The sequence below is a fragment of the Haladaptatus sp. CMAA 1909 genome (assembly GCF_043952005.1).
GTDB lineage: Archaea > Halobacteriota > Halobacteria > Halobacteriales > Haladaptataceae > Haladaptatus.
The window spans coordinates 288,358-346,028 of sequence record NZ_JBIOAV010000003.1; the positions used below are offsets into that span (position 1 = coordinate 288,358).

46 protein-coding genes and 1 pseudogene (2 of these 47 only partly in view) are annotated in these 57,671 nt (G+C 56.9%); 23 read left to right on the forward strand and 24 right to left on the reverse strand.

Features of this window, described 5'->3' with window-relative positions; translation table 11 throughout:
* A protein-coding gene (locus ACGYLY_RS23345) for a BCCT family transporter (protein ID WP_395285170.1) crosses the window boundary here: on the forward strand, nt 1–1,039 show its 3' portion. The gene continues 722 nt to the left of window position 1, outside the view; only the last 1,039 of its 1,761 coding nucleotides appear in the window; its start codon lies off the left edge, out of view; its stop codon occupies nt 1,037–1,039.
* Between the two features lie 170 nt (nt 1,040–1,209).
* Here the strand turns inward: ACGYLY_RS23345 and ACGYLY_RS23350 are convergent, their stop codons facing one another.
* Nucleotides 1,210–1,869 (reverse strand): helix-turn-helix domain-containing protein, encoded by a 660-nt coding sequence (locus tag ACGYLY_RS23350; RefSeq protein ID WP_395285171.1) that lies wholly within the window; start codon nt 1,867–1,869, stop codon nt 1,210–1,212.
* A 459-nt stretch (nt 1,870–2,328) separates the two neighbouring features.
* On the opposite strand from ACGYLY_RS23350, the gene ACGYLY_RS23355 reads away from it, so the two are divergent.
* Nucleotides 2,329–3,468 carry a hypothetical protein gene (locus ACGYLY_RS23355; RefSeq protein WP_395285172.1) on the forward strand — a complete coding sequence of 380 codons (1,140 nt, stop codon included), beginning with the start codon at nt 2,329–2,331 and terminating at the stop codon, nt 3,466–3,468.
* Nucleotides 3,469–3,917: 449 nt separating this feature from the next.
* Here ACGYLY_RS23355 and rpiA read toward each other — a convergent pair whose 3' ends face one another.
* Complete coding sequence (rpiA, locus tag ACGYLY_RS23360; RefSeq protein WP_395285173.1) at nt 3,918–4,790, reverse strand: ribose 5-phosphate isomerase A; 873 nt, start codon at nt 4,788–4,790, stop codon at nt 3,918–3,920.
* A 6-nt stretch (nt 4,791–4,796) separates the two neighbouring features.
* Nucleotides 4,797–5,807: an NADP-dependent phosphogluconate dehydrogenase gene (locus ACGYLY_RS23365; protein WP_395285174.1), complete on the reverse strand. Its 1,011-nt coding sequence runs from the start codon at nt 5,805–5,807 to the stop codon at nt 4,797–4,799.
* 198 nt (nt 5,808–6,005) lie between these two features.
* Between ACGYLY_RS23365 and ACGYLY_RS23370 the strand changes: the two genes are divergently transcribed.
* The 6 genes from ACGYLY_RS23370 (at nt 6,006) to ACGYLY_RS23395 (ending at nt 13,147) form a co-directional block, all read left to right on the forward strand.
* Nucleotides 6,006–6,434, forward strand: coding sequence for a DoxX-like family protein (locus ACGYLY_RS23370; RefSeq protein ID WP_395285175.1), 429 nt, complete (start codon nt 6,006–6,008; stop codon nt 6,432–6,434).
* 1,191 nt (nt 6,435–7,625) lie between these two features.
* Complete coding sequence (locus tag ACGYLY_RS23375; protein ID WP_395285176.1) at nt 7,626–8,471, forward strand: hypothetical protein; 846 nt, start codon at nt 7,626–7,628, stop codon at nt 8,469–8,471.
* A gap of 124 nt (nt 8,472–8,595) precedes the next feature.
* A complete protein-coding gene (locus tag ACGYLY_RS23380) occupies nt 8,596–8,958 on the forward strand; it encodes a hypothetical protein (protein ID WP_395285177.1) in 363 nt (120 codons plus the stop codon).
* Between the two features lie 224 nt (nt 8,959–9,182).
* Complete coding sequence (locus ACGYLY_RS23385) at nt 9,183–10,589, forward strand: hypothetical protein (protein WP_395285178.1); 1,407 nt, start codon at nt 9,183–9,185, stop codon at nt 10,587–10,589.
* A 97-nt stretch (nt 10,590–10,686) separates the two neighbouring features.
* Nucleotides 10,687–11,655, forward strand: coding sequence for a M48 family metallopeptidase (locus ACGYLY_RS23390; RefSeq protein ID WP_395285179.1), 969 nt, complete (start codon nt 10,687–10,689; stop codon nt 11,653–11,655).
* 151 nt (nt 11,656–11,806) lie between these two features.
* Nucleotides 11,807–13,147, forward strand: a complete 1,341-nt coding sequence (locus tag ACGYLY_RS23395) for a M28 family peptidase (protein WP_395285180.1) — start codon at nt 11,807–11,809, stop codon at nt 13,145–13,147.
* 620 nt (nt 13,148–13,767) lie between these two features.
* Here the strand turns inward: ACGYLY_RS23395 and ACGYLY_RS23400 are convergent.
* Together ACGYLY_RS23400 and ACGYLY_RS23405 are read right to left on the reverse strand one after the other, a co-directional pair.
* Nucleotides 13,768–14,892 carry a Gfo/Idh/MocA family protein gene (locus tag ACGYLY_RS23400; protein WP_395285181.1) on the reverse strand — a complete coding sequence of 375 codons (1,125 nt, stop codon included), beginning with the start codon at nt 14,890–14,892 and terminating at the stop codon, nt 13,768–13,770.
* Nucleotides 14,893–14,983: 91 nt separating this feature from the next.
* Entirely contained in the window at nt 14,984–15,952 is a 969-nt protein-coding gene (locus tag ACGYLY_RS23405; RefSeq protein WP_395285182.1) for a sugar phosphate isomerase/epimerase family protein, read from the reverse strand.
* Between the two features lie 199 nt (nt 15,953–16,151).
* Between ACGYLY_RS23405 and ACGYLY_RS23410 the strand changes: the two genes are divergently transcribed.
* Nucleotides 16,152–16,808, forward strand: a complete 657-nt coding sequence (locus tag ACGYLY_RS23410; protein ID WP_395285183.1) for a ThuA domain-containing protein — start codon at nt 16,152–16,154, stop codon at nt 16,806–16,808.
* A 22-nt stretch (nt 16,809–16,830) separates the two neighbouring features.
* On the opposite strand, the gene ACGYLY_RS23415 is transcribed toward ACGYLY_RS23410, so the two are convergent.
* Entirely contained in the window at nt 16,831–17,751 is a 921-nt protein-coding gene (locus ACGYLY_RS23415) for a nucleoside hydrolase (RefSeq protein WP_395285184.1), read from the reverse strand.
* Between the two features lie 114 nt (nt 17,752–17,865).
* Nucleotides 17,866–18,867 carry an LLM class flavin-dependent oxidoreductase gene (locus ACGYLY_RS23420; RefSeq protein ID WP_395285185.1) on the reverse strand — a complete coding sequence of 334 codons (1,002 nt, stop codon included), beginning with the start codon at nt 18,865–18,867 and terminating at the stop codon, nt 17,866–17,868.
* Nucleotides 18,868–19,061: 194 nt separating this feature from the next.
* Here ACGYLY_RS23420 and ACGYLY_RS23425 point away from each other — a divergent pair, with 194 nt between their 5' ends.
* Nucleotides 19,062–19,850 (forward strand): SDR family NAD(P)-dependent oxidoreductase, encoded by a 789-nt coding sequence (locus ACGYLY_RS23425; protein ID WP_395285405.1) that lies wholly within the window; start codon nt 19,062–19,064, stop codon nt 19,848–19,850.
* A gap of 60 nt (nt 19,851–19,910) precedes the next feature.
* On the opposite strand, the gene ACGYLY_RS23430 is transcribed toward ACGYLY_RS23425, so the two are convergent.
* Nucleotides 19,911–20,678 (reverse strand): IclR family transcriptional regulator, encoded by a 768-nt coding sequence (locus ACGYLY_RS23430; protein WP_395285186.1) that lies wholly within the window; start codon nt 20,676–20,678, stop codon nt 19,911–19,913.
* A gap of 573 nt (nt 20,679–21,251) precedes the next feature.
* Here ACGYLY_RS23430 and ACGYLY_RS23435 point away from each other — a divergent pair.
* A complete protein-coding gene (locus ACGYLY_RS23435; RefSeq protein WP_395285187.1) occupies nt 21,252–22,319 on the forward strand; it encodes a Gfo/Idh/MocA family protein in 1,068 nt (355 codons plus the stop codon).
* A gap of 228 nt (nt 22,320–22,547) precedes the next feature.
* On the opposite strand, the gene ACGYLY_RS23440 is transcribed toward ACGYLY_RS23435, so the two are convergent.
* Complete coding sequence (locus ACGYLY_RS23440) at nt 22,548–22,973, reverse strand: VOC family protein (protein WP_395285188.1); 426 nt, start codon at nt 22,971–22,973, stop codon at nt 22,548–22,550.
* 68 nt (nt 22,974–23,041) lie between these two features.
* Nucleotides 23,042–24,238: a CaiB/BaiF CoA transferase family protein gene (locus ACGYLY_RS23445; RefSeq protein WP_395285189.1), complete on the reverse strand. Its 1,197-nt coding sequence runs from the start codon at nt 24,236–24,238 to the stop codon at nt 23,042–23,044.
* Between the two features lie 124 nt (nt 24,239–24,362).
* Here ACGYLY_RS23445 and ACGYLY_RS23450 point away from each other — a divergent pair, with 124 nt between their 5' ends.
* The 4 genes from ACGYLY_RS23450 to ACGYLY_RS23465 all read left to right on the forward strand — a co-directional run bounded on the left by ACGYLY_RS23450 (nt 24,363) and on the right by ACGYLY_RS23465 (nt 28,803).
* A complete protein-coding gene (locus ACGYLY_RS23450; protein WP_395285190.1) occupies nt 24,363–24,527 on the forward strand; it encodes a hypothetical protein in 165 nt (54 codons plus the stop codon).
* A 145-nt stretch (nt 24,528–24,672) separates the two neighbouring features.
* Nucleotides 24,673–25,818, forward strand: coding sequence for a glycoside hydrolase family 88 protein (locus tag ACGYLY_RS23455; RefSeq protein WP_395285191.1), 1,146 nt, complete (start codon nt 24,673–24,675; stop codon nt 25,816–25,818).
* A 2-nt stretch (nt 25,819–25,820) separates the two neighbouring features.
* Nucleotides 25,821–27,470 (forward strand): acyl-CoA synthetase, encoded by a 1,650-nt coding sequence (locus ACGYLY_RS23460; protein WP_395285192.1) that lies wholly within the window; start codon nt 25,821–25,823, stop codon nt 27,468–27,470.
* A gap of 100 nt (nt 27,471–27,570) precedes the next feature.
* Nucleotides 27,571–28,803 (forward strand): ABC transporter substrate-binding protein, encoded by a 1,233-nt coding sequence (locus ACGYLY_RS23465; RefSeq protein ID WP_395285193.1) that lies wholly within the window; start codon nt 27,571–27,573, stop codon nt 28,801–28,803.
* A 34-nt stretch (nt 28,804–28,837) separates the two neighbouring features.
* Here the strand turns inward: ACGYLY_RS23465 and ACGYLY_RS23470 are convergent, their stop codons facing one another.
* Complete coding sequence (locus tag ACGYLY_RS23470) at nt 28,838–29,299, reverse strand: MaoC family dehydratase (protein ID WP_395285194.1); 462 nt, start codon at nt 29,297–29,299, stop codon at nt 28,838–28,840.
* A gap of 112 nt (nt 29,300–29,411) precedes the next feature.
* Entirely contained in the window at nt 29,412–30,419 is a 1,008-nt protein-coding gene (locus ACGYLY_RS23475) for a zinc-binding alcohol dehydrogenase (RefSeq protein WP_395285195.1), read from the reverse strand.
* A 116-nt stretch (nt 30,420–30,535) separates the two neighbouring features.
* On the opposite strand from ACGYLY_RS23475, the gene ACGYLY_RS23480 reads away from it, so the two are divergent.
* Nucleotides 30,536–31,549, forward strand: a complete 1,014-nt coding sequence (locus ACGYLY_RS23480) for a zinc-binding dehydrogenase (RefSeq protein ID WP_395285196.1) — start codon at nt 30,536–30,538, stop codon at nt 31,547–31,549.
* 141 nt (nt 31,550–31,690) lie between these two features.
* Here the strand turns inward: ACGYLY_RS23480 and ACGYLY_RS23485 are convergent, their stop codons facing one another.
* From ACGYLY_RS23485 to ACGYLY_RS23510, 6 genes are all read right to left on the reverse strand, one after another.
* A complete protein-coding gene (locus ACGYLY_RS23485; protein WP_395285197.1) occupies nt 31,691–33,706 on the reverse strand; it encodes a beta-galactosidase trimerization domain-containing protein in 2,016 nt (671 codons plus the stop codon).
* 65 nt (nt 33,707–33,771) lie between these two features.
* On the reverse strand, nt 33,772–35,610 hold the full coding sequence (locus ACGYLY_RS23490) for a TIM barrel protein (protein ID WP_395285198.1): 1,839 nt from the start codon (nt 35,608–35,610) through the stop codon (nt 33,772–33,774).
* A gap of 72 nt (nt 35,611–35,682) precedes the next feature.
* On the reverse strand, nt 35,683–36,150 hold the full coding sequence (locus ACGYLY_RS23495) for an RraA family protein (RefSeq protein WP_395285199.1): 468 nt from the start codon (nt 36,148–36,150) through the stop codon (nt 35,683–35,685).
* A 100-nt stretch (nt 36,151–36,250) separates the two neighbouring features.
* Nucleotides 36,251–37,285 (reverse strand): ABC transporter permease, encoded by a 1,035-nt coding sequence (locus ACGYLY_RS23500; RefSeq protein WP_395285406.1) that lies wholly within the window; start codon nt 37,283–37,285, stop codon nt 36,251–36,253.
* On the reverse strand, nt 37,272–38,126 hold the full coding sequence (locus tag ACGYLY_RS23505; RefSeq protein WP_395291287.1) for an ABC transporter permease: 855 nt from the start codon (nt 38,124–38,126) through the stop codon (nt 37,272–37,274). Before ACGYLY_RS23505 ends, ACGYLY_RS23500 begins: the two co-directional genes overlap by 14 nt.
* A gap of 215 nt (nt 38,127–38,341) precedes the next feature.
* Nucleotides 38,342–40,321, reverse strand: coding sequence for an ABC transporter substrate-binding protein (locus tag ACGYLY_RS23510; RefSeq protein WP_395285201.1), 1,980 nt, complete (start codon nt 40,319–40,321; stop codon nt 38,342–38,344).
* 485 nt (nt 40,322–40,806) lie between these two features.
* Here ACGYLY_RS23510 and ACGYLY_RS23515 point away from each other — a divergent pair, with 485 nt between their 5' ends.
* Nucleotides 40,807–42,996, forward strand: a complete 2,190-nt coding sequence (locus ACGYLY_RS23515; protein WP_395285202.1) for an ABC transporter ATP-binding protein — start codon at nt 40,807–40,809, stop codon at nt 42,994–42,996.
* Nucleotides 42,997–43,055: 59 nt separating this feature from the next.
* On the opposite strand, the gene ACGYLY_RS23520 is transcribed toward ACGYLY_RS23515, so the two are convergent.
* On the reverse strand, nt 43,056–43,250 hold the full coding sequence (locus ACGYLY_RS23520) for a hypothetical protein (RefSeq protein ID WP_395285203.1): 195 nt from the start codon (nt 43,248–43,250) through the stop codon (nt 43,056–43,058).
* Nucleotides 43,251–43,369: 119 nt separating this feature from the next.
* On the reverse strand, nt 43,370–45,325 hold the full coding sequence (locus ACGYLY_RS23525; RefSeq protein ID WP_395285204.1) for an alpha-amylase family glycosyl hydrolase: 1,956 nt from the start codon (nt 45,323–45,325) through the stop codon (nt 43,370–43,372).
* A 168-nt stretch (nt 45,326–45,493) separates the two neighbouring features.
* Between ACGYLY_RS23525 and ACGYLY_RS23530 the strand changes: the two genes are divergently transcribed.
* On the forward strand, nt 45,494–46,756 hold the full coding sequence (locus tag ACGYLY_RS23530; protein WP_395285205.1) for a HEAT repeat domain-containing protein: 1,263 nt from the start codon (nt 45,494–45,496) through the stop codon (nt 46,754–46,756).
* Nucleotides 46,757–48,650: 1,894 nt separating this feature from the next.
* Here the strand turns inward: ACGYLY_RS23530 and ACGYLY_RS23535 are convergent.
* Nucleotides 48,651–48,881 carry a CopG family transcriptional regulator gene (locus ACGYLY_RS23535; RefSeq protein ID WP_395285206.1) on the reverse strand — a complete coding sequence of 77 codons (231 nt, stop codon included), beginning with the start codon at nt 48,879–48,881 and terminating at the stop codon, nt 48,651–48,653.
* A gap of 1,031 nt (nt 48,882–49,912) precedes the next feature.
* Between ACGYLY_RS23535 and ACGYLY_RS23540 the strand changes: the two genes are divergently transcribed.
* Nucleotides 49,913–51,187, forward strand: coding sequence for an RNA-guided endonuclease InsQ/TnpB family protein (locus ACGYLY_RS23540; RefSeq protein ID WP_395285207.1), 1,275 nt, complete (start codon nt 49,913–49,915; stop codon nt 51,185–51,187).
* A gap of 56 nt (nt 51,188–51,243) precedes the next feature.
* Here ACGYLY_RS23540 and ACGYLY_RS23545 read toward each other — a convergent pair whose 3' ends face one another.
* The 3 genes from ACGYLY_RS23545 to ACGYLY_RS23555 all read right to left on the reverse strand — a co-directional run bounded on the left by ACGYLY_RS23545 (nt 51,244) and on the right by ACGYLY_RS23555 (nt 53,722).
* Nucleotides 51,244–51,975 carry a cupin domain-containing protein gene (locus tag ACGYLY_RS23545; RefSeq protein WP_395285407.1) on the reverse strand — a complete coding sequence of 244 codons (732 nt, stop codon included), beginning with the start codon at nt 51,973–51,975 and terminating at the stop codon, nt 51,244–51,246.
* On the reverse strand, nt 51,872–52,336 hold the full coding sequence (locus ACGYLY_RS23550) for a cupin domain-containing protein (protein WP_395285208.1): 465 nt from the start codon (nt 52,334–52,336) through the stop codon (nt 51,872–51,874). Before ACGYLY_RS23550 ends, ACGYLY_RS23545 begins: the two co-directional genes overlap by 104 nt.
* Before the next feature lie 285 nt (nt 52,337–52,621).
* The gene (locus tag ACGYLY_RS23555) at nt 52,622–53,722 is read right to left on the reverse strand and encodes an amidohydrolase family protein (protein ID WP_395285209.1); all 1,101 of its coding nucleotides are present in this window, start codon (nt 53,720–53,722) and stop codon (nt 52,622–52,624) included.
* A 98-nt stretch (nt 53,723–53,820) separates the two neighbouring features.
* Between ACGYLY_RS23555 and ACGYLY_RS23560 the strand changes: the two genes are divergently transcribed.
* The 4 genes and pseudogenes from ACGYLY_RS23560 to ACGYLY_RS23575 form a co-directional block, all read left to right on the forward strand.
* Nucleotides 53,821–55,164, forward strand: a complete 1,344-nt coding sequence (locus ACGYLY_RS23560) for a glutamine synthetase family protein (RefSeq protein WP_395285210.1) — start codon at nt 53,821–53,823, stop codon at nt 55,162–55,164.
* Nucleotides 55,165–55,822: 658 nt separating this feature from the next.
* Nucleotides 55,823–56,242: a pyridoxamine 5'-phosphate oxidase family protein gene (locus tag ACGYLY_RS23565; protein ID WP_395285211.1), complete on the forward strand. Its 420-nt coding sequence runs from the start codon at nt 55,823–55,825 to the stop codon at nt 56,240–56,242.
* 116 nt (nt 56,243–56,358) lie between these two features.
* Nucleotides 56,359–57,522: pseudogene (locus ACGYLY_RS23570) on the forward strand (PAS domain S-box protein); the annotation flags it as partial.
* Between the two features lie 122 nt (nt 57,523–57,644).
* Nucleotides 57,645–57,671 carry the 5' end (the start) of a GAF domain-containing protein gene (locus ACGYLY_RS23575; RefSeq protein ID WP_395285408.1) on the forward strand. It continues 600 nt past the right edge of the window, so only the first 27 of its 627 coding nucleotides appear in the window; it begins with the start codon at nt 57,645–57,647; the stop codon falls past the right edge of the window.

Below are 57,671 nucleotides of genomic sequence, written 5' to 3' on the forward strand. Positions count from 1 at the left end.
CGGCCTCGGGGTTGCACAGGTAAACACTGGTCTCGCGTACGTGGGCGGTGATGCCGTCCTCGGGATGGTCGACGTTCCGGTCGGAACGGGTCCACAAGTCCTCCTGATCGTCGGCATCACCCTCGTTGCCACCGCGTCGGTGGCCGCCGGTCTCGACAGCGGCGTCAAACGGCTGAGCACGCTCAATCTCTATCTCATGTTCATAATGCTTGGATTCTTGCTCGTCGCTGGACCGACCCTGTTCATCGCGGGTTCGTTGGTCGAGGCGGTCGGTACCTACGCAAACAACTTCCTCGGGTTGACCTTCTTTACCGGAACGCTCGGAGATGGCGGGGGTACTATCGGCACAACCGTCTTCTACTGGGGCTGGTGGATCGCGTGGTCGCCGTTCGTCGGGATGTTCATCGCGCGCATTTCGAAGGGTCGGACCGTCAGGGAATTCGTGATCGGTGTGCTGGTGCTGCCAGCGTTGTTCTCATTCATCTGGTTGTCCACGTTCGGAGGGGCAGGTATTTTCCTCGAACTCGGAGCACAAGGTACCGGTCCCGTCATCTCGGCGATGAACGGGCCGCACGGTAGTACCATCCCGATGTTTGCAATGTTGAACCAGTTCCCTCTCGGTGCTATCTCGGGGATACTGGCGACGTTACTCGTGATAACGTTTTTCGTAACGTCCTCGGATTCGGGCTCACTAGTTGTCGACCACTTGACCTCGGGCGGCAAACACGACGTCCCGAAGGTTCAGCGGATCTTCTGGGCACTCACCGAGGGTGGTGTCGCAGCGCTCTTGCTGTGGGGTGGCGGCCTCGGCGCATTGCAAACGGCAGCGATCACTACCGGTCTTCCATTCGCGGTTATCCTCTTACTGATGTGCTACACGGTCTACCTCGGACTCCAGAACGAGTACGAAATCCTGGAATCCGAGCAGTTCGCCGAGCGCGTTCAGGAAATGGACTTGGATGACGACGTCGGCGTCACGAGGAGTGACGGAACCGTGACCGACATCAAAGGGGGTGCTGATGCCGAGGGCACCGACTGAGCCCACCGTATCGACCGTCGTGTTTCACGATCCCCGACCTGCGGTCGGAGTAGTAACTCGACCTGATGATTTGTGACACAAGTATACCATTTTATTGGAGCTGACGGATTATTGACTGTATGCCGGAGTACCGGACGGAGCGTATCGCGATATCAGTCCGATGTCGAGGCTCACTCGTCGTCCTCGCCGTCCGAAATCGTCGCGGCGATGAGGTTCCGCATCCCGCGCCGCAGTCTCCCGCTCATCGCCGTCGACGACACCCCCAGTTCGTCGGCGACATCGCTGAGCGAGATATCGCGCGGTTCCTTGAAATATCCCCGGTCGTATGCGGTCCGTAGTGCGGCCCGCTGTTCGTCGGTCAGTCCGTAGGACATCTCGGTCCCCGCGTTGTCGTTGTTGTATATCTCGATGATGTCGAGGCTGATGTCGTTCTCGTTTGCGAAGGTCCAGACGCTGGCGAGAGCTTTTCTACTGGGAAGAAGTAACTCAACTAACCAGCCGTTTCCCTTCGTCTCCGTGTCGACCAGGAACCCGTTCACGTCCGTCACCACCGTACTGATGAGTTTCGTCGTTGGCGTGTGCTCGATGTAGTAGATGCCGGTCCTGTCCGTCCAATCGATGAGTTCGTACTCGTTTACCGTCGGATCGTCGTCCAACATCGCTTCGAGTTTTTCGCGGTCGTCGTATTCTATCAGAAACGGGAAAACGGTCGCACCCGGATTGGTGTTCCCCTGCGGGATAACCCGAATCCGTATGTCGTCGAGATTCCGTAACGTGGGAACGAGGGAAAGCCGTTCGTGTTTGATGTGGGATTTAACTACGATTGGCATATCCGTACTACTCGTTCTCTATACGTCGTATCGCCACGTTCGGCAGTCGTTGTCTTCCAGCGTCGATTCCTCGGGTCATATCGTCCGTTTCGAGTATATACTCCCACGTACACAATAGTGTTTACATATACGGATACGTAGCCCGTGTAGAAATTTAATCAACCTGTAGTAATTATTTCTTTTCCATTCGCGAACGTTACTATCGTTATTATTGTTACGCGGGAATCATCTCCTCGGCTCGTTCGTCTTCAGCCATATCCCGATGAAAAATTGGCGATAGAACTCCTAGCTGACAATCGATGATATTAGACACATCAGTTTCCGTCCATCGTTCACGCTGAAACGTGTCCATCGACATCGCACGAACGCTTTCCGGGTGGGTATATAAATATGTGGATAGTTTATGACACACCTATTTCCCCCCATAGAGGATGGTTGAAACCAGACAGGGCCATGGGAATGAGTAACACGTTCGGGTGGTTCTCCGGTGTACTTGACCAGTACGAATCGGGGCGTGCGGAGATACGGCGCGTCGAAGCGATCCGTCCCGACGATTCGGAATCGAACAGGGAGTTACGCGCCTCCGTCGATATCGCCGTTCCGATGTGTGCACCTTTGACGGACGAATCGGACGGTGATTCCTCATCGAGCGGCGTGACGATTCGGGAGGACGGTGGATTGCAGGTCGACTTACCGCCATCCGTCCTTCCCACGATGAATCGAATCGACGACGATCGAATCCTCGTCGAAAAACGGGAGAATGCACGCATCGAGAACGGAACGATTCTGGTGACGACCCTCATCACTCTCTCCTCCGACGACGCGTCGGAACGAACTCGGGCCGAGGAGAACGACGCGACGCATCGACTCGACGAGAGCGTCGAGGACACGGCGATGTCGTCCGATCACGGAACGGGGGAAAGCGACGACCGTTCGTCCGTTGTCGGCGACGAATCGGAGCACGGCCCCTCGATCAGCACGGCACGAAACGACGATTTGCCGCCGTACGAGGACGTCGAGTATCTCCAGCGAATCTACGACACGTGCGAGACCTTCGTGGAAATGGCGGCGGTGATCGAGATGGACGTCTCGGCCGAAACCGTCCGTCGCTACATGACCGAGGCGGACGTCCACGAACCGACCTCCTATAACACCGTGTCGAGCTCCGACGCCGAAACAGTCGAATCGTCGGAGCGGAGCGAGGCTACTTCGACGTCGGAGGAAAACGACGTTCGAAACTCCGAGAACGATTCCGAACCGACCCCTGCAGATCGGAAGCCGAAACGGCGACCGGACGGGACGGATTCCGATTCCGACGATCCCGTGGACGGTATCAAAAATCAACAACTCATCGCCGACGGTATCGGACTCCCGAACGACGTGACGATCGACCAGTTGGCCGACGCGGTCGAGTCTTCGATAACGGTACACGAGGTGAAACAGGAGCTGAACATCGAACGCGATGACGCTCGACGACTGTTGGAACGACTGAACCTGTTGGACCTCGTCCTCACCCGGGTATGGAGGGAGAACGGTCGCAGGGTGTCGCGGGACAAAATCGTGGATCGGATCCGCCTGAGCGTCACGAAGGATTCATGATCTCGGATAGCAACTCCTCTCATCTTCCGATAATACTGAGAATTCTTATAGTATCCGATCGCGCATAAGATCTGCTCTCAAGAACGGAAACTGCCCTCACGAAGTCGAGAGGTTCGTTGAATTCGGATTTCGGTGACCCGTTCCGTATGAAAAATCGCTCGGTGAGCGGCCACCCCATTCATCGTATTCCGGGGAAACGGCGGTATATCCCCACAAACCGGGTTCAGGATTTTCCATCGGAAAACGGCCGAAATGGTCGAAATACTCGCACGAATGAGTGACACTCCAAATTAACAAAATCATCTCATTATCGATCGACTGCCGAATGGACGGCACACTACTACAGTCACGTTCGGCCGAGCTCACACGTTTCGAAGTCGTAGAACGACAGGTATCCTGTTCGGTCGTTCGAGTCCGTCGCTTCGCGGCGGTTCACGGGGTAGTGCGGGTCAGAACCGCGTCGTTTTCACGTCATCGTCGGTTCCGTAGACGACTTCGTCCACCATGTTCACGAACAACCCGTGTTCCTGCGCGCCGGGAATCCGGGCCAATCGTTCCGCGCGCTCCTCCGGGTCCTCGATGTCGCCGAAATCGCAGTCGACGATGAGGTTCCCGTTCGCGGTGAACAGCGGTCCATCCTTTTTCTCCGCGTAGCGGAGCGTCGGGTCGCCTCCTTGGTCCCGAATCCACTCCCTTACGACGGTGCGGGATTCGGGCAGTATCGACAGCGGGATGGGATACGACAACGGCGTCGACGTCTTGTTCTCGTCCGTGGCGATGACCAGTTTCTCGGCCATCGAGTCGATGAGTTTCTCGCGGGCGTGGGAGGCACCGCCGCCCTTGACGACGTGCGGGTTCTCGGGGTCCCACTGGTCAGCGCCGTCGATGGCGACGTCGAGTTCCGTCACCTCGTCCACGTTGATGAGCGGAATTCCGGCCTCCTTCGCGAGTTCGTGCGATTGAAGCGAAGTCGCGACCCCGCGGACGTTCTGTAACGTCCCCTCGTCTATCTTCCAGCCGATTTTGGCGATGGCCCACGCCGTCGTACTTCCCGTCCCGAGTCCGACGTCCATCCCGTCTTCGACTACCTCCGCGGCCTCCATGCCGCCGCGGCGGCGCATGTCCATCAGTACGTCCTCTGCCGAACTCTTGATTCGCCGCGGCGATGGGATGACCCGGATGTTCTCGCGGATTTCGTCCTCATCGAGGTTCAGATCGCGGTTTGCGAGTTCGTCTTTGGCCTCTTCGACCGTCTCGTCTTCCGTTTCCGCCCACACGCTGATGTCCTGTCCCTGCTGGTGGTAGCTGAACTGTTTCGCCATGGGTTCTCACTCGTCCTCCAGGCGGTCTTTCGGTCGAACCGTGTCCATGTTTTCCTCGTCTTCCGCGAGATGGTCTCGGGAGACGTTGTCTACGCGTCCGGTGACGCGTTCTTCGAGGATGTCTTCTGACTCCCCGAACGGGTGCGTCCCGAACCCGTGCCGCATGGCGGCGATGGACTTGTAGGCGTGCTGTTGGTTTCCTCGCGATTTGAACAACTCGATGACCGACTGGCTGATGACCGGAATCGGCGTCTCTCCCTTGAACGCCTCCTGAACCAGCCAGTTCACCTCGCCCGTGTCCTCGACGTAGTTCGGCACGTCCTCGTAGTTGTCCTTCGCGAGTTGGTCGCGCATGAGCTCGACCAGCCAGCTTTCGATGACGGCGCCGTTGTTCCAGTTGGTGAACACGTCCTCCAAATCGACGTCGAAGTCACCCGCCTCCAGTAGTTCGACGCCTTCGGCGATGGACTGGAGCATCCCGAACTCGATGCCGTTGTGCACGAGTTTCACGAAGTGACCGCTTCCGGGAGGCCCGACGTGGAGGAGTCCGCCCTCGACAGAGAGAGTGTCGAGGATCGGCTCTGCGATTTCGTACCCTTCCTCCTTGCCGCCGACCATGAAACAGGCCCCCTCGCTCGCCCTCGGCGGGCCGCCGCTGGTTCCGGTGTCGAGGTAGTAGATTCCGTCCTCCCACGCACGTTCCTCCCGGCGCATCGAATCGCGCCAGAAGGAGTTGCCGCCGTCCATCACCACGTCCCCTTCGTCCAAGTGGTCCGTGAGGCTATCGAGTTCCTCGTCGATCAGGTCCCCTGCGGGCAGCGACATGTAGATGATTCGCGGCGGGTCGAGTCGATTCGTCAACTCCTCGTAATCACCGCTGTCGAGTACCGTTACCCCCTTGTCCGCCAGCTCGGGACGGTCGGTGGTATCACAACCGACGATGTCGATGTCCTTTTCGGTCGCTTGTTTCGCCAAGTTCCCTCCGATCGAACCGAGTCCAATTATCCCAAGTTCCATGTTTACGATCAATCCGCGTCGTTCGTTCACTCGACCGAGATAACGGCACGAAAACGACAAACTCTGCTAGTGGCGATACATCCGTCGTTTCGAGAAAAAAGCACGGCATCGAGAGACTAAATCATTCTGGCTGCGTATCACGACGCGCGGTGGCGGCATGGGGATAGCGCTTTCATTCACCGCACGCAACCAAGCGGTATGAGCAACGATACGGACGGCATCCTCCACCGACTCAAACGACCCCTCCTCTACATTATGGGCGTCCTCTATGTCCTCGCAGGCGTGATGCATTTCGTCGCACCGAAGGTGTACGCTCGAATCGTTCCGCCGCAGTTCCCTCGTCCGGTCTTCCTCGTCTACCTCTCCGGAATCGCGGAAATCGCTCTCGGCATCGGCGTGCTTATCCGGCGGACGCGCCGTCAGTCCGCGTGGGGTCTCATCGCGTTGTTGCTCGCCGTTTTCCCGGCGAACGTCCACATGGCGAGGCGTGGGATGATTCCCGATGGGGTCCCCGATTGGGCCAGCGGTGTCGCCCGAATCGCCCTCTGGGTGCGTCTCCCGTTTCAAGGTGTCCTCATGCTCTGGGCGTGGTGGTACACGCGTGTGACGCCCGAAAACGTCGAGTGACGGCAGCCGTTCGTTGCTGTGTACGAATCGGACGGGCTTCCGGGGGACGGCCCCGAATTCGGTCTCGATCAAGGACCGCTCGCTAACGGGTGATTACGTTTCCGTCAAATACCCGACGCTGGGGGTCAAGTGCCGCTGTAGTGGGCAGAGAGTTCTCCGAACCGTATTTCAGTATCCGCATTCTCGGGTAATTTGAATGAAATGAGTATCGAATATATCTGGTTCGGTAACTACATCCAAAACAATAGTAAAAATATCCTCTTGTAGAATAATAAAAAATTATTAAATAGGGGAATAAATTAAATCCCAATAAATAGATGAGAAAACTATAGAGTACCTGTCAGTTTCTCCTTCACGAATAACTGTCCTCGAGTGCCTATCGACCAGTCCGTCCCGCCCCTGTGAGTTAGTCGAGAAGAACACATTTTCACGAGCGACGTTACAGCGACATCTGGACGGATTTTCGGAGCGAGGATGGGTGAGAAAAAAGGGAAAACGGTATCGAATCACGACATGTGGTGAGTGGGTACTCGAAAAATACGATGAGTTGAACGGCCAAATGGAAACTATAGAAAAGATATCCGGTATAATACGACATATCGAAGACATTCCGGTCGAACCGGAGCTTTCGATGTTTGAAGATGCGAAGTTGGTGACCGAAACGGATAGTCAACCACACCGGGCACTCAACTATTATATTAACGAACTCTCGTCGTGTTCGACGACGGAATTTCATGGATTTTGTCCGGTTGTCAGTCCGATATATAATGATGTACACGGACCAGTCGTCGAAGAGTGTGACACCCCAGAACTGATCCTTCCTACCAAGACGTACGAATCGTTGAGAAAGGACCCTCACTTGGATGGAAAAAGTACGGAAATTTCACTCTTCACGTATTCGGAGTATCTGAATTTTGGTTTATCACTGTTAGAAAACGGGTTTTCTTGGGCGGGTATGAACGCGGCCAACTGTCCGACTGCCTATCGAGCGACAGTCCTGAACTCGTCAATTGGGCTCACGAGCTGTTCGAATATTTCAAAGCTAAATCTGACCGAGTCAATTAGCTGCCTCCGATATATAAAAAATATGATGATATATGTGACTCACTAAGTGAAACAATTTCACTTCGAGAGATAATCACAGATACTAATATAATTTACTAAACTCTATTGTAATACTTGAGGTTCAAATTGACGAAAAGACCTGACGACGTCGACGAACAGATCAAAGAAATCAATGACGCTGTCGACGATGGCAGTGGCTGTGCAGAAACGTGGGAGACTCTCAGCGGTCTTCGCAACGGAGACGGAGTCCAACGACGTGGGTTCATCAAGATGGGTGCCGCAAGCGTTTCGCTCGCGATGTTGGGAACGACTCCCGCCCTCGCGTCCACCCCCGATGAGGAGCCGAGCTACGACGAACTGAACGGGACAGCGGTTCGGCGTGTTCTCGCAAAGTTCCAACAGGCAGACGAATTCAAACAGCTCCGCAAGCGTGCACACGAGCGTGGAGGGGAACTCAAATTGGATTCGACGCTCGTCGGACGGGTCGAGAATGAGAAAAACCTCGAAATCGTCTCCGTTCCTATCGAGACGGCCGAGTCCGACCGGGGCTATCTCACGATGGGACGAATCGTCGAAGCCGGACAGATATCCATCGCCGAACTCGAATACATCAACGATACGAACGAACGGGTCCCGAAAGACGCAACGAAAATCGACGCGACGGAGGGATACGGGGTAAGCACATACGGAGGAACTCCGCCCAAATCCGTCGATGCCATCTCCGTCCAGAGCGATGAGATCTCGACCCAAGATTTCGACCTCGGTTGCTGGGGTTGTAAAAAGTGCTTCGAACTCATCTGCCAGATCGGATGCGGAGCATCCACCACGTTCATCGTGGGATCCTCTCGGGTGCCGGTTACATCGCCGGTGGTGCTTGCTTTGCCTTCACTCAAATCGCCTGTAGAATCATCGCTGACAAAGGATGTGGTGGCCAGTTCGATTACGAAGACCTTTGTTCGGATTCCTGTCTGAACCTCTGTTAACAACTACCGCACCGCGACCCTATACTCACCTCCTTTATAGCTGGACCTAAATAAAATCTATTAAATAATCACCGAGGAAAATATTTATGGCGGTGTCTGGGATACAGATATACATGTCTTCCAACCAATTCAACCTTAAACTCGTCGCCTTCAACGGGATATCAGCTGCACTCACCGGTGTAATAATGTATTTACTTACGTCAAGTGAAACCACGAATTGGACGCTCGTCGCTGGTGGGTTCGTTGGGGCTTCAGTAGTCCTCTTTGCTATTGGATATGCCCTCGACCAACGTCCGCTTTCCCTTACCGGTGGATGGCTCGGAAGCGCGATGGGTGCCGGTTATGTCGTACTATTCCAACCGATACAATCCGGTGACGCGACGACGTTCATCTCGGCGGCCGTCGGGATGATCGTACTCGCTCCAATTTATCAGCGATTCTTTGAAGCGGGTGAGGGAATGTCCGGTGACAATTAGTCACCATGTCTAACGTCGTTCGAATCGCATCGGTAGAACTCAAACGGAGTTGGCGTCAGTTCACGACCGATCGGCGTCAGCTGTTGTACGCTGCACTGTCACTCTGTGCACTGCTTCCAGTCGTCGGAGCGATCTTCGTTTTGGCGGACGAATACGCGTACCTACTGCACGCCTATCTAATTCGGGTGGATAGCAGTTTTCTCAGCCAGCAATTGTTCGTACTGATGTCCATTCTCGCGTTCATAGTTTTTTTACGAACGATACAGTCGCTTGGGTCCCCGTCAGCTCCGGATCTCCTCTTGACGACCGTCCCTCCGGAGAGTATCGTTCTTGGTATCCTCGTCGCCGAGTGTATTCGCGTCACTCTGGCCGTCGGAACCCCTCTCGTAGTCGGCTCGGCTCTTATCGCCTTGGAAACCAGTACGTATAGCATCATACCTTTGTCGGCATCTATCGTCCCGATCGTCGTCTGTTTCGCCGTGGTCGTCGGATATACCGTCGGAATGTTCTGGAAAGCCGTGACAATTCGCGTGTTCAGCCTCGAAAGACGGAGGCGGGTATTCCGAATCGCGGGCGTGGTCGCCGTTTTCGTCGCGATAACGTCCATAACATCGATTCTCGAATGGATCGGTGACACCGTAGCGGTGTTCGCTTCGCTCTCCCCCCTCGCGGCCCTCGTCAACATCATCATGCTTCCAACGTCACTGGGGACCGACCCGACTCTCGGGACGTTCGCCTTGGCCGCCACGACACTCCTCGTAATCCCCATACTGAGTAGACTCTCGATTCTTCTCGCAACGCTCGTCTGGTTTACCGACGACTCCCGGTCTTCGGTGGGTGCCTCCCGCAAACCATTCGAGCATACAGTCGCTCGTTTGAATATCAAACCAGCGAAGACAAATCGCCAGCGAGTTGCTGTCACCCAATGGAAACGCGGTCAGCGAAATCCTCACCGATTTTCACATATTCTCTACTCCGGTTTCGTAGTCCTCCCAGCCCTGCTTCCGGAAGGTAGCGGTGGATCACTACAGGGGTTACTGCTTATTTTACCTTCCATCCTCGTCGTTTATATTGCGTGGATAACCGGGGCGTTGTTCACGCTCAATCCGATCGGTGATGAAGGCTCGGTGTTAGCTACGTTGCTTACGAGCCCCATCGAGAGAGCGGTAATCGTCGACGGAAAGATGTTGGCCGGGTTAGCTGGCGGCATTCCGCTAGTAGTTGTACTCGTCGGAGGAACCGGTTTTCTGGGCCCACTGACTATCCGGCAAACTGCACTTCATATCTGCATCGGCTTGGTACTATCGTTATACGCAACTGCTGTCGCCGTCGGACTGGGAGCATTCTCCCCGCAGTTTCTGGAATCACAAGTACTGACGGGTAGAACGGTAATTCTTCCCAGTACGACCACTCTGAGCGTCTATTCGATGATAGTCGTACCCAGTAGTATCCTTTTTCTCCTGTTTATTTTCATCCCTCGGGCGCTACGACTTCTGCCACCGTTTACCGGTATGACAGGTCAGTCCCTCAAACTCTACGGTTTACCCCTGTTGATCGCGTGGTTTGCCATCTCCGGGGGAACGTGCTACCGGTACGCTATCGAACGGGCTCGAACATATAGATACGATTGAGTTTCGACTTCCAGAACACGCATCGACTCCGATTCCGTCTCGTGAGCGGTTCGTGATTTTGCGACACCCGTTTGCGTGTGGAGTCCCTACCGAAGCCATGGCAGCGTCATCCCGTCGGCCGCGCGGACTCTCCGTATTGGTCGGAGCGTGGTTGCTCGTTCTCGCTGGTGCCGTCGTCATCGTCGGGTTTCAGGCGATCCGTGCGCTCTTCGCCAGTGCTGACCTTCCGGTGATGTTTCTTTTTGCAGGTGCGAGCGCGCTCGTTTTCGGCTACGTGAGCTATCGGATGAGTACCAAACGTCTCCTCGAACGCCTCGATGTGACTCCCCTCTCGGAAATCCGCGCTCCGGGGATGCAGGCGAGTATCGACCGGTTGACTCGCCGGATGGGTATCGAACGGCCGGACGTCTTCATCGCGCGCCTCGGTCAGCCCAACGCGTTCGCGCTCGGGAGTCGGACGCTCGTCGTCGACTCCTCGCTCGTTCGGCTGCTGGCTCCCGCGGAACTCGAGGGGGTTCTCGCTCACGAACTCGCCCATCTGGAGGGCTACGATGGTCTCTTCCAGACGCTGGCCATGATTCTCCTCCGGATGGTCGCTACCTTCGTCCTCGTGTTCGTTCTTCCGGCCATGGTCGTCGTTTCACTCTGTTGCCGGGGACTTTCGCTGATCGCCGGGCGACCCGTACAGGGTCCGACCAGTGTCGGGTACGGGATGCGACGTGGGTTGGTTCGGGTCGTGGTTGGCCTGTTCGTCGCACCGACGCTCGTCCTTCAAGCTTACTCTCGCCGACGTGAATACGCGGCCGACCGGCGGGCGGTGTCCGTCCTCGACGAACCACTGGCGTTCGCCCGAGCGCTCGAAAAGATTCAGCGCGCAAACGAGCCGCGCGGGCTGTTCTCGTGGTTGTTCCCGACCCGTGGCCAACGACGGGACCGAACACCGCTGGAACGAGCGTTCGCGAGCCATCCACCCACCGACGAGCGCGTGACCCGCGTTCGCGAGGCCGCAAAGTCCGCTCTGACGACTCACGAGGGGAGCCAGTGGCACCACATCGAAGTCGAATAATCCCGTTATTCTCGTCGTTCTCGAAAGTGCGATTTCGAGAGCACGTAAATGCGCACACCCTCGTCGAATCACGTCGAGTGGCGGATGAGTCGTCTGCAACGCAATTTTCCGAGACACATACTTTTTTCGGTACCACCGCACGACTGCATTCATGCATCGACTCCCAGACGCCGTCGTTGGTGACGCCTACCGCAGCGAATTCTCGTGGCGGGTGCTCGAAGACCTCGTCGACCTCGAAACGCGGATGGCCGGACAGAAAGAGGAGAAAGAAGGAGCGAAAATACTCGAAGGGTACTTCGAGGAGATCGGACTTCGGAACGTCCACCTCGACGAATTCGAGATCGACGGCTGGTGGCGCGGGTCGTCTTCGATCGTGACCGGCGGCAGCCACGACCAGCGATACGGGAAGGATTATCAGGTCATCGCGCTCCCGGGGACGCCCGCCGGAACGGGTGACGGTGAACTGGTCGATGTGGGCTACGGCCGACCCGAGGACTTCGAACGGGCCGACTGCGATGGCAACGTCGTCATGGCTTCCAGCGAGACGCCAGACGATTTCGGGCGCTGGATTCACCGGATGGAGAAGTACGTCAGCGCTGCCAACGCCGGTGCGGTGGGGTTCGTCTTCCGGAATCACATCGGCGGTTGTCTCCCGCCGACCGGTGAGGTGGGGTACGACAACCGCCCCGGTCCGATTCCGGCGGTCGGCGTTTCGAAGGAACTCGGAGCGCGTCTCACCCGTCACGCCGAGGACGGCGACCTCTCCGTGACGCTGGATGTCGACTGTCGAAACGAGCCTTCGACGTCGGTCAACGTCGTCGGCGACCTCGGACCCGACACCGACGAAATGGTCCTCCTGACGGCGCACGTGGACACGCACGATATCGCCGAGGGCGCGAACGACAACGGTGCAGGAAGCGTACTCGCGACCGAGACCGGTCGCCTCCTCGCACAAATCGAGGACGAACTCGAAACGCGGGTCCGCGTGCTCGTCTTCGGGTCGGAAGAAATCGGACTACAGGGCGCGTACCACGCGATGAACACGTACGATCTCGACACCGTCAAGTGCATCGTCAACATCGACGGCGCGGGTCGAGACCGGACCCTCTCGGTAAACGCGAACGAGTTCGACGAAGTTCTCGATGCGTTCGAAGCGGTGACGGACGAACGGTCGATTCCCCTCGTCTCCAGCAACTCCGTCTCACCCCACGGTGACCAATGGGCGTTCGTCCAAGAGGGCGTCCCCGGCGTGATGGTCTCCTCGACGAACCCCGACAAGAGCGGTCGTGGGTGGGGACATACGCACGCCGATACACTCGACAAGATCGATATCCGCGACCTTCGCGAACACGCAGTTACCATCGCAGACGCCGTCTGCACACTCGCCGAGACCGACCGTGAAGTTCCCAGTCGCTCCCGTGAAGACACGCGCGATCTGATCGACGACGGATACGAAAAGGAACTCAAACTCGGCGGTCGCTGGGCGTACTGAGTCCCTATTTTTTCTCCCGACGTATCCGTATCGGGCCCTTATTCCCGCTGAGAGAGATGGTGTTGGTGGTTTGCGTGTGCAAATATCTCAGACTGTTCCTTGAGATCATCTCTTTTAGATGTGTAGATCTCTCTCCAATCGAGTGTACGACGCGTGAACGCCTGTTGGTGAGTGACGGCTTTGGTTCAAGCAGTCCAAACGTCATGAGTGAGCTAGAATATTCACTCGGATCTGCTTTCGAACTTCGATCGGGTTGCAGACCGGTAGGTCGACGAAATCGTGCACTTCGGGCACTATAGCCGTTGCAGTCTCATCTTCGGCACACACCAATTTGATATCGCACAATAGAGTTTATAAATGTCTTAAAACGACGATTCAAGCGGTTACGGTGGCTCTACTATGCAATCCCGACCAACGAAAGGATAACACAACCACTTCCAATTACATCACTAAGCGGAAGTGGATTTGCCCCGGGGCCTCCACTCTCAACTATGCGCGAACCCTACCGGCGCGCCGTACGCGACGGAATCACCAGCGATCACGAAGGTGATCCTCGCGGTTTCGAGTCTAGCCAACCGAAATCGGCTCCGAGTGCAAATCGTGGACTGTTGTCTCTCGTCCTATACTATCTCCGCCGACCCCTCGACCCATTCACCGCTTTCGTCGCTGCGCTCGATGGCGTCCAGAACTTGCTGGACGGCGAATCCCTCTTCGAAATTCGGGTGGTACTCGCGGCCTTCATCGATGGCCGTTAGGAACTCGTAGTTCTCGTGGATGAAGGTGTGTTCCCATCCGAGAACGTGTCCCGGCGGCCACCAATTCTCGTAGTAGGGATCCGTCTCGTCGGTCACGAGCACGGTCTCGAAGCCGCGATTGTCCGCGAGGTTAACCTGGAGTTCGTTCAGTCGTTCGAGCGAGAACCGAACTGCGCCATCCGAACCATAAATCTCGATCGAGTGGTCATTCTTGTGGCCGACCGCGAAACGGGACGCTTCGAACGTTCCCATCGAACCGTTCTCGAACTCCACTTGTGCACTGTAGGCGTCGTCCACGTCGACCTTACGGGATTCGTCTGACCCGGGTACCGGTCTCTCGTCGACGAACGTGTGCAAATGACCGTTGACACGGGCGAACTCACCGACCTGGTCACCGACGAGGAATCGGGTGAGATCGATGGTATGTGCTCCTAAATCGCCCAGTGAACCACTTCCCGCCAATTCCTTGGAGTTACGCCAACTCCAGGGTGCTTCGGGGTCGACCAGCCAATCTTGAAGATATCGTCCGCGAACCTGATTGACCTCGCCTAACTCTCCACTCTCGATGAGTTTTCCGGCGTACTGGATCGCGGGAACGTATCGGTAGTTGAACGCCGTTGCTGCGATCGCATCGCTCTCGGCGGCAGCCTTCGCCATCTCTTTGGCTCCGCTAAGTGTCGGTGCGAGTGGTTTCTCGCACATCACGGGAATATCACGCTCAAGTGCTGCTATCGATGGATCTGCGTGTACCGAGTTCGGCGTCAGATTGTAGAGAATATCGATTTCATCGAGAATCTCCCGCCAGTCGGTCGCCACGTTTGCGAACCCGAGCATGTCAGCCGCCTCCTGAAGTCTGTCTTCGGTCCGGCCGACGATGACGTGCCGTTCGACATCGGGTGCGTTCGGAAAGAACATCGGCAGGGTATCGAGCGCGTTGCCGTGAGCCCTGCTCATGAATTGGTAGCCGATAAATCCGACTTTATATGTCATGTGTGTCTGTCACTCTCAATATCTCCTCGTAGGGAGATGGATAAATAACTTTGGTGTATTATCGGAGTAAGACTTCTGTCGGTTTGGCTGTTTAAACCCAGTGAGCCTCACCCGGAGTCGTTTCGAACACGGCTCGATTCAGAACCTCGACGGCCTTTTCGAGCCCCTCCCGGCCGCTCGTGAGGGAATCCTCGTGTTCGATAGAGAGCACACCATCGAAGCCGATCATCCGAAGGGTGCTAACGATCTCCTTCCAGTGTTGCTCTCCGTGGCCGTAGCCGACCGAGCGAAACAGCCATGAGCGGTCCATCTCATCCGTGTACGGCGATGTATCGAGATAGCCTTTGATCCGAGCGTTTGACTCGTAGAGGCCGGTATCCTTTGCATGGAAGTGATGGATCGCACCTTCCTCGCCGAGGTATCGGATCGCCTCGGTGACGTCGATCCCTTGCCAGTACAGATGTGATGGATCGAAATTGGCTCCGATCCGATTACCCGTCTCTTCACGCAAGCGCATCATTCCCGTCGGTTCGTAGACGAGCATGTTCGGATGCATTTCGATGGCGACGTTCACATCGTGTTCGTCGGCGAAATCGTTTATTTCCGCCCAATACGGGACCGCGACTTCCTCCCACTGGTAATCGAGTGCCTCGCCGTGCTCGTTGGGCCACGGGGCGGTGATCCAATTAGGGGTCGTGTCGTTCGAGGCACCACCCGGTAGTCCCGAGAAGGTGGTGACCGTCCCGACATCGAGTTGTGAAGCGAGCCGAATGGCATCGCGGAGCTCCTCGTCGTCGTGCGCGGCGCGGTCATCATCCGGATGGAGTGGATTGTTGTGTGTCGCCAGCGCGCTCACGTCCATCCCGTGTGCCTCCAATACGTTCTGAAGCTCCGTCCGAGCGCTGTCGTCGTCGAGATACGTTTCCTTCGGTAAGTGATCATCTCCGACAAACCCGCCGCAACCGAGTTCAACCGCGTTTACACCGATTCCATCCAAATATTCGATGGCTTCGTCGAGCGATTCACTGCCTAGGACGACGGTTAGAACACCTACCTTCATCGAAGGTATATGATCTATCATGGGTAATAATTCTTTGGTTGCTTTGCTTCTCGACGCGATCCGCTTCGTTGGACAGCGCTGAATCATCAGGAGCGGTATTTTTTGGTGGCAGGCCCCGTTAGTGACCGACTTCCACTACGAAAGATACGGGTTTGCCGGAACCACTATGCCTATTCTCTGGGTCGTGTACTATCTCGACATGGCCAAATCACGAGTACTCGTTATCGGTGAAACGACGTTTCCGTTTCATAACTTCGACGAGATCGCTCCGCTCTTCGAGAACGTCCTATCGGATCACGTCGACCTCACGCTGACAACCGATCGGGATATGTTGACGGATCTTTCGGAATACGATGTGCTCGTCGACTATCTCACGGACAGTTCCCTCACCGAAAACCAGCTCGACGGCCTCCTCTCCTTCGTCAAGGAAGGGAACGGATACGTCGGTGTTCACTGTGCATCGGACCTCACGAACGTGGCGTCGGACGACCCTGATGAGTTGCTCGACAGCCGAGAGCAACCGGTACCGGAACTCCGCGAACTCCTCGGCGGTCACTTCATCACGCACCCGGAGCAAGCGGAGTTCGCGGTTCGGATCACCGATCACGATCATCCGATCACTGCAGACGTCGAGGACTTCGTTACCTTCGATGAACCCTATCAGGTCGAATACGACGACGACGTTCGGGTTATCGCTACGATGGACCACCCGGATTTGGAGGCGTATCCGGTCGCGTGGGTGAAAACGTACGGTGAAGGGCGCGTGTTTTACCTTTCATTGGGCCACACCGATGACGTGTTCGATTCGGACCCGTTCGAAACGATCCTATCGAACGGAATCGAGTGGGCGGCATAACTATACTCGCTCTCCATCTCGTCTATCGATCCTTAATCTTCTGGAAGAAGTCCTCGAAGATGAGATCACGCTCGGTATCCGCCGCGACGCGAATCAAGTGACGGTTCCGATCGAAGCTGTATCTCGCGTCATCCGAGAGGATCGGACTCTGGGTGAGATGGGATGGGACCCATTCGGGGTTTACGAGGTACGAGATCGGTGCTAAATCCCAAATCTCCTTCGTCCAGATCGTTCGATCGTCGTAGTTCTTCCCGTACTCCGTGAAAATTTGGAGGAGATACTCGGCTAATTCTCCACCGTCCGATAGCTGTTCGTCCAACTCGGCGACGCTCGTTCGGATGTGTTCTGCCACGTTCTTGCACGGTATCTGAACCAACGGGACTCCACTGTCGAACAGGATTTGCGACGCACGAATGTCCTGTTCGAGGTTAAATTCGCTCGCCGTGTGCCACGAATGAGGGTGGCCTCCGAGCCAGACCACGACGACGCTCTCGGCGATTTCCGGAGCGCGTTCGAGAGCGGAAGCGACGTTCGTCGGTGCTCCGATCGAGACGACGTACAAGGGGTTCTCGGTACTGTGGTTTCCCGCTCGTTGGATGAGATCTTCCGTCGCGGGATTTGTAGTGGGGTTGCCTCCGGAACTCAGATACTCGGTCGCTCCACGGTACGCCAGCGACTCCGAATCGGAATGCCCGAACAGTTCGAGTAACCGAAGGATTTCGTCGTAACTCTTCTCCATCCCATCCGCCGGGTCCGCAGATCGGTGGTTGTAGAACGGTGCCGCGTACACGGCTTCAATATCCAGGGACGCCGTCAGCAGAGCGTACACGAGAGCGAACTGATCGTCTATCTCGTTGTACGTGTCCGTATCGAGAACCATCCTCACGGGACCGTTCGGTGGGGTTAGCTGGTCGATCGCGTTCGCCGAGCTACGGGATACCATGGTTCGCTGACGATTCGTGTCTTTCACACCTAAACCCGTGTCGAGCGTTCCGATTAAAGTTTTGGATGTGCGAATCCGGCGGGCTCAAGCGATCTCGACGAGGCCGTCGGAAAGCTACGAGAACTGTGGAATGACTTCGTCTCCGAAGAGCTCCATTCCCCGAGTTTCGGGGAAGTCTAGGAACATAAGCTGAAGCTTCTCGAACCCGAGGTCTCGGACTTGCTCGATTTGTTCGGCGACCTCCGCGGGCGTTCCGATCAGCATTCCACCTTTCTCACGGGCATCGTCGGCGTTCCGGAGCTGATCGTTCATATCGGATTCCTCGCCCCACGGCAGCGGGAAGATCCGATCGCTGTACTCCTGCACGGTTTCGTCATCCTCGCAAACGAGGACGTGTGCCAGCCACGAGCGTTCGACGTCGCTCGGGTCTCGCCCTTCCGCTTCGAGATACTCGTTGAACTTACGTACCTTGAATTCGATCGGCTTTCCTCGCGCTCGCGCGCTGATTTCCACGTTCCACTCGTCGGCATGCTTTGCGATAAGCCGGAGCATCTTCGGTCCGGCACCGCCGATAACGATCGGTGGATGGGGGTCCTGTACCGGTTTCGGATCGTTGTACGCCCCGTCGATCTGGAAGTGTTCTCCGTTGAACGTCGGTTCTTCCGCCGTGAACATCTCCTTTATCAGCGTAACACTCTCGTCGAGCATCTCGATCCGTGTCCCGATACCCGGAAATTCGAAGCCGTACGCGTGGTGTTCTTCCTCGTGCCAACCGGCCCCCAGTCCGAGACGAAGGCGGCCTTCCGAGAGGATATCGACGGTCGTCGCCATCTTCGCAAGCAGCGCCGGATTCCGGTACGTCACCGACCCGACGAGCGGGCCGATCTCCCCTTCGTCGGTTCGTTCTGCAATCGCGCTCAGAAGGGTCCACACCTCGTACTCCTCTTTCTTCGGTCCGAGGATGAAGTGGTCTGGAGCCCAGAAGCCGCCGAATCCTACCGCTTCAGCGGTGTCGACACCACTCATGATCTCGTCGCGATTCAGCGAATCTACTAACGGGGTATCCCGATGAACCCCGTCGCCAGCATAACACTGGACCATCCAATCGAACTGCATACTGGATCACTCGGATGGATTAGCATAATCATTTGGGTACCCCGTTCGGTGAATTCGTCCGCTGCACGGATCGGCCGTACTCAATGACAGCCGATTGATCGTGATTTATGCTATCGATCGTGGTTAACTGTGGCACCGATCCGTCCGACGAGTTTTTTTATATCATACCCGCAAAGGTTACGACTGGATTCACAATGGCAACTGGACGTTTCGACTTTTCGGATGAGACGGTAATCGTAACGGGTGGTAGTTCGGGGATCGGTCGCGCTACCGCGCTGGCGTTTGCCGATGCGGGCGCAGTCGTGATCAACGCGGATCTCCGTGAAGACCCGAAAGACCGAGGAGAGGAACAGCCGACTCACGTGCGCATACGCGAGAACGGTGGGGAGGGTATCTATCGCGAAGTGGACGTCACGGACCCCGATCAGATCGAGGCACTCGTCGCGTGTGCTCGCGAATACGGTGGCGTGGATGTGATGATCAACAACGCCGCGATAACACAACCGAAGTCCGTGAGGGAGGTGACGAAGAAAGATCTCGATCGCATCCATGCAGTCAACGTCGAGAGCGTCTTCTTCGGAACACGGTGCGCCGCGAACGACATGATCGACCGTGGGGAGCCCGGCGTCGTCCTCAATACGGCCTCGATCAGCTCTAGCTTCGCTCAGGGTGGCTCCGTTCACTACGAAGCGACGAAGGGAGCCGTCCGTATGATCACGAGAGGGACCGCCCTCGAGCTTTCGAACTACGATATCCGCGTCAACGCTGTCGCGCCGGGGCAGATCGCAACCGAGATCGCGGAGGGCTGGACCGAGCAAGCTGTAGAGGGGGCGGAGGACGACTCTCTACTCAAATCGGTTCCTCTCGGGCGTGCAGGGTCGCCTCGGGAGGTCGCCGATGCGTTCCTTTTTCTCGCTAGTGATTTGGCCTCTTACACGACCGGTGAACTCCTCTACGTGGATGGAGGTTGGCAGATCTGTTGAGTGGGTCCGGATCATCGTTCGATGGAGTTCGTTCACCTGTTGGACATTCCGTCTATCATTTCACATATGTCTGATGTTAATCTCGATTTCGTTGCCGACTCCACGGAGAAGATCGCTCAACTCGTCGTCGAGATACTGCTTCGTTAAGCGGTTCGCCGGACCGCCGATGCTGATCGCTCCGTAAACGCCCCCACCTTCACGTCGGATCGGAGTGGCGACGGAATGGAGTCCCTCTAGCGATTCTTCGACGTTGTATGCGACCCCGTTCTCCCGTATGGTTTCCAGTTCGGCGAACAGTCGTTCCCTGTCCGTGATCGTGTCGGACGTGACTTGTTCGAGGTTCGTCGTGTCGATGATCTCGTGGGCACGCTCTTCGGGAAGGAACGCTAGGATGGCCTTGCCGGCGGCGATGGGGTGAAGCGGACTGTGCTGTCCGGTCGTTTCGTACGTTTTGATGGCGCTGTTCCCCGATGCACCGTATAGATAGACCGCATATCCGCCTTCTTCGGTCACACACCACACCCTCTCACCGGTTTCCGCGGCCAGTTCGTCGACTTTGTCTTTTGCCGCTCTGAAGAGTAATCGCTGATCGCGCGTGTGGATTCCGTAGTCGAGGAATCGGAGACCGAGGTAGTATCCTTTGTCCTTTTTCTGCACGAAACCGTACTCACGTAACGTGTTGAGATGAGCGTGAACAGTGCTTTTTGCGATCCCGAGTTCGCGTGAGAGTTCCGTTACGCCGGTCAACTCCTGTTCGCGCATCGCTTCGAGGATCCCGATGATCTTACGGTCCGAATCGAATGTTCGCGTCTTCCCGTTTCCTGCCATAATCGCCGGTATGAAGCGTATGTGCTTGTTTCTTTCGGTACCAACGAACGGTGAGAACTATTTCGAGGAGAGTCGCCTCACGGGGCGCACGAAACCCGACAATACCACCATGGATTTCCGTGTCTGTCACACTACCACGGACTTCTCCGATCGTTCCGTACTCTTCGGGGGACTACGGCGTTCGCTCCCAGGAAATCGGATCAGGATTACAGCATTAGAATTGTAACTCTAATCCCACCGGTCCGCCTGTGACGGGGTAATCTGTTACGGTTGTTTCACGCTGTTACAGTCTTACTACTGTAAAGGGATGTTCTCGTGACGTTCCCCAGTCTGTGTAATGATATCGTTTAGCAATGATTCCCGTTCGGTACTGACGAACAACCCGTTCGGACGTGATCCGCTCCGATCCATTCGCCGAATCGAAAGCCGTTCTTTCGTTTGATTTCGATCGAACGTCTCCGCCGACTGGTAGTGAGTTCCGCGGGTCGTCGTAGCGGGTGGGTAGTCGAGATAACCACCCTTCGGTCTCCTCGATCAGTAAGTTTATCGTGATCGACTCAACAGATTACCCGTATGCAATTCGGAGTTATCGGTTGTGGACGGATATCGCAGATCATGCACCTCCCGAATTTGGACGAAATTCCGGACACGACGATCCATGCTATCGCGGACCCCGCTGAAAATCTCCTGGAATCCATGGGCGAGAAGTATCGCGTCCCCCACCGATACCGGGACGGAACCGAGCTCATCGACGACCTGTCGGACGAACTCGATGCAGTCGTCATCGCAACACCCCCACAGGTGCATCGGGAAGTCGCTGTTGCCGCTCTGGAAACCGGTCTTCATACGCTCGTCGAGAAACCCCTAGCGCTGACGGAAGAGGACGCCAACGCGCTCGTGGACGCCGCCGAGGGAAGTGACGCCGTCGCCATGGTCGGCTACATGAAACGTCACGACCCGACGTATCTCCTGATGAAGGAGAAAGTCGACGATCTCAAAACGATCAACAACGTCACTGGAACGCTGGTGCTCGGCCAGCACGACGAGGTTATCGACGAAGTGTACGACCTCGTCCCGGCCGAACTTGGCAGCGAGTTCCTCGAAGCGAGCGGAACGGCGCGATACGAACAGGCTTCGCAGGCGATCGGTACCGATGATGCGGACCTCACGGCGCACTACCAGTCACATCTCGGCGGTTCGTGCCACGACTTGAGCGCACTTCGAGGGCTGCTGGGAGACATAGATCGAATCGAGTACGTGGATTTACACTCGGATTACGACGTGTTGAATGCCTACCTCGTGTTCGAAGGCGACATCCGATGCCAATTCACGTCGAGTTTCAACGACCGGAAGGAGTGGGAGGAGTTCATTCGCGTCGAGACGCCGGAGGAGACGTTGACGCTCGACTTCACGAACCCGTACGTCAAGAACGATCCGTTCAGTCTCCACATAAAGGGCGGCGTGGATCGACTGGAGGACAGGACGATCCGCGTTTCGTACGAAGAGAGCTTCAAATGTGAAATCGAGCACTTCGTCGCGTGTATCAACGACGACGCGGAAGTCATGACGACATTCCGGGAAGGCAGGGACGATGTTGCCGGATTCATCGAAATGTTCCGGATGTATCTCGAAGACCGATAAATCGACCCTACGGTGATCCGCTCGCGGTTATTCAGCGGGAGTGCTGACGGCACGTTCCGTCGAGCGACGAAACTCGAACGCGCTGTCGCTTCTACATCGGCTTTCAGATCGTTGGCTCGGCCCTTTTCCCTCGAATCCTCGTTCGTGGGGGGACCGGTTACATGCCACACCGAACGTCACGTCGAAGCCCCGGAAACCAGTTGGTTCGGACCGGAGACCGTCGTCCAGTCATCCCCGCTGATAGAGTTCGACGACGTTCCCATCCGGATCGTAGAGGTATGCGACACGTGCGCCACCGGACAGTTCTTGGGGAGGGTTGATGAACTCGACTTCTTCTTTCAATTCCGCGTGCAACCTACCGACGTCCTCGACTTCGAGACAGAAGTGAGCGGAGCCGACATCACAATTTCTAACGCCTTCGTTGGCATTTTCGCCGCCGGGATTGTGATACTGGAGCAGTTCGACACCGATCCCGCCGGCTTCGAGAAACAAGATCTCCATCTTCGTTCCTTCGACGCCCGTTATTTTGCTGATAGCGTCCCCCTCGTGTGTGACCCGATTCACCTCTTCCATCCCGAGGATGTCCACGTAGAACGCCAGCAGATCGTCGAGGTCCGATACGGTAACGCCGTAATGATGTGACTCGCCTAACATCTGATTCGATGTTCTCGCCGATGCAGTTAACAGTATCGACGAACGCCGCGTCGAACCGCGAGCTTCGTTCAGTCGTCGTCTGTCGCCGTAACGCCCGTATCCGCGAGTTGGCGTCGTCTCGTTTCGTCGTACCCCAACTCGGCCAATATCTCGTCGGTGTGCTCTCCGGTTTTCGGTGGGGGAGCATTGATTCGTCCCGGCGTCTCCGACATCTCGACCGGGAACCCCGTCGTAACGAACGTTCCGATGTCCGGGTGGTCGATTTCGACCAACATTTCGTTGTGTTCTACCTGTGGGTCCGCGGCGACGTCTTCGAAGTCATTTACCGCCGCAGCCCAGATGTCCGCTTCGAGCAGTCGGTCGAGCAAGTCGTCGGTCCGATGGTTGCGTGTGTACGCTTCCAGCGTCCGCTTTATCTCGTCGCGGTATTCGTACGCTGCCTTCGGGCCATCGTACCGTTCGAGTTCACGTATTCCGAGTACCTCCGCTAACGTGTCGATCGGCGTCATCGCGATAGCGACGTAGCCGTCATCGGTCTCATAGATCCCGTACGGTGCATCCAACCACGCCTGCCCGATTCCTTCCTCACTCCGCTCGAACTCCCGATCCATGTTGAGAACGGCCGTGATCTCTTGGCACTGGAGATCGAGTGCCGCGTTCAGTAGATTCGCTTCGACTTTCTGCCCTTCGCCCGTTCGTTCCCTGTGGAACAGTGCGAACATCGTGTTGAGCGCGATGAGGGTCGCGGAATGTTCGTCGACGATCGCCGTACCTGTCGGCGTCGGATGGTCGTCCGCACTGCCCGTATAACGGGCGAGACCGCTCATCGCCTGTAGTAGCAAGTCCTGCCCCGGACGGTCGACGTAGGGGCCGTCACTGCCGAACCCGGAACCGGACACGTAGACGATTTCTTCGTTCACTTCGCGGACGTCATCGTATCCGAGGCCGAGTTTGCCCATCACGCCGGGACGGAAGTTTTCGACGAGCACGTCCGCCTCCGCGATAATATCGAGGGCGACCCGTCGCCCGTGCTCGTGTTTCAGATCGAGGGTCACGCTCCGCTTGTTTCGATTCATGGCGAGGAAATACGGACTCCATCCCCGATAGAGTTCCCCACCGGCTTCGAGGAATCGCTCCCATTCCCCGCCGATTCGCTCGATTTTGATCACATCCGCGCCCATATCGGCCAGCTTCTGCGTCGCCCAAGGTCCCTGCATCATCTGCGTAAAATCCGCGATGATAATACCATCTAATGCCTGCTTCATGGTGAATCGTCCGGTCCCGGGACCTTAATCTTACTGGTGAGTTTCACCGTGACTGCCGAGTCCTCGGAACTGTTCGAACCGGAACTGACGGCGAAATTTCTCCGTGTCCCGTCTCGGATGTGAAATGAGTGATAGCGTGCGGCGCGCCGAACAGGTGGTGGTCCGATTCGCCTATTCGAACCTGTTGGCGTCGCTCGTCCTGCGAGAAACGGTTCGTTCCAGACGAACACGTCTCCGAGAAACGGCCCGCTCGGACGCGGTTTTTCTCCGTCGATTGCGGCGTTCGTGAGTACCTTTTGACGTAATCGACTCCGCGACGGTTTCGGTGGCGTGCGGTTCCGAATAGCTGGTGACCGGTCGGGCGAACTCGCTCGTCCTTCCGCCCACTCTTCGTCAACCCGTGCATTAATATTCCTGTGTCTGGAGTTATGTGTATGAGTAATGCTGAAACGAGCGACCAAACGTTGGAGTCCGCACTCGACGCGGTCGTCTCACGAACCGGGGAGACCTTGGACCGCGTCGGCGACTCGTTCCCCTACTTCGCTGACCCGTCCACCGGCGAGTGGACGACGACACCGAACGGAAACTGGTGTGGTGGCCATTGGATCGGTCTCCTCCGACTCGCCGCCGATCAAACGAACGACGACCGTTTCGCTCGGACGGCCGAAAAACAGACGGAAAAGATGGTGGAGTACATGCCCCGTGAATCTATGTTCTGTGGCATGAATTTCCACTATGCTGGCTTCCGGACATACGATCTGACCGGTGATCGGTCGGCGTTTGGTCTCGGTCTATCCGGTGCGGATGCGATGGTCGAGTACTACAACGACCGTGCGAGGCACATTCCACTCGGACTCCTCGACATCGAGGGACCGGAGCAGTTCCGCGGACCGGACGAGGACCACGGCCCACGCGGTGATCGTATCGGTGCAGTTGACGACGTGTATACCGCGCTCCTCGTTCTGTGGCGCGCCTACGAGGAGACGGGAGATACGCGCTTTCGAGACACCGCCGTTTCGCACGCTGACCGACACCTGGACTGGTTCATCAAGGAGGACGGAAGCACGTGGCACCACGTCGTGTTCGACGCCGAGTCCGGTGAACTCGAACGACAGTACAACGAACTGGCACTCTCGGACGAGAGTTGCTGGGCGCGAGGGCAGGGATGGAATATCGCGGGCCTGTGTCGCGCGTACGGGGAAACCAGCGCACCGAGATATCTCACCGCACTGGAGCGAACGGTGGATTATTACCGTACACACTCCCCCGATGATCTCGTCCCGTACTGGGACTTCGAAGCACCGCCAGCGTCGGACACCCCTCGTGATACCAGTGCGGCCGTGCTGACTGCGTATGGACTCACCCGACTTCCGGCCGAGGATCAGACGCTGGAGTTGCGAACGTTTGGACGACGTATTCTCGACCGTCTCCTCGACGGCTACTTCGTAACCGACCCGGATCATCCCTGTTACGGGGGACTCCTCGACGGTTGCTTCAACGCCCCCGGAAACTACGCCACTGACAACGAACTCGTCTGGTCGGATTACTACCTCGCGCATATGCTCTCCACCCTCGTCTAATCATGTCCTGGACAACCGGTTATTCACTGCCCTCCCCGTCGAAAAGTGACGATTGGAATGCGTTTCGGACGGCGTTCGAATGGGATATCCCGGACGCATATAACATCGCAACGGCGGTACTTTCCGACGAGGAACGGGCGGACGATACGGCGATCAGACACGTGACTGCCAACGGCCGAACCCACTCGTTCGAGTACGGCGAACTCGACCGAGCGACGACCGCCTTCGCCGCTCACCTGTCGTCACGCGGCATCGGCAGAGGCGACCGCATCGGTGTCTGTCTCCCCCAGTGTCCGGAGCACGTCGTCGTCCATTTATCCGCCTACCGACTCGGAGCGGTCGTCGTCCCACTCTCGATGATTCTCGGCGAAGACTCGCTGAAGTACTCGCTCGAACACAGTGGTGGGACCGCTCTCGTCATCGACCGCGACCGATGTGACGAACTCGCACCGAGCGTGACTGCCGACGTCGAAACCGTTCTCCCGGTCGAACCGAGCGGCTACGACAGCGTGTTCGGCGGATTACGGGAGTACGTGGATCCCGAGGCGACGATTCGACGGGCCGAGACGAGTCCCGACGATCCCGCGTTGGTGCTCTACACGTCGGGGACGAGCGGGAAGCCAAAGGGCGTGTTAGCGGGTCATCGGTATCTCCTCGGATCGTTGCCCGCATACCACTGCTACTTCCACCTGTTCACGTCCGACCGAATGCGACGAACGCGCGTGTGGAGTCCCTCGGAGTGGGCATGGGCAGGGGCGCTTTTCGACGTCGTCTTTCCCACCCTCTCGCTCGGTGGAACGGTGATTTCGCGGGAACGGCGATCCCGGTTCGATCCCCACCGGGCGATCGACCTCATCGAGCGCCAACGGGTAACACACGCGTTTTTCCCCCCGACCGCACTGGGTCGAATCCGAACGAACGCCTCGCTCGACGACCGCGACCTCTCGTCGCTCGACGTAATAATGTGCGGGGGTGAGAAACTTCCCCCGTCAGTGTACCGATGGGCGACGCGTACGCTCGGTGTTACGGTCAACGAATCGTACGGTCAAACGGAGGCGAACGGACTCATCGGGAACTGCCAATCGGTCTTCGACGCCGAAGCCGGTTCGATGGGACGGCCCTACCCCGGACACGAAATCAGCGTCGTTGACGAAAACGGCGAGGTGGTGTCGCCGAACGAGCGTGGTGAACTCGCGGTCCGAGTACCCGACCCGTCGTTCTTCCTCGAGTATCTGAATCGCCCCGAGGAGACGGCCGAAAAGTTCGACGGCTTCGGGTGGTTTCTGACGGGCGATCTCGCCCGGATGGACGAGGACGGGAGGCTCTGGCACGCCGGTCGTGCCGACGACCTGATAATCACGTCCGGTTACCGCGTGAGTCCCCTCGAAGTGGAACGCGTCCTCGCCGACGACCGATCGGTCGCCGATGCGGTCGTCGGGAGCGTCCCCGACGATGATCGGGGGAAGCGAATCAAAGCGTACCTGGTGCTGGCGAACGATGCCGAGCCGACGGACACGAAGCGCCGGCTACAGAAACGCGTTCGCTCGGAGCTCGGAGCACACAAAGTCCCGCGTGAGTTCGAGTTCGTCCGGATGCTTCCCGAGACGCGCTCCGGGAAGGCCGATCGGTCGACGTTGTTCAGCGAGGTGTAGCGACGAACCGTGGTGTGATAGTACTGTTCATTGATATTTCTTCGTTCGGATGGGTTCGTCGGACGAAAATTTGATACCCATCGCCGATGTTCGACCTAGCATGACGACGCTACGATTCGTCGGACGCCCCTTCGAGGGGTTCGAACGAGCCCTCCAGCGGCAGATGGACTCGTTCGTAGAAGAGACCGGATACGATGTCGAGTTCGAGCGCGATCACCGACCGCTCCCCGAGATACACGACGAGTTATTGGAAGGGAGGGGTCTCGCCGACGGCCGGTACGACCTCGTTCTCTGCCTGAGCGACTGGCTTCCGGCGGCGGTGGAGGACGGTCTGTTGGAACCGCTCGACGAACGTCTCGACGAGCAACCGCCTTCGGGGTGGCCCGACGGATGGGCCGAAAGTATGCGCACGCTTGCCTCTTGGGAGGGGAGGACGTACGGAATACCCTACCACGACGGACCGGAAATTTTCCACTACCGTGAGGACCTCTTCGAAAGTGTAGAGGAGCAACGTCGCTTCCGGGAGGCGTACGGTCGTCCGCTCCACGTCCCGAAGACGTGGGACGAGTTCCTCGACGTGGCGACGTTTTTCACACGTCCCGAAGAGGACCTCTGGGGCACAGTCGTCGCTGCGAAACCGGACGGTCACAACGACGTCTATGACTTCCTCATTCATCTCTGGAGTCGTGGCGGCGAGGTGCTCGACGGGACGGAACCGGCATTCGACGGTCCGGAAGGCGTTGCGGCGCTCCAGTACTATCACGACCTCCTCCACGAACACGAGGTCGCTCCACCGGAGTCCGTAGCGATGGAGAGCGTCGAATCGGGGCAGTTCTACGCCGACGGAAACGCGGCCATGATGTGGAACTGGTCCGGGTTCGGTGCCATGGCAGAGGTACCGGACTCGTCGGTCTTCGGGCGAACGAAGTACGGTATCATCCCCCGTGCGGATACCCCCAACGGCCGGCACACCTCGCTCACCGTCATGTACGGCCTTTCGATTCCGGCGAGTAGTGAACACAAGGAGTTGGCCTACGAGTTCATTCGTCACGCCGCATCACCGGCGATGGATACGGTCACGACACTCGAAGGCGCTTCGGGAACTCGACTTTCGACGTGGCGAGACCCCGATATCCTCAGGGCGAACACGTTCTATTCGATGGTCGAAGAGATCAACACCGGCGACGTCGGGTTGCTCCCTCGGATTCCGGAGTACGTGAAACTCAACGAGATACTCAACGATATGGTCGCGGCATCAGTCGTCGACCGAACGAAGTCGGTCGAAGAGGCGATCAACGACGCCGCAGCGGAGACTCGGGACCTCCTCAACTGAACGCGGATTCACCGGATATCGACGTATAGGTATCCTATTCTTCGACATCACGTCGCTGACAGAGGGTGATGTGTTTGCAGGCGAGAAGGGTGTCGTTGTCCCGATTTTCGACCTCGTACGCGTACACCACGCGTCCGAGGGAGGGGTTGTACTCCTCCGTTTGGACGATCTCACGTCGAACGGTGAGCGTCGTTCCGATGGGAGTCGGCTTGATAAAGCGTAGCTCGTCGTATCCATACGAAAACGCCTTCGGGTTCATGTCGGCTATGAGCGCTTCGGCGATGGAGAAGACGAGGTTACCGTGGGCGATTCGTTCGCCGAAATCGGACTCCTCACCGGTCACCGAACTCATGTGGAGTGGATGAAAGTCGCCCGAGAGGCCGGCGAAGTTCACGATATCCGCCTCGGTAATCGTTCGGACGTTCTCGATGGCGAGCGTTTCGCCTTCTTCGATCTCTTCGAAGTACCGGTCGGTATCTTTGGAAGGTGCTTCCATTGGTACGGCTGTCCGTGGGTTGGGAACCCTTATCAATACTTCGAGGAATCAACGGGAGAATACGCCGGCAGGAGGTCCGCGATTTCCTCCGGAGCGGATCGTGATCGTTCCGTTACCACTCCAGTACGACGCCCATCGCTTGGCTTCGATCGTTCAGCAGCATCTCGTACGCGTCGGGCGCTTCGTCGTACGATTTTCGGTGCGTGATAAGCGACTCGACGTCCACGGTCCCCTCCGCGAGATACTCGAAGAACAACTCGGCGTGGCGGTTCTTGGACCACTGATTGTCCGGCGTTGCGCGATCGGGATGTGAGTAGACGTGAGCACCGACGATGTGGTAGCTCCCGCGGTTACAGAGGTCGTGAAAATCGAACTCCGTCTTCCCGTCGGGGCTGCTGAGGACGACGAGTCGTCCCTGTTCGCGGAGAATCTCGAACTCGCCCGGAATGGCGTTCGGACTTCCGGTCACTTCGAGGACCGTATCGACCAATCGACCGTGGTTCGCCTCGTCGAGTCGTCCGACGACGTCTTCGTCGGACGGATTGACGCCCATGATTCCGGGCTGGTCGGGGAGATATCCGAGTCGGTCGATCGAGATATCGAGTCCGACGACCGGTCGCGCGCCGGCTGCATGTGCGAACTGGACCGTCAACTGCCCAAGCAATCCGAGTCCGTAAACACCGACGCTCTCACCCCACGAGACCGCTCCCTTTCGGACGCCGTTCATCACGATTTGGGCGATGCCGAAGAAGGTCGCTTCCTCGTCGGAGACGCCGTCCGGAACGACGTGATAGTCGTCTTTCCCGACCACGGTGTACCGTTGATGGGGCTCCCAGACCGCGACGCGGGTGCCGATGCGTTCTTCGTCGACTCCAGCACCGACCTCGACGATTTCGCCGATGTTGCAGTACCCCGGACCACGTACCGGAAAGTGGCTGATACTATCCCAGACGGACCCTTCGGGAACGTCGTTCGTGAGCAGGGTCAACTCCGTTCCAGTACTGATCAGCGATCGACTCGTTTCGACGAGCACCTCGCCGGAATCCGGTTCCGGGATTTCGAACTGTTCGATCGCTACCGACTTCGGTTCGGGAAAAACGACGGTATCGTTATTACTCATTCGGATGTCTACGTCGTATCGTCCCGGAGCGCTCTTAAACTTTCCTCGAAACGTCGACCGGAATCCGGTTCCGGTGTGGATACGTTTAATAGTCCCTCTACGAGAGGTAATACCCGATGAAGCGAGCGATCATCTCTGGAGAGCGACGAACGGCCGTCGTGGACGCACCGGAACCCGGCCCGGTCGACGACTGGGTGAAGGTGAAAGTGCACGCAGCACCGATGTGTACCGAACACAAAGGGTTCACGGAGGGTCACGAAAACGAGTTCCTCGGACACGAAGCGGCGGGCGAGGTCGTCGACGTGGCGGACTCCGCGCAGTTCGATGTCGGCGATCGGGTCGTTGCGATGCCGCTCTACTCGACACGTGACAGCCCACTGTCCCGGAGGGGAGACTACATTTACGCCGACAAAATAGACGTAAGCGAGAAGTTGGGCTCCGAAGAAGGGAGCGCGACGTACGCCCAGTACCTCCTGAAACCCGACTGGTTGCTGGCGGAAATCCCCGCCGGCGTGTCGTACGAACACGGTAGTATGGCCTGTTGTGGACTCGGTCCGACGCTCGGGGCACTCGACCGAATGGATACGAACGGGTTCCACACGGTTCTCGTGAACGGACTCGGTCCGGTGGGACTCGGTGGTGTCATCAACGCGATGTACCGCGGTGCGCGCGTCATCGCGGTCGAACCGACCGACTATCGAACGGAGTTAGCGCTGGAACTCGGCGCCGACGAAGTGATCGATCCGATCGAGGAGGACGTCGTCGATCGGGTCATGGAACTCACCGATGGCGTGGGAGTCGACCGAGCGATCGACTGCACGGGAATCGAGCAAGCACAGCGAGCCATGATCGACTCGGTCCGAACCCGCGGTGAGGCGGCGTTCATCGCCGACGCCGGTGAAGTCGATCTCGATGTCGCCAGCGACATGATCTATCGTGGCCTGACGCTCCACGGGTCCTGGCACTACAACGAGTCACTCGTCCCGGACATGATGCGAATGATCCCCAACGTCTCGGACCAGATCGACGTGCTCGTCACACACGAGTTCTCCCTCGACGACGTTCAAGAGGCGTTCGAACTCCAAGAGACGCGTGAGTGTGGAAAGGTACTGCTGAAGCCCTGGGAGTGAGTTCACTCCACGAATTCACGGCAAACGGAACCTCGTGTTGGTGCCGACCGTCCGATACTGGTGGGTCCGTCAGGGGAGCTCGAAGGGTTGCCATCGAAAGTCCAAGCGGGTGTCGTATCGACGCGCCGATCCGTGACGCACTCAGGTGATTTTAACGATTTCGTGCGTACCGAGTTCGTCGATTTCGACGCGGACGTACTCCCCATCGCGTTCCGACGTTACGCCGACGTCCGTCACCGGTGTCACCTCCGTCCTATCGGGTGCGTACACCGTTACGCTAACGTCTCTGACCGTCAGGGTCGCATCGATCTGTGCGAGCGACTCGCCCGCACGCGAAGTGTGGTAGTTCAGGAGGTGGAGGTAAATGTCGTCACCGGTCGTCATCGCATTGACCTCGACGCTCGTCGGCGCATCGGCGTCGAGCATCCGCACGTCCTGTAGATCGGTCACGAGAGTATCGAGTAGCGTCCGGTGGGCGTGATACGCTTCCCGGTAGTACTGGCTGACGAGGTTCGTTCCGACGTAGATGGCCACACCGTCACCGTACTCGTGGTGCGTGACCGCAGGCACGTCGAGCGTCCGCTCCGGCGGAGCTTGGAAGTGTGAGAACCGGCGCGTCTCGCTGCGCTCGGTCGTCGGCGCGACCACCCACGCCTTCGGCGTCGCGCCGTCGAGAGCGACCCGCTGGAACGGACCATACGAGACGCATTCGATCTCCGGAACGTCTTCGTCGTAGTCTTCGAGACCGAAGTACGCCGACGTGTAGGGGAGTTGGCCGAGGTGACGAATTCCGAGGACGTCGCCCAACGCGAGTTCGTCGGTCGTCAACGAACTCGTCCCGGTCGTGAGTAGGTTCCCGCCGCCCGCGACGAACGAGCGGACCGTTTCGATGGTCTCGGGTTCGAGTTCGCCGGCGTCGGCGAGGACGACGAGTTCGAACTCATCGAGGTGGCGTTGAGCGAGATATTCGTCGAGTACGTCGAACTGTTGATGAGTGTCACAGAGGAGTTTCGTCGCGGCGACCGCGCTGTTCGTACTCATCTCCGGGTCGTCGGCGTTCATCCCGGATTCGCGCCCCGCGGGGTCGGTGTGCCCCGGCGCGACGACCGCGATGTCCCTGACAGGATCTGCCGCGGGTAAGGAGCGCTCTTTTGCGAAGGAAAAGGCGTCACCGATCGTCTCGTATTTTGATTTCTCCAGTTCTCCACGAGGGCGAAGTTGATCGCCGATACTCGTCGCGAGGTGGTGGGAAAGCGAGTTCGAGAGTTCGTACTTCAGTTGTGCCTCCGACTTGACGGTACCGAAGTCTCCCCAGACTTTGTGGAAGATCCCCGTCATTCCTTGGACCGGTCTGTCGAGGTTTCGTGTGTACCGAGCGAACGTCGGTGTATGCATGTAACCCCATCCGGAAGGCAGGCTTTCGATGACGACGTAGTCCATGTACTCGTCAAATGACGTGGTGAGGCCGAGATTGAGTCGATGGTTGTACGTTACGACGAGATCTTCGTCGTGGGCTTTGATCATGCCCGTGGTCTGTTCGACGAAATCACGACAGACCTGGGTCCGATGGATTCGCCGGTCATCGGCGTCGCCGGGGTCGAGCCCTTTCGATTTCATACTTCGGACACAGTATCGACACGTACACGCGTCTCGATGATAGACCAGGATATCGAACCAGAAGCCGTCGATGTCGTACTGCAGTATCTCCCGAACGTGCGGATGGACTAGCTCGTCGGTGTACGGCGAATTCAAACAGAGCCATTCCCATCGATCGTCCACGCTCGTCGCGTTCAAGGCGTTCCCTTCGCCGTCCCGTTGATACCAGTCGGGATTCTCCTTCCCGGGAAGGTTGTCCCACGCAAGTGTGTAGTACGCGAGTACGGCAATGTCTCGTTCGTGGCACGCTTCGATCGCCTCCGCAAGCATGTTGCCCTTCAATTGTGGATGTATCGGCCCCACCTTCGAGTCGTAGTAGGTGCTGCCGTGGCATCCCTTTGCGAAGAACGTGACGCTATCGACGTTCGCTTCGTCCAGTCGACGTGCGAATCGCTCGGCGTCGAAGTTCACACCGACGTCACGCTGGAACGGGGGCGTATGAAAGTCGAGGTGAATGTTCGTATCACCGACTACTGAGGCCGTCTTTTTACTCGGTTCCATATGGAATGGCTACCGTATCGGATGTTAAACTTTGTCATCCACACAATGAGGTCGGACTGGGGTTATTACGGACGACTCGATTCGATCGTTCGCATGGCACGAGCGATCGATCGGGTTATCCGGTCGTCACTCCATCCGTCCGTTCCATGGTAGCACAGCGTCCAGTGGGCTTCCGGAGCGTGTTCGATAGCGGCGTCCAGCAGGCGTTCGAAGTCGACGACGCCGCCACCACCGGGAACCTGGTCGTCGGGTCGCTGCCACCACGGTACACTGCCCGCAGCGTCCGTACCGGGATCGGTGTCCCAGAGGTAGAGTATCTCGATTTCGTCACCGAGTCGAGCGAGTGCTTCTTCGGCGCGCTGGCCGCCCGCGTGCCAGAGGTGAGGTGGTGAGAGCGCGACGCGTGCCGCCGGATGATCGAGCGCACGGAGCATGGCCTCGGTTTCCTCGACGGTCTCCATGTAGTCGAAGTGGTTCTCGAAGGAGATTGTCATGCCGAGGTCCGCCGCGTGGTCGAGCCATCGGGTGATCGTATCACGGTCCCAAGTGTTCGGACGTTTAGGGGTGCGACCGAACGTCACCGCCGTCTCCGCACCGAGTTCCGCGGCGAACGAAAGCGTCTCTTCGACCGGTTCTTGGTCGAAGAACGTGACCGTCGGAACGCTCAGTCCGTATCGATCGAGTTCCGCACGCACTCCCGAAACCGAGTCGGTTCCCGGATCGAGGTGCGTCGCAAACTCGGAGAACGTCCACATGTCGACTGCCGTAACGCCGAGGTCCGCGAGCGCCTCGAACGCTTCCTTTCTGGGACGGTCCCGATAGAGTAGTGACGAAACGCTGATCGGTTGCCGACTCAACAGAAAACGCCTGAGCCGTTCTGGCGTCGGTCGGCCTACCGCGGGAGGCTGTTCGGCGAACGAGACGGCACGCCCGTCTAGTGCAGCGCGCATCGCCGCATCGACGACCCGATGGACGTCCACCGCGCTGGCCAGATCGGTGGGATGTCTTTCGAGGTCGTTTCCGAGGACCGCGTCGATGTCGTCGTACACTGATCGGGTCATGTACGCATCTTCGTCGAACCCACGGGCGTCGACGTGTTCCCGCCCACTCGCGGAAACTATCGCCGCGTGATCGCCGAGGACGGCCTCGACGATCCCGTCGCTTCCGACCGCGTCGATCTCGAACTCGTACCAGAAGGTGTCCGCCTGTGCCGGTACGTCGGGGGCACTGGGTCCGAGATGGACGAATGCTCGCACGGAGTCCGGGTACGAAAGCTCGATTACGGTGTCTTCCGGTTCGGCATGACCGGGAACCGACGGGTTACGCGCTGGGTCCAGGCCAATCCCCCCCTCGGCGAACGCACGGATCGAATTCGGACGCGCGCCGACGAGCCAGTTCAGCGCGTGAATCAGGTGGGTGCCCTGTCCCGTGAGGCCACCCTTGGTCGTCGCAATCAGTTTCCCGAGGTCGCCGATCTCGCCTTCCTCGATCCACCCTTTGATAGCACGAAACTCGTCGGCGTAGATCTTCTGGTGGCTCACCGTCACGAGCGTGTCCGACTCGGCGGCCAGTGCAGCGATATCCTCGACCTCATCGAGCGTATTTGCGACGGGTTTCTCGAACAGAAGCGACGCGGGTTCGTGGGATAAGATGTCCGCAAGCAACGAACTTCGCACCGAGGGTGCGGTCACGGCGGTCACGTGATCCGGGTTCTCTTCGACGAGTGCGTCCACGTGATCGTCGTAGACTGCGGAGACGTCGTATTTCTCGGCGGTGGCCGACGCTTGCTCGACGTCGTGGTCACAGACGGCGGCGAAGTCGAATTCGTCGCTGTCCGCCAGAGCACGGGCGTGCGTTTGGCCGCGGTTTCCGCACCCGATGAGGAGACTCCGGTGTCGGGACATTGTATAGCACACGTTCTCGGCTCAAGTATATATAGGTCGTGATCGATTTGAAGGGACGACCGACGCGTTACATCAGAGTACACCGTATTCGTCGTACACCTCCTCGACCGGCATCCCCTCGTCTATTTTTCTGCGCTCTTCGCTTTCCTCCTCGAAAATCCCTTCAACTCGGAGGAGCACTTCGTCGACTACACGCTCGGGGATGATTTGCACGCCGTCTCGGTCGCCAAAGACGAAGTCGCCGGGCGTAACTGGCACGTAATGGGTGAGGTGACCCGGCAACTGGATCGGCCTGTGGACGTCCGTGATCGCCCACCCGCCGAACGCGTTCGGCACCGTTCCGAACGAGTAGGAAGGAAAGTCGTCCATCTCGACGATGTATCGCGTGTCCCGGATGTTTCCCGCGACGAGCATCCCTCTACATCCCTGCGAGTAGGCCAGACGACAACTCATCTCGCCGAAATGCGCCGGTTGCATGTCCCCACCACAGTCGAAACAGAGGACGGTCCCGTTCGGTTGCTCGGCAATGGTATTGATCATGCGCCGTTGCGGGTGTCTCTCGTTCCCATGTGGCCTCCAGTCGCTCCCATGCTTGGAAACGGACTGCCAAACCGGCGTGGTGCTCGGTTGCTTGCCGGGGCTATCCCATCATGTCTATCGAAGTGCTCCGATTTTGATCCTCGTCACCCTTTTCGGTCGTCCTGCTCATTCCCATGTGACGGGCACGGACCCGTGGGTTGAAGAGTCGGTCGCTTCCTTGGGCGATCAGAGTCAGCCCGTACGAGAGAATAACGATGGCGACCATCGGGAGGATGATCGTGTGTGCGGAACTGAGCGAATAGAGCGCTCCAGTCCCTTCGTAGGCGAGATTCATCATCACGCCCCAATTTAGCGTGGTGAACGGAAGGATGCCCAGGAAATAGAGGCCGACGGATGCGAAGATCACGTATCGTGCAGCGCCGACGAAATTGATCATTATGAACGGCATGATGTTCGGCAAAATATCCCGACGCAGTATCATCGGCGTAGACATACCCATCTTACGCGATGCTTCGACGTAGGATTGATTTCGAATCGTCAGTACTTGAGACCGGATCGAGCGGGCTAAACCGGCCCACGAATTGATGGTCAGCAGGACTCCAATGACCAAAGGACTCTTCGGCTGGAAGATCGCCGAAACGACGATGATGAGCGGAAGCCCCGGAATGGTCAGCATCACGTCGGTGATCGTCGTCAAGATCCTGTCGGTACGACCTCCTTTGTAGCCCGATACGACTCCGACACCAGTCGCTAGTATCGTCGAGAAAACCGCACCTGCAGTGATCATCTTTAGCATAGCTGGAGTCGCATATACGATCGATCGCAAGATCGGCTGGCCGAGCCCGTTGGTCCCGAGGATATAGTACGGATCGGTAAATGGAGGAACCAGAATTGGGTAGCCGGTTTCGGGTGGTTTCAACACGACGACACCGACCGTTCCCATGAGAACATACGTGAAGACGATCAGTCCTCCGATTCGAGTACGGCGGTCGCTCCACGCGATACGAAGCGGGGTGAGCACCCAATCGTTCAGTAGGCTCTTGTAGCGTTCGTTCCGCGAGACTTCATTCACCTCTGCGACCGTTTCGAACGGATTTTCGTCGATGTTGGAACTGTTTTGATCAGAATGATTCATTGGAATCACCTCGTCCGGCCCGTGGGTCGATGAACCCGTACGTGAGATCTGCGATGAAGATCGCAACGACGACGGCGATCGTAATGATGAGGAACCCGCCCATCATGAGCGGATAATCCGATGTCTTTATCGCCCGGAATAGGTAGAAGCCCATTCCTTGGTACTGGAAGATTTGTTCGAGAATGACCGATCCGCCGAGGAGGAACCCGATCGAGATCATCAACGACGTGTACATCGGTAGTACGGCGTTGCGGCCCACGTACCGTAGCGCGATCTGTTGGGACGGGAGACCACGCAGACGCGCGACGCGAAGGTAATCCTCGCCAAGTACCTGAATACTGTTGCCGCGCATACTCAACGCCCAGCCACCGAAACCGGTGATAACCATCGTAATGATCGGAAGGACCGCGTGATAGAGGACGCTACCGAGAAATGCGATCGAGAGGCCGGGTGTTACCGTATCGTAGTCGTATCGGCCGCCGGTCGGGAAGATACCGTAGATGTAACCGAGTATGTACACCAGGACGATCGCAACGACGTAGAACGGAATCGAGTTGAGGAATGTCGAGAGCGTGCTCGCACTGACGTCGAATCGGCTACCTTCTGCGTACGCCATTATCGCTCCGAGGGCGGTTCCGAGCCCGAAGGTGAGCAACAGGGAAATGGTCATGATGAAGATCGTCCAGGGAACCGCACTGAGGATTATATCGACGACGGGTTCCCCGTACCAGATCGACGTTCCGAGGTTTCCGTGGAGGAGCGCACTCAGATAGTCGACGTACTGGAGATAGATCGGTTTGTCCGGTTGAATGTTTATGTAGGCTTGTACGAGCGTATTCAACTGTGATTGCGAGACCGCGCCTTGCTGGGTCTGTATCAATTGTGCACGTAGGAAGTCAGCAGGCCCACCCGGCATCAAGCGGATCAGCGTGAACGACAAAGTCACGACCGCTAAGACAGTGATCACTGACTGCAGCACACGTTCTATGTAATAATTTACCATGTCTGATGAGGAGGGATTTTAATCCTGTTGTTAAAAGTGTTTGGATTGGTGTCCTATTGCTGTTCGCGCTTTACCTTCAGTAGACCGCGATTCATCGATTCGAACTGGGCATCCATGAGTTTCTTGTTCCATCGGTCGAAGTTAAACCGGAAGTTCTCTGCATCGATGCTTATCATTCCGTACTGCATAAACGCCGGAATTTGAGGCAGCGTCTGGTTGTACGCCCATGCCAACGTCTGGACTGCCGACCTCGCTTCGTCGTCGTTCGGCGCGGTGGTCATGTCCTGGTAGACGTCGTGCACATTGATCGTCTGCAGTTTTCCGTTCGGATTACCGATCGGCATGGGAACTTCGATCTCTTTCGGATGGTTGAGTTTTTGCCACCCCGCTTTGTCAGTGAACACGTCGAACGATGTCGCTGGGTGCCAAGACTGTCCCCAGTATCCGGTGGAGACTTTGTAATTCCCGTTTACCTGGTCCATCGTCAATTTCGCCGTATCGACCACTTGGAGTTCGGCCGCAAACCCTGCGGACTTCAGATCGCCTACGATGGACTTCTCCTGCGTGATGATCTCCGAACTGTTGATGGCCTTTATCGGAACTTTCAGCGCCTTCCCGTCTTTTGCCCACTTGCCGCCTTGCTTACTGTAGCCCATGTCTTTCATCAGCTTGGCCACTTTGTCGGTGTTCGACTTCGCAGGATCGTACTGCGTGAATTTATCGAACTTATCACCGATCCATTCACCCTGGTTCACCATGATACCGGTGGGAGTATCGACGGTAAAGCGCTGCTGTCCCCACTCTCCTTGGTTCTTGATCGGTTGGACCGACTTTTTGAAATTGATCGCGTACGCGATCGCTTGATGGAGTCGAGGGTCGTCAAACGGCTTCTCGTCGTAATTGAACGTGAGCGCGGAGGCCGAGAGGTAGTTGTGCAGGAGCATTTTGAATCCCGCTTGCTGGGTCTTCTTGATGACGCTCATCGGACCGGACGACCCGAGGACATCGACTTCCTTGCCGATCGCGTACTGCCATGCCTGCTGGGACGAAGGGGCGTATCGGTTCGTCCACTGATCGAACTCCATGTCCTTTCCGATCGGATGGTCCTCGTGTGGTTCGTAGACGATCTTCTCATCCGTCCTTTTCACGAACTTCGCCCAGCCGGTACCGATCGGCTTGTCGAGGTTAAACTCGACTAGGTCCTGTTTCGCCTTGTTGACCGCGTCCTTTCCTTTTTTCTCGGCATCTTCGAGCCTTTGCAAGTGATCTTTGTAGATGTCGTGTTTATTGCTAAACCGGAATCCGTAGGCCCGGCCGAGTAGCCGCATCTTCAATAGGTTCGGGTTCACGGTAGTCGTGAGCTCGAATTCGACGGTCCTGTCACCGACCGTTTTCAACGAATCCGGATCGACGTAGTTGTACAGAGGTGCCCCGAAGAAGTAGTTCAACCGGTACGTCGTGTAGAGGTCCTTCGCAACGATTTCATCACCATTGTGCCACGTTCGGTCGTCGGCACCAGTGACCGTCACCTTCTTCCCCGGTGCTGGTTTGTCGGGGATCAACCACTCCTTGGCTGCCCGGGGGATGAATTCCATTTCCCCGTTTGTTAGATATTTCGCCAGGTCGAAGTGGGCGAACTGCTCGTAAACGGTGAGGTTAGACGTACTGTCGAAATTGCGGCCGAACGAATTGTACTGCAACTTCGTCGGAACACCGGGCAGTTGCCCGCTGGTGTTTATCACCGGATCGATGATCGGGCCGGTCCCTTCCTGTGAAGTCGTTCCGTCATTCGCTGACGTCGTAGAATTCCCGGCGTTGATGAGATTGTCGCCCGACTTCGATTTCGTGTTCTGCTCTCTACCGCCGCTACAGCCAGCGATACCTGCAGCGCCCGCTGCGGTCGCCAACTGAAGGAAATGCCGGCGAGACTTTTTACTCTCGGCTTGACAGCTCTTGGAATTGTCTGACATGCTGTAGTCCAACAAGGGACATACCAGGATATAAAGTTGACTAATTATGAAAATATATAACAATAGTATATTATCTCGGCCTTCCCTACCTTATGTTTAAATTCTCGTCGCCATCGGGTATTATATCACAAATTTTCACCTCTAATGGAGGAAAAGGGCAAAATACGGTGGAGTCCCCAGAGTGGTTGTTTCCGGTCCACCGGAGCACAACATTATCATCAGTCAATCCACCGACAGTCGGACTGGTTTCGGGCAGTCTTATCCCTTCACGACGTGCGCGGTGAAATCTGATCGGGTCTGAACGGCTTGCGACGCTATCCGGTTCGAAGTCGAAATCGGTGGAAAATCGTTCCAATCTACGTCGCTCCGTGCAGACTCGAATACCGTGCTCGATTCGTCGCCGTGCACTCGTTCGCCCGAACGTATGACGAACATTTTTATAGGTTGGGACTACAGTCTGGAGTATGTCCTGTGGTATTAGATGCCACTCGCGGTTGATCAGTGGCCGGAACAAGCAACTCGTGTTCAATTCACCAGCGGTGGCATAGATGACGGTGAGCGAATCTCACTCGGAAATGCAGCGCTCTCCCGACGATGATATCATCCTCGAGATCCGCAATGCAAGCGTTAGTTTCGATATCGATGGAGACTCGAAAGTACTCAAGGACGTGAACCTCGATATCTATCGAGAAGAACTCCTCGGTGTCGTAGGCGAGTCCGGTTCCGGTAAGTCGATGCTCGCATCGGCAGTACTTGACGCCGTGGTCAACCCAGGTGTCCTGACCGGCGAAGTCCGGTACTTTCCGCCCGGAGGGGAGCCGGTCGACGTGCTTAGCCTCTCCGATGAGGAACTCCGTAAGCTTCGATGGGAGGAGATCGCGATGGTGTTTCAAGGGGCGATGAGTTCGTTCAATCCCACGAGTTCAATCCGAAAGCATTTCGTGGAGACCTTGAACGCACACGACGCGGACGTCGAAGAGGGGCTGGAACGGACGCGACAGTTGCTCTCCGATCTGTATCTCGACCCGGAACGGGTTCTCGATTCGTACCCGCACGAACTCTCCGGCGGAATGCAGCAACGAACCCTCATCGCACTCAGCATGGTGCTCGAACCGAACATATTGGTGATGGACGAACCGACCGCTGCATTGGACCTCCTCATGCAGCGGTCCATCCTCAAGCTTCTCGAATCCGTTCGGGAGAAGTACAATATCACGATCATCTTCATCACTCACGACCTCCCGCTCGTGGCCGAACTGGCCGACCGTCTCGCCGTCATGTACGCGTTTGAGATCGCCGAGATCGGAACGACCGAGGAGATCCTCCAACATGCGGCCCATCCGTACACGCGTTCACTCCTCAATGCGACTCCCAACCTCGACGCACCGCTCGAAGAAATGAAGGCGATCGAGGGATCCAGCCCCGCTCCCGTTAACGTGCCAAGAGGCTGTTCCTACCATCCACGGTGTCCACTTGCCGATGAGACCTGCCGGGAAGTGCATCCCTCGTTCTCGCGGGTCGAGCAGGACCACGAAACTGCTTGCCATCACTGGAAAGATGCCGCTCGAGAGATCCCGTTCAACCTCGATACGCAAGCGGAGGTCGTCGCCGAATCGACGGCGGTACGTACCACAGGAAATGACGAGACGGTCGTCTCGCTCAGCGACTTGGAAGTTTTCTTCGAGAGCGATTCGGGGATTCTCGGTAAGTGGTTCTCGGATCCGGATACGGTCCACGCTGTCGACGGCGTCTCGCTAGAGATCCCTGAAAACGAAGTCATCGCGCTCGTCGGTGAATCCGGCTGTGGGAAAACGACCCTCGGGAAGGCGGCGATCGGTCTTCAGCGACCGACCGGCGGCAGCGTCGAATACCGCGGCCAGGACATCTGGGATGCGAAGGACAAGAACGGTACCGTCGAGGTTCCGTTCGACGAGATCAACAGGTCACTACAGATCATCCACCAAGACCCCGGGAGTTCGCTGAATCCGAACCAGAAGATCATGAACACGCTCGCATGGCCCCTTCGAATGTGGCAGTCCGACCTCAGCAAGGAGGACCGCGAGGCCCGAATCCTCGGAATGCTCGAAACCGTCGGGATGTCACCACCGGAGGACTATGCGGATCGGTATCCTCACCAACTGTCCGGCGGCGAGAAGCAGCGTGTCGCGCTCGTTCGGGCGCTGTTGATGAACCCCGACCTCATCTTGGCCGACGAAGCGATCAGTGCGCTCGACGTTTCACTCCGTATCGAGATGATGGACCTCTTTCTCGACCTTCAGGAACGATTCAACACCTCTTTCCTGTTCATCTCTCACGACTTCTCCAACGCACGGTACCTCGCGGAGAAGGCCGACGGCTTGATCGGCGTGATGTATCTCGGCAAGTTGGTCGAAATCGGTCCGGCGAAGCAGATTCTCAACGACCCTCAACACCCCTACACAAAAGTGTTGAAATGGGCGACACCGCATCTTCGATCCGAATCCGACGGTAGCGAGACGCCGATGCGGAAGATCGATATTCCGGATCCGGTCAATCCGCCGAGCGGATGCAGATTCCATACTCGATGCCCGGAAGCCCGTGAAGTCTGTAAGTATCAGACCCCCACCCACGACGAAGTCGACCCCGAGCACCTCGTTTCGTGCTTCAGAACGGACGATCTCCACGAGTATTGGAACAGCGAACCGCTCGAAGATACCGACGAGCTAAGTGAGACTCAGGCTCCCCCGGCGGGCGACTGACCTGGTTTCACCGCGATCACACCCATTTCGTTTCTCCTGTTCCTGAAAACGGACGCGACTCAGTCTAGCAGCGGAGCGTTTCGCCAGAGGAGACCACCGAACAGGAGCAATGAGAACGTCACGATCCCTAAACTCAGCAGAGCAATGTAGTACGTCGCCGACCCCTCTCGCAACCATGGGAACGATGCCAACAGAAGGAGTAGAAACAGAATGTTCATGGTGAACGGGATTTTCAGGAGTTCGGGCGATTGCATGCTAAGCCAGAAGAAACAGACCTTGATTAAGATATCGCCGGTGATGGTGAAACCGAACGGTGTCGATAGTCGGACTTCCCCCACGGGATGGTCGCTTTCCGTTCAGCCCGTTTTTCCCGTCAGTTTCCCGAGTCGGATAGAACGACCACCCGATCGACCGCGAACTCGGTACGGTCTCCTTTCCTTCGAACGTCGATCTCCTCGTCGGCTACCAAATCCGTCGCGTCAATGTCCTCGTCGACTGAAACGGTCGCTGGCGTGTCTCCGAAGTTCACCGCGACGATGACGCGGTCGTCACCATCCTCACGAGCAAACGCGACTACCTCGGCTGACTCGGACGACCAAACGATCCGCTCTAGCGATCCTCTCCGTAGTGCTCGGTTCTCCGAGCGTGCGGCGATCAGTTGCCGATGGAACCGCGTCAACTCGTTGTCTCCGTCGTGCCACGGCATCGGTGATTGTGGCCATCCCGATTCGTCGATCCCACGCTCTTGGCCGTAGTAGATCATCGGAACGCCCGGGAGCGTAAATATCGCTGCTACCGCGCCCTGCAATGGCGCGCGACCGTACTCGTTCAAGTATCGTGGCATATCGTGATTCTCCACGTACCGAAAGTGCAGTACGCTTTCGGGGAATCCCTCCCGCTCGTGGGCCTCGGAAGCGTCCAAGATGGCAGCGGCGGGCTCTCGACCCTCACCGATATCACACAGCGTTCGATACAGTGTCGTGTCGTGGTGCATATCGAACTCCCCCTCGTGATACGATGCGTCTCGAGGTAGCGTTTCATCGAGCAACAAAAAGTCCGGGTGTTCGGCCTTGATCCGATCTCGAACCTCTTTCCAGAATCCGTGTGGGGTGCCGAATGCAACGTCACAGCGGAACCCGTCGATGAGACCCGCCCACTCGTCTACCACCGAGAGAAGGTGTCTTCGGACCGCGAGATTCCGATAGTTGAAGTTTGGCAGATGGGTCCAATTGAAGTAATACTCGTACGTATCGTCATCCCACGTGTACCAATCACGGTATTCATCGACCTCCGCCGCGCTCATCTGGAATTTCGGGTGATCGAAGCCCGAATGGTTGATGACTAGGTCGAACATTACCTTGATGCCCGCTTCGTGACAGCGATCGACGAACGATTCGTACTCCGCTCGTGTACCGAGGTCTGCAGCGGGGGTGAAATAATCGGTGACTTGGTATCCGTGGCTGGTTCGAGTGTCGAGAATCGGCATCACCCAGACACAGTCGATGCCGAGGGATTCGAGATACGGAACACGCTTTTTGAGATCCACGAACGTTGCAGTATACCCGTCAGTTGCGTGCTTGGAATCTGTGGGGTCCCCGGCGAACTGTCGCGGGCAGATTTCGTAAACTGTCGCTCCTCGCGCCCACTCCGGTGGATCGTTCGGACGTTCGACGTGTACCGCTCCATCACCGGACTGTAATCGGACGACATCCGCGACGCTATGGCGCTCGCCGACTGCGACAGCATGTATTCGGACGGTTCCTTCGATATCCTTTCTGGAAAATCGCACCGCGGATCCGTTACCGTTGAAGTCGTTACGCAGGGTATCTCGGTCGTCCAAATAAAACTCGATTTGAAGCTCGTCGTCGGCGTAGGTACTATCGGGTGCTGACCTGGCTGTTGCGGCAATAACGACCTCGTCTCCCTCGATCGTCGTATCGAGGGAAACACGTGGTCGACCCGGTGAGGAGAACGTCGTGTAATCCCGGATGTCTGTGTTGCCATCTAAGCTCATCAGAATTCGTGGAATATCCGCATTGCTCAGGGGCCGTTTGTCGGTCGGAAGTTCGATCGTTACCGGATTGCGGTTGTCGGGGAACGCACGGATCGTGAGTGAATGCATTCCATCAGGTGCCGAGAGTTCCAATCGGTACTTTCCGGCGGTGTCCGCCGTGAATTCGACGATCGGTGTCTCCGAGACGGACGCTTCGCTCTCGTCGGGGGATTCGGCGATCGTCCAAACGAACTCTCCGTCCGGGTCCGGATTGCGTGGTGCGAGTAGAGTGGGTTCATCGACAGTAACGAACCGTGGCGGTCCGGGGTGATGCATGCTTCACCCGACCTGCTTGACTGACTTATCTCTTTCTGCGAGACACTCCGATACCGTCCGCACAAACACGATCAAACGCCGACATCTCTCGGTCCGTGTTCTCGGCACGAATCTAGACGTACGGAGTTTATGTACTTCCAAATCAATTGTGAGGTACTCTCACTGAGCATGCCACAGAAAAAAGAAGACGTTCGCCTCATACGAACGCTCGGCGGTCGAATCGGAGTGCAATTCACGGATGAAGGGCCGAGCGATCTGCTCGAACTCTTCCACTCTATCGATTCCGCACAGTATCTCGACCTCGTAGAGGAGGTAGTGAACGTGTGCGAGGAGAGCCCGGACCGGACAGAGCAGGTCATCCGACAGTTGGAAATCGTGTTCAAGGGCGAAGACCACGAAGTGCGCGAGATGGCCACTCTCGTTGCTGTCCAACTGGCAGAATCCCGTCCCGAGAGGCTTCGAGAATTCGTTCCATTGCTTGTGGACTCGTTAGAAGACGCTCCCGGTCCCGTTGCGGACAATGCCGCACTAGCGCTGTCTCAAATCGCATCGGAATATCCTTCGGATATCGAATTGGCCGCATCGAGATGTGGCTGGTTACTCGATAGCGAACTGTCGTTTCTTCGCCAGCGTGGTCTCGACATCGTCGTTCCGGTCGCACGAGCGGCGCCGGAGAAAGTCGTCCCCGTGGTCCCGGAACTCGTCAACCTCGCGCGTGAGCGAACGTGCTGGGAGCAACCGGACAGGCTTGATCGAGTCACGAGTGAGATAACTCGACGGGAGATCGCGGAGGCGTCACGACGAGAGCAAATCGATCGAGAAGTACAGCGTGCACGAGCGATACTCACACTCCGACTCATAGCTGAGCGTCGACCTGCCGACCTAGTAAGTGCGATCACGCCGTTGGGAAGGCTACTTCAGACCGAGACAAATCCACAAGCGCAACTCGCTCTCATGAATATCATCTCCCTCGTCGTGAATACCGATTCCGAGGCGGTACTTCCCGTATTATCCAAACTTACCGATACAATTCGAACTTCGTGCGACTCGGAACTGCAAGGAGCAGCAATTCGGATACTCGCCGCTCTCGGGGAAGATCATCTCGACGAGGTCGGCCCGGCGGTCGAAGAGTTGATTCCATCGATTACCGGTCTCCTACGCGACGACGAGCCAAGTACCCGTGGAGCAACTGCTGTACTGCTTACTTACGGAGCGGAGTATCAACCGGAACCGATCGAACCGGCGGTGACTGATCTCCGTGCTCTTCTAGACGACGAGCACGAGTACGTGAGAGGAAGTGCCATCTGGGCACTCGGACTTGTCGGTGACGACATCTCTCGACCAGTACTCCAGGAACTATCGACATCGGATCCCGCTGATCAGGTTCGAAACGCTGCAAGCGAGGCCATCCAGATGCTTGAAGACCGGTGATGACTATCTTCTGGGAGTACACTTGGACTGAGAACTAAATACGTTACATCGGCCGAGTGGCGGGTACCTGTTTTTCACCCTCTCCGTTTTCAGACACGGATAATGTAGAATTCTGCCGTCGACGGTAGCGTACCTCGAAAACCCCGCGTCGAATCGCTCGTTTTGAGCGTCGCTATTGGTTGGATGCGATTTTAGGTTCTCGCGTAGGACCGATCGTTCACTCACAACGAACGGATGGCTCCCCGATTTATAACCGTATAGTTCGCTGCTCGTATGCTACAAGTTCAACGGTAAAATTCACGTACAGGATAAATATCGATAATAATCGTGCGGTATTTCACCGAAACCACCGATTCAACGGTACGCTCTTGATCTGGTGAGTAGGCGGACAGGCGCTGTGTCGACTATAGTGCCTGGCGTCCTCCTCCATCGCTTTTGTGGGGGTGTTGTTCGATCTCTAATAAATACATTACAACTTTAGCCCTGTAAAGGGTGACATCTGTTCTCCCTGGTATGATATCCCACTGTAATAACTATCCGTTCATGTGAATATCAGACCTTCGTTTCCTCACACCGAACCGAATACGCTCACCAGGCCCCGATCCTTCCTGAAGAATAAGGAAGAATACTCCTTTCTCCGTTAAATCGGTGAGTTTGAACAACGACTATTACTGTATTGTGAGGATGATGTCTGAACAAGTTTGTTCGGTGACACTAAAATTCAGCGTATCGCAAACGTCCGACCGAACACCAATCGATCACATTTGGGATCTTTCGACTTTTATATCATATGGATTATATACCGATGGCCTATATCGAATGCGTTGCAACGAACGTGCTGACAGGACTGCTGCCGACCTCAAGGACAAATAATATTGTCCATTTATTACAATATCACACCAGAAGAATTTCTATTTGGTATTATGATATTCACTAATATTTCGGTGGTTGTGGTGGAACTATCTCATTGTATTACCGAAGTGTCTGACTTCGGGTACTGGATTCTTCGTCAACGGTTACGATGCTAGGTGGTCATGATGTACATTAGATTGTACGCTGATCAATCATGTATCATCGATTTTAGATTTGATAAACTATAAAAATATAACTTGAGTATATTCAGAAAAAGAGATCGATCGACAAAGCGTACACTGTGAGTATATTTGTGGAGATTTCACAATACTACAGCTTTCGGAGATCATGTGAATAGTTGTCAAATAACACCCGTCGAAAAGACAATAAAGAGATATATACCGATAATAAAGATATTCAACCATTATTTCATTTCATCCACGATAAGAAAGCGACAGCGTATATCCTCCGATACTCCCCTCTCAATCTAAGCGCATCAGGCCGCCACAGTCACACTCTTAGGATTCAGTGTCGTCCTCGCTCTCATCGCCGTCTTGCGACGGGAACGCCGTGAGCGCGGTAACACCACCGAAGAATGTGGTCGATTGTGTGTACTCTCTCGTTACTTCGAAACCTGATTCGTGATCACCAACTTACGGTATTGACCGCTCCACACTCGAGCCGAGCGATCTTCGACCGTAGTTCCTCACGAACCGCCTCCGGATCACGATATTCGTCCTCTGATCGAATCGATGCTTTCTACGCCTCGTCGATATACGAGGGCGTACTCCGTTGCCGACATGCCTCGATACTCGTACTCGTCTTCGCCGGCCACTCCTCTCACGGCGTTCGAACACGGCCGGTCTGTTCAAGGATACGACGAAGTTCACATCGACGTCAACACACAGGTGTGTCGGTTCGGTACGCAAATGTCCGCACGTGTGTACCACTCCTCGGGTTCACGATGGCGCTTCGTTCGCACCGCGACGTTCAACCGACGAGGTCAATCTGAATAGTCAGATATCGCGCTCACTCCGTATCCCTATAGCGGGTCATCTTGATAGCTGGCCGGGTCCTGCTGGTCGTTGACGGCTTGTGTAAAGAGGCTATCGTCCATCTCTTGGTCGCCCTCGCCCGTGGGTGCGTGGGCCGACACACCGAGCGTGAGGAGTTCTTCGATCGCCTGTTCTCGATTCAGGAAATCACCTTGGTCGACGAAGCGATCGATATCGGAGTCGATACGGTCGGGGAGGTCTACCTCGAATGTAACCATACGCCCACTCATAATCGAGGGCAGATTAATTCTCTGGTCTCCGTTCTTTTTCCGTTTTGTAACTCGGTGAACTTCGACGTTTTCGCTTCGAGAACGTTCTAACCCGCTATCAATTCCGACGGCGGGAAAACGATCGTTGAACCGGTCGTCCGTCCGCGGAACGATTTCTCCGAGATGCCCCTTCGATCGAACGAAAACGAATGACACAGCGCGGTTAGACGATGACGGGTTTGTCCTTCCGCGGTGCGGCCAGCGTCTCGTCGTCGAGGTTCAGCATCCGGTAAGTTGGAGCCTCCTTCCTCAACGAACGAAGTGAGTAGGGAGAAGAAGAACCCGTTCGAGAAGGCTTAATACACCCTAAACCGTATGATAATCTACTGCTGCCTTGGCACAAGCCCAAGACAGTAAGTGCCATGAGTAAACTGGCACCTGTGGTGCGGGAGTACCGCACCCTATACTCGGGAACGTCGACCGCGAAGTGACGCCTTTGGCCTCTCCTACCTAATTGGTTCGAGCGTGAGAACACCGGGAATTAAATCGGCGGGACAATCCTCGTCGCCGGTCGGAATGGGATGTGTCAAAAACACACCCATGCCGGTGGCAGGACGGTAAGAGTAAGCCGGGCCGCGTCCATGCATGGGGTCGTGGGGAACAATGTCGTAGCGGCAAAGCCCCGTCCTCAAGGAGTGAACGGCTACCGCAAGGTGGAAGGGAGCGAGTAGGACGGGGTAGTTTATATGGGCCTTCACCAACTCGGGGGGTGTCAACGCCATCCATTGATAGAATTGATAGCGCATACCTCTGTCTTTAGGCGGAGGTCAAGCGATAGGTATTATTGGAGAACTGCCGACTATTGCCGACCCGGGGTCTCCAAGTCCTCGGCAGCGTGGATAAGCATTCCCCGCCATGTCAAACCGCGTGTGTCCTTTACGTCGGATAGCCATTCGAACTGTTCATCTTCGACTTTGATATGTAGGGTCTTTCTCATAACTACATTCATAACACATACACTCATGTATGTTCTGTTCGTAGTGAATAGTAATGAGGCGAACCACCAATTCGTCGTACGCCCCCGCTCCGAACAGGGCGCGGAGTTGCTACACGAACTGTTGGACGCCTCTGCCAGTCTCTGGAACGAACTCACGTTCGGACGCCGACAACACTTCTTCGACGGCGAAAGCGTCTGGGATGCCGACGACTGTTACGGTCGCTACAACAACGTTCTCGGAGCCGCGACTACCCGGTCTGTCATCCGAAAAAATGACCAAGCGTGGCGCTCGTTCTTCGATGAGGATAACCCCGATGCGAATCTGCCGGGGTATCGCGGCAACGAAGAGGACGGCCGGATGCTGATGACCCACATCCGAAACGATTCCTACACGCTGGAATTTGGTGATCGGTCGCGTCTCGAAATCCCGGTCGGCGAAGACCTGAAAGACAAATACGGTCTTGGATATCGAGAGCGCCTTCGCCTCGAAGTTGCGGGCGAACCACGGTGGGACGGCAAGCAGTGCCAGTTGGAGATCAAGTATGACGAACACTCGGACCAATACAGGGCATTTCAGCCGGTCGAGGTGGCGGATTCTCACCCTCGACTCGGAACACCATTAGCGGACGAAACCGCCGCTCTGGATATCGGTGCGAACAACCTCGTCGCTTGCAGTACAACGACAGGCACGCAACTACTGTACCACGGACGCGACCAATTCGAGCGATTCAGGGACACAACTCTCGAAATCGGCCGACTACAATCGAAGCTCCCCGAGAACCGCTACTCGTCAAACCGGATTCGGTCACTCTATCGCGGTCGGACAAACTGGCGTGAACACATGCAAAACGCACTCGTCCGCAACCTTGTTGAGCGACTCCATGAGGAGGGTGTCTCGACGATCTGGGTAGGCGAGCTCAAAGGTGTGCTTTCGACACGCTGGTCAGTACGAGCAAACGAGAAGACGCACGACTTCTGGGCGTTCAAGAAGTTCATCGACCGACTCGAATGCACCGCCAACGAGTTTGGCATCTCGGTGAAAGAAGCGTCGGAAGCGTGGACATCGACAATCTGTCCGGAGTGCGAGTCAACCGACCGGATGGTGCGGGAGCGCGACTCGCTCACGTGCCCGTGTGGGTTCGAAGGCCACGCCGACCTCACCGCGTCCGAGATGTTCCTAAGACAGCGAAACGAACAACCAAGGCCGATGGCACGGCCCGTGCGATTTGAGTGGGACGACCACAGATGGTCGGGGAAACCACACCCTCGCGAAAGTCCCAAAGAAGTGCGCACACACCAGAGTACGCTCCCGGTATAGCGGAAAGTCGCTCACGTGGTGAATCGGCATGAGCCGAGATCCCCAACGGTGAGGATTCACGCGCCTTTAGGCGCGCGGAGGATGTCAATGAGCGACACGTCCGCGAAGTGGTCGCTGCGGAACATTTCGAGGAAACGCAGCGTCTCGTCGCCGGTGTTCTCGACGTAGTGTCCCATCGCGAACGGGACGTAGCCGACGTCCCCCGCCTGATAATCGAACGTTCGCGCCGTACCGCTCGACGCGAAGACGGTCATACGACCCTTCCCACTGATGTAGTACTGCCACTCGTCGGCGTTGGGGTGCCAGTGAAGTTCGCGCATCGCTCCCGGGTCGATATCGACGAGCGCCGCCGCGATGGTGCTCGCCGCGGGGAAATTGGACGAGTCGACGATACGGACCTGCCCGCCTTCCACTTCCTTCGGTTCCTGATCCAGTAAGTGGTGCGTGTAGGTTTGGGAAACCGATCCCTCGGGCGAATCGACCGCATCCTCGCTCACCGGCGGGGGGACTTCACCGTCGAAAACGTATCGCGTGTGGTCGATATCGTGCGGCAAGTCGTCGAAGGCCTCCTCGGGAACGCTGAAGTTCTTGGCGAGAACCTCACGCGGCGTGTGGTCGAACCAATCCGTGATGAGGAACGTTTCGTTCTCCGAGAAATCCCCGTCGTCGAAGACCAGCAGGAACTCACACCCCCTCTTCCAATCCCTGAATCGAGTGCGGGATACCCGCCGGGAAGTTCCACAGGTCGCCTTCGCCGACGTCGTCGATGAAGTTGTGGCCGTCCGAATCGACGGCGGTGACCCGGGCACGACCGGCGAGCATGTACGCCCACTCGGCTTCCTTGTGCCAGTGGAGTTCCCGGATTCCCCCCGGTTTTAGACGCATGTTCACCCCTGCGAGATCCGTCGCAACCGGCAGTTCACGCTTCGTCACTTCCCGCGCCCAGCCGCCCGTTGTCAGGCGATTTCGCGCCTCCGCATACGGAAACTTGAGGTTGGGTATCGTTCCGGCGTCGGTGTCGGGAGAGGCCAACAAGTCCGGGTTCTCCCGCTCTAACGGTATGTTACGTGGGCCGAGGATGGACGCACCGCGCCCGTCCTGGATCGGTTGTGGTTCGTCGTCGGAGGCGCCGTCTGTCTTGTCTGGCATGTTTCGATCTCCGGTTTTCGTATCGGGCGTGTCTACGAACGCACGCGGAAAGGTGCCCAACGCGAGCAAAGCGGGCCGAGCAAATGGCGACCACGACGAACTGGTCGGTGTCCGTTTCGATCCGGCCCCCCAACCCCTGCAGATCGACTCCTACACCCGTCAGCCAAACGCCCGGTAGCGACTTGAACGTGCCGCTGTACCGCCTCCAGCGGGTACACGGGACCCCGCGTGTTTCGAGCGATTCCTCTCTTCCCGTCGTTCGTTGTCCATAAGCCGTACCGCAAATCACAGATCGTAGAGTCGAATCGCGTTCTCACGCAGGACGTTTTCAGCGGTCGTAATCGCGTACGTTTCGGAGAGAAATCCATCATTCACGAGGCGTTCGAGGACCGCTGCGAGGTCCGTCCGGACGCGGTTTGCGGCGAGCACGTACAGTTCCGGAACGCTGGATGCATCGCTCGCGTAGAGCAGTTTCGTCGTCGGTGTGAGTTCCAGAACGTGTTCCAAGAGCGGTTCACAGCCGTGTTGAATGAAGGGAATCGCGAGGGAGATATCGAGATAGACGTTGTCCAGCGTCGAGGTCACGTACCCCGCGTTACGAACGTACGGATATCCGGCGTGAAGAAGCACGATGGAAGCGTCGGAGTGTGATCGGAGGAAACCGTAGGCGTAGGCGGGATCGACGAATCGAGGATGGGCATCGATATCGCCGAATCCCGTGTGAAGTTGAATCGGTACGTCGTACTCCGCCGCGATACACGTCGCTTCATGAAGCAGATACTCGAGCACGACCGGATCGGCGATACGGCCGTCCCAGTTCGCCCGTAATCGCTCGAATGCCCGTACCGTCGCGCCCCGGTCGGGATCGGCGATATCCAAGCCGGTGCGATACGCGATTATCGACTTGAGGGCGACATACTCCCCGTCGAGTGCATTTTCAACTTCCGTTCGAAACGCATCGACGAAGTCGTCGAACGACTCGTGTGCGGGCAGCAGTCGCTCGATTATCGGTTCGAGTCGTAGAATCGGATGGATGGTCGCGTCGGTGTACGCCCGAAACTCGACCGGTGAAACGTCCGGATAGCCATCGTCGACGAGAATCGTCTCGGTGTCGGTTCGTGCGATCAACTCCCGGCAGTACGATTCGAGGTCGACCGATACGCGCCGTTTCAACAGTTCGGCCTCGGTGGCCCCGCCGAACTGCTCCGAAAGCAGTGCCAACGCGGCCCGATAGTTGAGCGTGTTTCGGGCGTGTACGGCCGAAAGCGCTCCCTCCGTGAAATACTCGGCGAACGAATCGGTGATGACGGATTCGGCGAGTGGTTCGACCGGATGAGCGTGGTTGTCGATCAAGCTGACCGACTCCACCGTGTCACGTATGGACATACCACCATAGTCGGCGACGATTTCAATAACCGTTCGTCACGCGACGTTTTTTCCTGTCGCAATGATGACGTTCGTCGCCGTCGTATCCCAACAGTGCCATGCCCACGGAATCCGAGGTAATCGATAGCTGCACGAGCGACGACGTCGCACTCGTCCGACTCTTCTGGGTCGACAACGCGGGCGTCGAACGGGGACGTGTGGTCAACGCTGACGATATTGCGAGCGTTTTCGCGAACGGTGCGAACATCGCACAGGCTCAACAGGCGTTCACCGACACCGATTATCCGACGGACGAGGCACCGCTCGACCGAGTCGGAGAGGTCAGACTCGTACCCGACCCCGAGACGTTTCAGTTGCTCCCGTATGTGAACCGCGGGGCCGCGATGATGTGTGATCTGTATACGCTCGATGAGACCCCGTGGGAAATCGACCCTCGCTCGCGGCTTCAGGCCTTCCTCGACACGTTCGAATATCGATCGCGCGCCGCGTTCGAACCCGAGTGGTATCTCGTCCGCGAAACCGAAGACGGGTTCGAGCCGTTCGACCGGAGCGGCTGTTATACCGCCGACGGCATCCAGAATGCGCACGAAATCGTCCTCGAAATCGTCGACGGGTTCGCCGCGCAGGGGATGGAGATGTCGGTCTATTACCCCGAGTACAGCCCCGGACAGCAGGAAATCGCGATAGCGCACAGCGATGGTCTCACGCCTGCCGACAACCAGACGTTCTACAAACTAACGGTGAAAGCGGTGGCCGCGAACCACGGCCTCCGAGCGACGTTCTCGCCGAAGCCGTTTCCGGAGCACGCGGGGAGCGGCAGCCATCTCCATCTCTCGCTCTGGGAGGGAGACGAAAACGCGTTCTACGAGCCGGACGACGAGTCGCCGTACAGCATCTCCGAGACGTGCAGACAGTTCGTCGGCGGCGTCCTCGACCACGCGAGAGCGCTCGTGGCGCTGACGGCGCCCTCCGTCGTCTCGTACAAGCGGCTTCAGCCCGACGCGTGGGCGTCGGCATACACGGCGTGGGGGTTCGACAACCGCGAGGCGATGGTCCGTATCCCATCCTCGCAGTGGACGGAGTCGGCCGCGACGACGCGAATCGAGCTCAAAGCCGTCGACAACACGGCGAATCCGTACCTCGCGCTGCTCGGCGTACTGGCCGCGGGTCGGGACGGAATCGAACGCGGCCTCAACCCGGGAGAACCGGTCGATGTCAATCCGATGGATCTCTCGAAGGCGGAGCGAGAGCGTCGTGATATCGAACGCCTCCCGCGGTCGCTCGGCGAGGCAATCGACGAACTCGAAGCGGATGACGTTCTCGAGCAGGCGATGGGGAGCGAGCTTCATCGAACGTACGTTGCGGTGAAACGAGCGACGTGGGACGACGCGATGAGCGCCGTAACAGACTGGGACGTCGATACGTACACCCGATTCTACTAGTAACCCAAATATGTCTAGTATTGCTAGTAAATTATTTGACTCTTCCAGTTTCTACTTTTCAGTTTCGCCAGCCCCAAGATAATACTGGTTGATATTACTGACTGGTATTGCTGACTGGTATTGCTGACTGGTATTACTGGCTGGTGTGCCTTAATCCAATCATTCTTGCCACTTTTTATTAGGATTTTCGATTAAATGAAGTCTGATGAGCCATCGAATAAGAAATAATGCGATCTGCTTCTTAATTTTTTCAGTGTCCATGTTATCACCCGGTGACCCATATTTCTACAAGTGACTCTTCGTCATGTCTGGCCAAATAAATGTCGGATAAAAATATAAATTATGTGACATTAGTGCTGCCTCAATACATTCTCCTCTTCCCCAATTTTATAGGTATCAACAAGTATTCAATATGATATTAACGGGTAAGATACCTGCCATCTCATCGACTCTCAGCCCACTGGTGTGAAAGGTAATGTGACACATCGCCGTTGGATAGTCTATTTCGGTTGCTAGGTACTCAGTTCAAGGTCTTTCGTCGACTGAAATCCGGTTGATAAACTGACGGACTGACTAGACTGACTCAAATGATGTCGACAGAATAGATCTGCTTGGTTTTCTGGTACTAAGCTTTGACGATGGAGCGCGAAGGGTGGATATGAGCATTTCATCCGACGCGGAAGAACTCATCGGAGATGCGAAGCTCATGGCCCACCTCGCAACCTCGGTCGACGACCGACCACACGTTGCCCCCGTCTGGTACGCCTACGACGATGGAGGACTCGTCGTCCTTACCGGAGGGAAGAAGCTGGCGAACATCGAGGAGAACCCTCGGGTTGCGATTTCGATCGAGAAGAACTCCGACGGGGATGCGGAGTGGATGGTCTCCCTGCTGGGAAGTGCGACGATACACGAGGAGTCCGAACGAATCAACGAAGCGGCACGCGAGATATTCGCGAAATATCTGGGTCCCGATGAGGAAGCGTGGCCGGAATACTATCGCCAATCGCTCACCGACGACCCGCCGAACACGCTGCTCGAAATCGAAGTCGCGTCGGCGACCGCGATGCAATTCTAGTTACGAGTACGAACGCGAGATGTGCTTTTCTTACCTCTCCTCGACAATGATTAACGAATCGCTATGGGATACCAAGACAAACGGTTATGCGTACTGGATACACACTGCACCACGTAATGGCTCGCTCAGATGAGTCCGATACGGACGGGATACATTCCGATCGGAGTTCGCTCATCGATGGGGACGCGGAATCGGCGTTCTTTCGAACGTTGATAGTGGAGGCGTGTGAGCCCGTTCTCACGCTCGATACGTCGGGAAGGATCCGCTTCGCAAATCGAGCGGCTGAAGAACTCTTCGGGTACGACGTCGCGGAGCTAACCGGTTCTCGAATGCGCATGCTCTTCCCGCCACGGGACGAGCGATTCTGTGTCGATGCGTTCGAGGAGGTGATTCACGAAGCGGAGCAGGTGTCGAAATCGGTCCACCGGACGACGTTCGAGTGGGTCGGACGTACCGCAAACGGGAAACGGTTTCCCCTTCGATTCTCGTTTACCGAACAGGACTACGGAGGCGAGCGAGTTTTCACGGGAATTGTTCGGGACCTTACCGAACGGGAGGAACGTCGGAAAAGACGCCTGGACGGCGAAGCGCGTTTCAGACAGATCGCTGAACACATCGATAGCGTCCTCTGGATGTCGGACGCTGACCTCTCCACAATACTGTACGTGAATCCGGCCTACGAAGACGTGTGGGGACAGTCACGGGAATCGCTCTACAGAAACCACAGCGAGAGTGCCGCGAGGCTTGACCTCGCGGGTGAATCGCGTAAGCTTTATCGTCTGACCGCCCGTTTCTTTGACCGAAACAGGCCGCGCGGCCACTTCGGACGTAAGCACGGGATTTGTACAAAATCCCGGCGTCCGGAACGCGCCGTTCCGGAACGCCTGTCGAACCAGGTAGGACCGGGACGGTCCAATCCTTCCCAGCAAGGGAGAATGCCTATGGAGACCGGGACCGCTGTGCCGCAGTGGTGCAAGTCCTGTCGCCGAAGCAGGAAGCCTCGGGGATTGACCCCGAGGCAGGTTCACGAAGACTTGGAAACGTATATCGAAGCCATCCATCCCGATGATCGCCCCCGGGCCGAGCAGGTGCTTCTCCAAATGATGCGCGATTCGAAGGCGGGTACGCTCCAGAGCGAGTACACCGCGGAGTATAGGATCGTCCAGCCCGACGGGACGGTTCGCTGGATTGCGGACACCAGCTTTCCCGTTTACGACGAGACCGGTGATCTCCATCGGTTCGTCGGGATCGCGGAGGACACGACACGCCAGAAGCGACGTGAGTCCGCGCTCGAACGCCAACGCGAAATCCTCCAGACGATCTCCAAGATCAACGCCGTCCTCAGACAGGTCAACAAATCCGTAGTCGAGGCCACGACCCAAAGCGAAATCGAAACGCTGGCTTGCGAATCCATCGCAAACTCCGACCT

Excerpts from the sequence above, each read along its gene's own strand:
- ACGYLY_RS23350 (WP_395285171.1), bottom strand. The coding sequence starts at position 1,869 with ATGCCAATCGTAGTTAAATCCCACATCAAACACGAACGGCTTTCCCTC.
- ACGYLY_RS23355 (WP_395285172.1), top strand. The coding sequence starts at position 2,329 with ATGAGTAACACGTTCGGGTGGTTCTCCGGTGTACTTGACCAGTACGAA.
- rpiA (WP_395285173.1), bottom strand. The coding sequence starts at position 4,790 with ATGGCGAAACAGTTCAGCTACCACCAGCAGGGACAGGACATCAGCGTG.
- ACGYLY_RS23365 (WP_395285174.1), bottom strand. The coding sequence starts at position 5,807 with ATGGAACTTGGGATAATTGGACTCGGTTCGATCGGAGGGAACTTGGCG.
- ACGYLY_RS23370 (WP_395285175.1), top strand. The coding sequence starts at position 6,006 with ATGAGCAACGATACGGACGGCATCCTCCACCGACTCAAACGACCCCTC.
- ACGYLY_RS23380 (WP_395285177.1), top strand. The coding sequence starts at position 8,596 with ATGTCTTCCAACCAATTCAACCTTAAACTCGTCGCCTTCAACGGGATA.
- ACGYLY_RS23385 (WP_395285178.1), top strand. The coding sequence starts at position 9,183 with ATGTCCATTCTCGCGTTCATAGTTTTTTTACGAACGATACAGTCGCTT.
- ACGYLY_RS23390 (WP_395285179.1), top strand. The coding sequence starts at position 10,687 with ATGGCAGCGTCATCCCGTCGGCCGCGCGGACTCTCCGTATTGGTCGGA.
- ACGYLY_RS23395 (WP_395285180.1), top strand. The coding sequence starts at position 11,807 with ATGCATCGACTCCCAGACGCCGTCGTTGGTGACGCCTACCGCAGCGAA.
- ACGYLY_RS23400 (WP_395285181.1), bottom strand. The coding sequence starts at position 14,892 with ATGACATATAAAGTCGGATTTATCGGCTACCAATTCATGAGCAGGGCT.
- ACGYLY_RS23405 (WP_395285182.1), bottom strand. The coding sequence starts at position 15,952 with ATGAAGGTAGGTGTTCTAACCGTCGTCCTAGGCAGTGAATCGCTCGAC.
- ACGYLY_RS23410 (WP_395285183.1), top strand. The coding sequence starts at position 16,152 with ATGGCCAAATCACGAGTACTCGTTATCGGTGAAACGACGTTTCCGTTT.
- ACGYLY_RS23415 (WP_395285184.1), bottom strand. The coding sequence starts at position 17,751 with ATGGTATCCCGTAGCTCGGCGAACGCGATCGACCAGCTAACCCCACCG.
- ACGYLY_RS23420 (WP_395285185.1), bottom strand. The coding sequence starts at position 18,867 with ATGCAGTTCGATTGGATGGTCCAGTGTTATGCTGGCGACGGGGTTCAT.
- ACGYLY_RS23425 (WP_395285405.1), top strand. The coding sequence starts at position 19,062 with ATGGCAACTGGACGTTTCGACTTTTCGGATGAGACGGTAATCGTAACG.
- ACGYLY_RS23430 (WP_395285186.1), bottom strand. The coding sequence starts at position 20,678 with ATGGCAGGAAACGGGAAGACGCGAACATTCGATTCGGACCGTAAGATC.
- ACGYLY_RS23435 (WP_395285187.1), top strand. The coding sequence starts at position 21,252 with ATGCAATTCGGAGTTATCGGTTGTGGACGGATATCGCAGATCATGCAC.
- ACGYLY_RS23440 (WP_395285188.1), bottom strand. The coding sequence starts at position 22,973 with ATGTTAGGCGAGTCACATCATTACGGCGTTACCGTATCGGACCTCGAC.
- ACGYLY_RS23445 (WP_395285189.1), bottom strand. The coding sequence starts at position 24,238 with ATGAAGCAGGCATTAGATGGTATTATCATCGCGGATTTTACGCAGATG.
- ACGYLY_RS23450 (WP_395285190.1), top strand. The coding sequence starts at position 24,363 with ATGAGTGATAGCGTGCGGCGCGCCGAACAGGTGGTGGTCCGATTCGCC.
- ACGYLY_RS23455 (WP_395285191.1), top strand. The coding sequence starts at position 24,673 with ATGAGTAATGCTGAAACGAGCGACCAAACGTTGGAGTCCGCACTCGAC.
- ACGYLY_RS23460 (WP_395285192.1), top strand. The coding sequence starts at position 25,821 with ATGTCCTGGACAACCGGTTATTCACTGCCCTCCCCGTCGAAAAGTGAC.
- ACGYLY_RS23465 (WP_395285193.1), top strand. The coding sequence starts at position 27,571 with ATGACGACGCTACGATTCGTCGGACGCCCCTTCGAGGGGTTCGAACGA.
- ACGYLY_RS23470 (WP_395285194.1), bottom strand. The coding sequence starts at position 29,299 with ATGGAAGCACCTTCCAAAGATACCGACCGGTACTTCGAAGAGATCGAA.
- ACGYLY_RS23475 (WP_395285195.1), bottom strand. The coding sequence starts at position 30,419 with ATGAGTAATAACGATACCGTCGTTTTTCCCGAACCGAAGTCGGTAGCG.
- ACGYLY_RS23480 (WP_395285196.1), top strand. The coding sequence starts at position 30,536 with ATGAAGCGAGCGATCATCTCTGGAGAGCGACGAACGGCCGTCGTGGAC.
- ACGYLY_RS23485 (WP_395285197.1), bottom strand. The coding sequence starts at position 33,706 with ATGGAACCGAGTAAAAAGACGGCCTCAGTAGTCGGTGATACGAACATT.
- ACGYLY_RS23490 (WP_395285198.1), bottom strand. The coding sequence starts at position 35,610 with ATGTCCCGACACCGGAGTCTCCTCATCGGGTGCGGAAACCGCGGCCAA.
- ACGYLY_RS23495 (WP_395285199.1), bottom strand. The coding sequence starts at position 36,150 with ATGATCAATACCATTGCCGAGCAACCGAACGGGACCGTCCTCTGTTTC.
- ACGYLY_RS23500 (WP_395285406.1), bottom strand. The coding sequence starts at position 37,285 with ATGAATCATTCTGATCAAAACAGTTCCAACATCGACGAAAATCCGTTC.
- ACGYLY_RS23515 (WP_395285202.1), top strand. The coding sequence starts at position 40,807 with ATGACGGTGAGCGAATCTCACTCGGAAATGCAGCGCTCTCCCGACGAT.
- ACGYLY_RS23520 (WP_395285203.1), bottom strand. The coding sequence starts at position 43,250 with ATGCAATCGCCCGAACTCCTGAAAATCCCGTTCACCATGAACATTCTG.
- ACGYLY_RS23525 (WP_395285204.1), bottom strand. The coding sequence starts at position 45,325 with ATGCATCACCCCGGACCGCCACGGTTCGTTACTGTCGATGAACCCACT.
- ACGYLY_RS23530 (WP_395285205.1), top strand. The coding sequence starts at position 45,494 with ATGCCACAGAAAAAAGAAGACGTTCGCCTCATACGAACGCTCGGCGGT.
- ACGYLY_RS23535 (WP_395285206.1), bottom strand. The coding sequence starts at position 48,881 with ATGGTTACATTCGAGGTAGACCTCCCCGACCGTATCGACTCCGATATC.
- ACGYLY_RS23550 (WP_395285208.1), bottom strand. The coding sequence starts at position 52,336 with ATGCCAGACAAGACAGACGGCGCCTCCGACGACGAACCACAACCGATC.
- ACGYLY_RS23555 (WP_395285209.1), bottom strand. The coding sequence starts at position 53,722 with ATGTCCATACGTGACACGGTGGAGTCGGTCAGCTTGATCGACAACCAC.
- ACGYLY_RS23560 (WP_395285210.1), top strand. The coding sequence starts at position 53,821 with ATGCCCACGGAATCCGAGGTAATCGATAGCTGCACGAGCGACGACGTC.
- ACGYLY_RS23565 (WP_395285211.1), top strand. The coding sequence starts at position 55,823 with ATGAGCATTTCATCCGACGCGGAAGAACTCATCGGAGATGCGAAGCTC.